50 protein-coding genes, 1 other RNA gene and 1 riboswitch (1 of these 52 cut by a window edge) are annotated in these 49,251 nt (G+C 63.2%); of the genes, 30 read left to right on the forward strand and 21 right to left on the reverse strand.

Annotated features, from left to right (window positions below):
• From AC5RWO_RS10635 to ssrA, 11 genes are all read left to right on the forward strand, one after another.
• Positions 1 to 785, forward strand: the 3' portion of a protein-coding gene (locus tag AC5RWO_RS10635; protein ID WP_498731339.1) for a type II secretion system F family protein. The gene continues 157 nt to the left of window position 1, outside the view; 785 of the gene's 942 nt are visible here — the last part of the coding sequence; its start codon lies beyond the left edge, outside the window; it ends in the stop codon at positions 783 to 785.
• Positions 786 to 882: 97 nt separating this feature from the next.
• Positions 883 to 1,074 carry a hypothetical protein gene (locus tag AC5RWO_RS10640; RefSeq protein ID WP_498731393.1) on the forward strand — a complete coding sequence of 64 codons (192 nt, stop codon included), beginning with the start codon at positions 883 to 885 and terminating at the stop codon, positions 1,072 to 1,074.
• A 1-nt stretch (position 1,075) separates the two neighbouring features.
• Positions 1,076 to 1,486 carry a TadE/TadG family type IV pilus assembly protein gene (locus AC5RWO_RS10645; protein WP_498731340.1) on the forward strand — a complete coding sequence of 137 codons (411 nt, stop codon included), beginning with the start codon at positions 1,076 to 1,078 and terminating at the stop codon, positions 1,484 to 1,486.
• A 55-nt stretch (positions 1,487 to 1,541) separates the two neighbouring features.
• The gene (locus AC5RWO_RS10650; protein WP_498731341.1) at positions 1,542 to 1,961 is read left to right on the forward strand and encodes a hypothetical protein; all 420 of its coding nucleotides are present in this window, start codon (positions 1,542 to 1,544) and stop codon (positions 1,959 to 1,961) included.
• 14 nt (positions 1,962 to 1,975) lie between these two features.
• Positions 1,976 to 2,467, forward strand: coding sequence for a Tad domain-containing protein (locus tag AC5RWO_RS10655; protein WP_498731342.1), 492 nt, complete (start codon positions 1,976 to 1,978; stop codon positions 2,465 to 2,467).
• 80 nt (positions 2,468 to 2,547) lie between these two features.
• Positions 2,548 to 3,663 (forward strand): peptide chain release factor 2, encoded by a 1,116-nt coding sequence (gene prfB, locus AC5RWO_RS10660; RefSeq protein WP_498731343.1) that lies wholly within the window; start codon positions 2,548 to 2,550, stop codon positions 3,661 to 3,663.
• A 358-nt stretch (positions 3,664 to 4,021) separates the two neighbouring features.
• On the forward strand, positions 4,022 to 4,723 hold the full coding sequence (gene ftsE / locus AC5RWO_RS10665) for a cell division ATP-binding protein FtsE (RefSeq protein WP_074701615.1): 702 nt from the start codon (positions 4,022 to 4,024) through the stop codon (positions 4,721 to 4,723).
• Positions 4,720 to 5,634, forward strand: coding sequence for a permease-like cell division protein FtsX (gene ftsX / locus AC5RWO_RS10670; RefSeq protein WP_074701616.1), 915 nt, complete (start codon positions 4,720 to 4,722; stop codon positions 5,632 to 5,634). Before ftsE ends, ftsX begins: the two co-directional genes overlap by 4 nt.
• Positions 5,635 to 5,638: 4 nt before the next feature.
• On the forward strand, positions 5,639 to 7,114 hold the full coding sequence (locus AC5RWO_RS10675) for a peptidoglycan DD-metalloendopeptidase family protein (RefSeq protein WP_498731344.1): 1,476 nt from the start codon (positions 5,639 to 5,641) through the stop codon (positions 7,112 to 7,114).
• Between the two features lie 76 nt (positions 7,115 to 7,190).
• A complete protein-coding gene (gene smpB / locus AC5RWO_RS10680; RefSeq protein WP_498731345.1) occupies positions 7,191 to 7,667 on the forward strand; it encodes an SsrA-binding protein SmpB in 477 nt (158 codons plus the stop codon).
• A 235-nt stretch (positions 7,668 to 7,902) separates the two neighbouring features.
• Positions 7,903 to 8,272: a transfer-messenger RNA gene (ssrA, locus tag AC5RWO_RS10685) on the forward strand.
• Positions 8,273 to 8,339: 67 nt separating this feature from the next.
• On the opposite strand, the gene AC5RWO_RS10690 is transcribed toward ssrA, so the two are convergent.
• A complete protein-coding gene (locus AC5RWO_RS10690) occupies positions 8,340 to 8,711 on the reverse strand; it encodes a hypothetical protein (RefSeq protein ID WP_498731346.1) in 372 nt (123 codons plus the stop codon).
• Positions 8,712 to 9,339: 628 nt separating this feature from the next.
• Between AC5RWO_RS10690 and AC5RWO_RS10695 the strand changes: the two genes are divergently transcribed.
• Positions 9,340 to 9,825 carry an AfsR/SARP family transcriptional regulator gene (locus AC5RWO_RS10695; RefSeq protein ID WP_498731347.1) on the forward strand — a complete coding sequence of 162 codons (486 nt, stop codon included), beginning with the start codon at positions 9,340 to 9,342 and terminating at the stop codon, positions 9,823 to 9,825.
• 10 nt (positions 9,826 to 9,835) lie between these two features.
• Here the strand turns inward: AC5RWO_RS10695 and AC5RWO_RS10700 are convergent, their stop codons facing one another.
• The 13 genes from AC5RWO_RS10700 to AC5RWO_RS10760 form a co-directional block, all read right to left on the reverse strand.
• Positions 9,836 to 10,933, reverse strand: coding sequence for a carboxylate-amine ligase (locus tag AC5RWO_RS10700; protein ID WP_498731348.1), 1,098 nt, complete (start codon positions 10,931 to 10,933; stop codon positions 9,836 to 9,838).
• 74 nt (positions 10,934 to 11,007) lie between these two features.
• Positions 11,008 to 11,394: a fluoride efflux transporter FluC gene (locus AC5RWO_RS10705; RefSeq protein WP_498731349.1), complete on the reverse strand. Its 387-nt coding sequence runs from the start codon at positions 11,392 to 11,394 to the stop codon at positions 11,008 to 11,010.
• Complete coding sequence (locus AC5RWO_RS10710) at positions 11,391 to 11,780, reverse strand: fluoride efflux transporter FluC (RefSeq protein WP_498731350.1); 390 nt, start codon at positions 11,778 to 11,780, stop codon at positions 11,391 to 11,393. The genes AC5RWO_RS10705 and AC5RWO_RS10710 overlap by 4 nt, the downstream gene beginning before the upstream one ends.
• A gap of 71 nt (positions 11,781 to 11,851) precedes the next feature.
• Positions 11,852 to 12,583, reverse strand: a complete 732-nt coding sequence (locus AC5RWO_RS10715) for a metal-dependent transcriptional regulator (protein WP_498731351.1) — start codon at positions 12,581 to 12,583, stop codon at positions 11,852 to 11,854.
• A gap of 8 nt (positions 12,584 to 12,591) precedes the next feature.
• Positions 12,592 to 13,485 (reverse strand): metal ABC transporter permease, encoded by an 894-nt coding sequence (locus tag AC5RWO_RS10720; RefSeq protein WP_498731352.1) that lies wholly within the window; start codon positions 13,483 to 13,485, stop codon positions 12,592 to 12,594.
• Positions 13,472 to 14,251, reverse strand: coding sequence for a metal ABC transporter ATP-binding protein (locus tag AC5RWO_RS10725; protein WP_498731353.1), 780 nt, complete (start codon positions 14,249 to 14,251; stop codon positions 13,472 to 13,474). Before AC5RWO_RS10725 ends, AC5RWO_RS10720 begins: the two co-directional genes overlap by 14 nt.
• A complete protein-coding gene (locus tag AC5RWO_RS10730) occupies positions 14,248 to 15,165 on the reverse strand; it encodes a metal ABC transporter substrate-binding protein (RefSeq protein WP_498731354.1) in 918 nt (305 codons plus the stop codon). The genes AC5RWO_RS10725 and AC5RWO_RS10730 overlap by 4 nt, the downstream gene beginning before the upstream one ends.
• Positions 15,166 to 15,271: 106 nt before the next feature.
• Positions 15,272 to 16,036: a class I SAM-dependent methyltransferase gene (locus AC5RWO_RS10735; RefSeq protein WP_498731355.1), complete on the reverse strand. Its 765-nt coding sequence runs from the start codon at positions 16,034 to 16,036 to the stop codon at positions 15,272 to 15,274.
• A gap of 156 nt (positions 16,037 to 16,192) precedes the next feature.
• Positions 16,193 to 17,566, reverse strand: coding sequence for an aminotransferase class V-fold PLP-dependent enzyme (locus AC5RWO_RS10740; RefSeq protein WP_498731356.1), 1,374 nt, complete (start codon positions 17,564 to 17,566; stop codon positions 16,193 to 16,195).
• A 41-nt stretch (positions 17,567 to 17,607) separates the two neighbouring features.
• A riboswitch (SAM riboswitch) is annotated at positions 17,608 to 17,720 on the reverse strand.
• Between the two features lie 113 nt (positions 17,721 to 17,833).
• Positions 17,834 to 18,721, reverse strand: coding sequence for a histidinol-phosphatase (hisN, locus tag AC5RWO_RS10745; protein ID WP_498731357.1), 888 nt, complete (start codon positions 18,719 to 18,721; stop codon positions 17,834 to 17,836).
• A 68-nt stretch (positions 18,722 to 18,789) separates the two neighbouring features.
• Positions 18,790 to 19,893 (reverse strand): ribosome small subunit-dependent GTPase A, encoded by a 1,104-nt coding sequence (rsgA, locus tag AC5RWO_RS10750; protein WP_498731358.1) that lies wholly within the window; start codon positions 19,891 to 19,893, stop codon positions 18,790 to 18,792.
• 1 nt (position 19,894) lies between these two features.
• On the reverse strand, positions 19,895 to 21,241 hold the full coding sequence (gene aroA, locus AC5RWO_RS10755) for a 3-phosphoshikimate 1-carboxyvinyltransferase (RefSeq protein WP_498731359.1): 1,347 nt from the start codon (positions 21,239 to 21,241) through the stop codon (positions 19,895 to 19,897).
• 5 nt (positions 21,242 to 21,246) lie between these two features.
• Entirely contained in the window at positions 21,247 to 21,828 is a 582-nt protein-coding gene (locus tag AC5RWO_RS10760) for a DoxX family protein (RefSeq protein WP_498731360.1), read from the reverse strand.
• Positions 21,829 to 22,149: 321 nt separating this feature from the next.
• On the opposite strand from AC5RWO_RS10760, the gene AC5RWO_RS10765 reads away from it, so the two are divergent.
• Entirely contained in the window at positions 22,150 to 22,836 is a 687-nt protein-coding gene (locus AC5RWO_RS10765; RefSeq protein WP_498731394.1) for a sigma-70 family RNA polymerase sigma factor, read from the forward strand.
• Complete coding sequence (gene rsrA / locus AC5RWO_RS10770) at positions 22,833 to 23,108, forward strand: mycothiol system anti-sigma-R factor (protein WP_498731361.1); 276 nt, start codon at positions 22,833 to 22,835, stop codon at positions 23,106 to 23,108. The genes AC5RWO_RS10765 and rsrA overlap by 4 nt, the downstream gene beginning before the upstream one ends.
• A gap of 115 nt (positions 23,109 to 23,223) precedes the next feature.
• On the opposite strand, the gene AC5RWO_RS10775 is transcribed toward rsrA, so the two are convergent.
• The 3 genes from AC5RWO_RS10775 to AC5RWO_RS10785 form a co-directional block, all read right to left on the reverse strand.
• Entirely contained in the window at positions 23,224 to 23,298 is a 75-nt protein-coding gene (locus tag AC5RWO_RS10775) for a 50S ribosomal protein bL37 (RefSeq protein WP_369299106.1), read from the reverse strand.
• 122 nt (positions 23,299 to 23,420) lie between these two features.
• A complete protein-coding gene (locus AC5RWO_RS10780) occupies positions 23,421 to 24,020 on the reverse strand; it encodes a GDSL-type esterase/lipase family protein (protein WP_139004852.1) in 600 nt (199 codons plus the stop codon).
• Between the two features lie 82 nt (positions 24,021 to 24,102).
• Positions 24,103 to 27,921, reverse strand: a complete 3,819-nt coding sequence (locus AC5RWO_RS10785) for a multifunctional oxoglutarate decarboxylase/oxoglutarate dehydrogenase thiamine pyrophosphate-binding subunit/dihydrolipoyllysine-residue succinyltransferase subunit (protein WP_498731362.1) — start codon at positions 27,919 to 27,921, stop codon at positions 24,103 to 24,105.
• A gap of 295 nt (positions 27,922 to 28,216) precedes the next feature.
• Here AC5RWO_RS10785 and guaB1 point away from each other — a divergent pair, with 295 nt between their 5' ends.
• The 6 genes from guaB1 (at position 28,217) to AC5RWO_RS10815 (ending at position 35,231) form a co-directional block, all read left to right on the forward strand.
• Complete coding sequence (gene guaB1 / locus AC5RWO_RS10790; RefSeq protein ID WP_498731363.1) at positions 28,217 to 29,671, forward strand: GMP reductase; 1,455 nt, start codon at positions 28,217 to 28,219, stop codon at positions 29,669 to 29,671.
• 243 nt (positions 29,672 to 29,914) lie between these two features.
• A complete protein-coding gene (locus tag AC5RWO_RS10795) occupies positions 29,915 to 31,273 on the forward strand; it encodes a hemolysin family protein (RefSeq protein ID WP_498731364.1) in 1,359 nt (452 codons plus the stop codon).
• Entirely contained in the window at positions 31,270 to 32,331 is a 1,062-nt protein-coding gene (locus tag AC5RWO_RS10800) for a hemolysin family protein (RefSeq protein WP_498731365.1), read from the forward strand. Before AC5RWO_RS10795 ends, AC5RWO_RS10800 begins: the two co-directional genes overlap by 4 nt.
• 150 nt (positions 32,332 to 32,481) lie before the next feature.
• Complete coding sequence (locus AC5RWO_RS10805; protein ID WP_498731366.1) at positions 32,482 to 33,459, forward strand: metal ABC transporter solute-binding protein, Zn/Mn family; 978 nt, start codon at positions 32,482 to 32,484, stop codon at positions 33,457 to 33,459.
• A 69-nt stretch (positions 33,460 to 33,528) separates the two neighbouring features.
• Positions 33,529 to 34,326, forward strand: a complete 798-nt coding sequence (locus AC5RWO_RS10810) for a metal ABC transporter ATP-binding protein (protein ID WP_498638429.1) — start codon at positions 33,529 to 33,531, stop codon at positions 34,324 to 34,326.
• A 2-nt stretch (positions 34,327 to 34,328) separates the two neighbouring features.
• Complete coding sequence (locus AC5RWO_RS10815) at positions 34,329 to 35,231, forward strand: metal ABC transporter permease (RefSeq protein ID WP_498731367.1); 903 nt, start codon at positions 34,329 to 34,331, stop codon at positions 35,229 to 35,231.
• On the opposite strand, the gene AC5RWO_RS10820 is transcribed toward AC5RWO_RS10815, so the two are convergent.
• Entirely contained in the window at positions 35,218 to 35,655 is a 438-nt protein-coding gene (locus AC5RWO_RS10820; RefSeq protein ID WP_498731368.1) for a Fur family transcriptional regulator, read from the reverse strand. The two genes, AC5RWO_RS10815 and AC5RWO_RS10820, sit on opposite strands and share 14 nt — an antisense overlap.
• Positions 35,656 to 35,766: 111 nt before the next feature.
• Here AC5RWO_RS10820 and AC5RWO_RS10825 point away from each other — a divergent pair, with 111 nt between their 5' ends.
• The 4 genes from AC5RWO_RS10825 to AC5RWO_RS10840 all read left to right on the forward strand — a co-directional run bounded on the left by AC5RWO_RS10825 (position 35,767) and on the right by AC5RWO_RS10840 (position 38,980).
• Positions 35,767 to 36,423 (forward strand): MBL fold metallo-hydrolase, encoded by a 657-nt coding sequence (locus AC5RWO_RS10825; RefSeq protein ID WP_498731369.1) that lies wholly within the window; start codon positions 35,767 to 35,769, stop codon positions 36,421 to 36,423.
• A 76-nt stretch (positions 36,424 to 36,499) separates the two neighbouring features.
• A complete protein-coding gene (locus AC5RWO_RS10830) occupies positions 36,500 to 37,399 on the forward strand; it encodes a sulfurtransferase (RefSeq protein ID WP_498731370.1) in 900 nt (299 codons plus the stop codon).
• 25 nt (positions 37,400 to 37,424) lie between these two features.
• Entirely contained in the window at positions 37,425 to 38,555 is a 1,131-nt protein-coding gene (locus AC5RWO_RS10835; protein WP_498731371.1) for an NAD(P)-dependent alcohol dehydrogenase, read from the forward strand.
• Positions 38,552 to 38,980, forward strand: coding sequence for an HIT family protein (locus AC5RWO_RS10840; RefSeq protein ID WP_498731372.1), 429 nt, complete (start codon positions 38,552 to 38,554; stop codon positions 38,978 to 38,980). The genes AC5RWO_RS10835 and AC5RWO_RS10840 overlap by 4 nt, the downstream gene beginning before the upstream one ends.
• A gap of 29 nt (positions 38,981 to 39,009) precedes the next feature.
• Here AC5RWO_RS10840 and hrpA read toward each other — a convergent pair whose 3' ends face one another.
• Complete coding sequence (gene hrpA / locus AC5RWO_RS10845) at positions 39,010 to 42,963, reverse strand: ATP-dependent RNA helicase HrpA (RefSeq protein ID WP_498731373.1); 3,954 nt, start codon at positions 42,961 to 42,963, stop codon at positions 39,010 to 39,012.
• 340 nt (positions 42,964 to 43,303) lie between these two features.
• Between hrpA and AC5RWO_RS10850 the strand changes: the two genes are divergently transcribed.
• Genes AC5RWO_RS10850 through AC5RWO_RS10860 form a run of 3 tightly spaced genes read left to right on the forward strand, consistent with a single transcriptional unit; the run spans position 43,304 to position 46,026 of the window.
• Complete coding sequence (locus tag AC5RWO_RS10850) at positions 43,304 to 44,308, forward strand: ABC transporter substrate-binding protein (protein WP_498731374.1); 1,005 nt, start codon at positions 43,304 to 43,306, stop codon at positions 44,306 to 44,308.
• Positions 44,309 to 44,327: 19 nt separating this feature from the next.
• On the forward strand, positions 44,328 to 45,233 hold the full coding sequence (locus AC5RWO_RS10855) for an ABC transporter permease (protein ID WP_498731375.1): 906 nt from the start codon (positions 44,328 to 44,330) through the stop codon (positions 45,231 to 45,233).
• Between the two features lies 1 nt (position 45,234).
• On the forward strand, positions 45,235 to 46,026 hold the full coding sequence (locus AC5RWO_RS10860) for an ABC transporter ATP-binding protein (protein WP_169994276.1): 792 nt from the start codon (positions 45,235 to 45,237) through the stop codon (positions 46,024 to 46,026).
• Between the two features lie 60 nt (positions 46,027 to 46,086).
• Here AC5RWO_RS10860 and AC5RWO_RS10865 read toward each other — a convergent pair whose 3' ends face one another.
• The gene (locus AC5RWO_RS10865) at positions 46,087 to 47,037 is read right to left on the reverse strand and encodes a helix-turn-helix transcriptional regulator (protein ID WP_498731376.1); all 951 of its coding nucleotides are present in this window, start codon (positions 47,035 to 47,037) and stop codon (positions 46,087 to 46,089) included.
• 135 nt (positions 47,038 to 47,172) lie between these two features.
• On the opposite strand from AC5RWO_RS10865, the gene AC5RWO_RS10870 reads away from it, so the two are divergent.
• Positions 47,173 to 47,730 (forward strand): DinB family protein, encoded by a 558-nt coding sequence (locus AC5RWO_RS10870; RefSeq protein ID WP_498731377.1) that lies wholly within the window; start codon positions 47,173 to 47,175, stop codon positions 47,728 to 47,730.
• A gap of 42 nt (positions 47,731 to 47,772) precedes the next feature.
• Here AC5RWO_RS10870 and AC5RWO_RS10875 read toward each other — a convergent pair whose 3' ends face one another.
• On the reverse strand, positions 47,773 to 47,934 hold the full coding sequence (locus AC5RWO_RS10875; RefSeq protein WP_171059325.1) for a hypothetical protein: 162 nt from the start codon (positions 47,932 to 47,934) through the stop codon (positions 47,773 to 47,775).
• 81 nt (positions 47,935 to 48,015) lie between these two features.
• Here AC5RWO_RS10875 and AC5RWO_RS10880 point away from each other — a divergent pair, with 81 nt between their 5' ends.
• The gene (locus AC5RWO_RS10880; protein WP_139004870.1) at positions 48,016 to 48,990 is read left to right on the forward strand and encodes a GlxA family transcriptional regulator; all 975 of its coding nucleotides are present in this window, start codon (positions 48,016 to 48,018) and stop codon (positions 48,988 to 48,990) included.
• A gap of 166 nt (positions 48,991 to 49,156) precedes the next feature.
• Positions 49,157 to 49,251 (forward strand): transposase-like zinc-binding domain-containing protein (locus AC5RWO_RS10885; protein WP_498731395.1); only part of this gene is annotated, 95 nt, incomplete at its 3' end.

Consider the following 49,251-nt stretch of genomic DNA (forward strand, 5'->3'; position numbering starts at 1 on the left):
CTGCAGGACCGGTCAACGTGACCCCCTTCGGCCCCTTGGAACGCATCATCCGGCCGGTCCTTCTCGACGCCGTTTCCTGGCTAGGCAGATTCAACCTCGGGACGACCGTGTTATCCAAGCGTCTGGCGCAGGCCGGCCGCCGCCAGACGGCCGTCGATTTCAGGGCGGAGCAACTGCTGTGGGCGGTCCTGGGACTTGCCGCCGGAATTCTGCTGGCCCTGGTATCCGCGGCAGGGGGAGGGCTAGACCCCATTACGGGCATCATTCTCACAATCGGCCTCGCCGCGGGCGGATTCCTGATGCGCGACTACATGCTGACCGTGCAGATACAGCGCCGGGAAACCAAGATGCTGGCCGAATTCCCCAGTCTGGCGGAACTGATGGCGCTCGCTGTCAGCGCGGGGGAGAGCACCACCGGTGCTCTGGAACGAATCTGCCGCAGCGCTCACGGCGAACTTGCCGACGAATTCGCTACCGTTCTGGCAGATACCCGGTCGGGGACGCCATTGCTGGCGGCGCTGCAGGACTTTTCGCGCCGGAGCCGACTTCAGGCCTTGGTGCGGTTCGTTGACGGCATCACTGTGGCAGTTGAAAGAGGTACGCCGCTGGCGGATGTGCTTCGGGCTCAGGCACAGGACGTCAGGGATATGGCCAAACGCAGCCTCATGGAATCGGCAGGCAAAAAGGAAATCGCCATGATGGTTCCACTCGTGTTCGGTGTCTTGCCCCTCACCGTCCTGTTTGCTGTATATCCGGGGTTGGCCCTGATCAATCTGGGCTGGTGAAGGCGCAGCCCATGAGAATTTCACAACGGATCAAAGGTAAAGAAGGCGGAAAATGAACAAGTATTCCTTCACTCTGAAAGCAGCTGTACTGCTGTCGATGATGCTGGTACAGCTCGCCGGTCGGTTCCGGACGGTCGTGTCCGGCGAGGACCCCGAGCGTGGCGATGTGCCCGGGTGGGTCATGATCACCCTAATGTCGGCTGTGCTTGTCGCCGGGATCCTCGCCATTGCCAAACCCGCGCTCGAAGGCCTTTTCAACGATGCCATGGGACGCGTCAGCCAGCCTTGATATGCGCCGCTTGATAACACTGCTGCGCGCTTCGGGCGGTCTTCGCTCCGAACGTGGCTCAGCGGCTGTGGACTTCGTGCTGGTCGGCGGTGTCCTGACGTTGATCTTCGTCTCGATCATGCAGTTGGCACTTGTTCTGCACGTGCGGAACACCTTGATCGATGCCGCCGGTTCCGGGGCCCGCTATGGTGCGTTGGCAGATCGCGGGCCAGAAGACGCCCGGGGCCGCACGGTATCCCTGATTACCGGCTCCCTGAACTCTGCCTATGCCACGGACGTACAGGTGGAAGAGATCCAGCGTGGGGGAATCAGGACACTTCGCGTGACAGTGAACGCTCCGTTGCCAGCGGTCGGACTGGTCGGTCCTGCAGGCGGATTGGAGGTGGAGGGCCATGCAGCACTGCCGCGGTAGCAAACACCGGCCGTCGAGGTGGCCGGGCGAACTTCGCCTGCGCTTGGCAGCGGCAGTGCGTCCTGATGAGCCTGCGGAGCGGGGCAGTGCTGTTGTGGAGTTCGTCTTCCTTGGCACGCTGCTGCTCGTGCCGGTGGTCTACTTCGTCATCGCCGTGGCCCAGATTCAGGGCGGCTCTTTCGCCGTCGTCAGCGCCGCCGACCATGCAGCAAAGGTTTTTGTCTCGGCAGACACACCCGCGGCCGCTCATGGCCAGGCTGAACAGGCAGCGCTGCTTTCCGTACAGGATTTCGGGTTTGGGCCAGGCGATCTCGGGATGGCTGTCGGCTGCGGCGGCGGCGCATGTCTCGAACCAGGTTCAACCGTGACAGTCAACGTCTCCCTGGAAGTACCGTTGCCGCTGATGTCGGGGTTGGACCTGTCCTTCGCCACGGTGACATCCACCGCCACCCAGATCGTCGAGCGTTACGGATGAATCTGCCGGGAACTATGAGCCGCTTCATCGGGCCCCGCAGGCCGGCAGGCCTTGCCGGTAAAGGGCGGAATGCACGGGACGATGATGGCCAGGTAGCGGTCCTGATCATCGGCTTTGTGATGTTGAGCCTGCTGATACTCACCGTGGTCATGGCTGCATCAGCCGTGTACGTAGAGCGCAAGAAGTTGCTCTCGGTGGCAGACGGAGCCTCCTTGGCCGCCGCAGACACTTTTGCGCTCGCGGACGTCCAGGGCTCTGCCGGTGCTCCCGTTCCAACCTTGAGCGACGGTACCGTCCACAGCGCCGTCCAACGCTATATTACGGATACCGGTGCGGCGGGTCGCTTCGACGGTCTGTCCATCAACCCGGGCACTGGTTCGCCGGAAAGCCGTACTGCCCACGTGGTCCTCTCCGCCGTAGTACATCCTCCTATCGTGAATTTTCTGGTGCCGGCAGGTGTGCCGATCACCGTGTCCAGTGATGCCCGTTCGGAACTGCGCCGCTGATGCCAGGTGCCAGCGCTGAGTGGATGCCTAGCCGCGGGAAGCGCATCGGCGTTCCCACCATGGCGTAGGCTTGGAGAACCATGGCTGAGATCGACTTTCCCGCAGAAATCCGCGCCCTGCGCGCCACCTATGACTCCATCGAGGCAGTGACCGATGTCGAAACCATCCGCAAGGACATCGCAGAGCTGAGCGAGCAGGCCGGCGTGCCCGATCTGTGGGACGATCCTGCCGCAGCACAGCAGATCACGTCAAAGCTCTCGCACCGCCAGTCCGATCTCGAACGGCTCGAAAAACTTGAGGCACGGATCGACGATCTGGAGGTCCTCGTTGAACTGGGTCAGGGCGAGGACGACGCCGACTCGATGGCGGAGGCAGCCAACGAGTTGGGGGCATTGAAGAAAGCGCTTGCCCAGCTCGAAGTCGTCACCTTGCTCTCGGGCGAGTACGACGAGCGGGAAGCTGTTGTCACCATCCGCGCTGGCGCCGGCGGCGTTGACGCGGCGGATTTCGCGGAAATGCTCATGCGTCTATACCTGCGCTGGGCGGAGCGCCACGGGTACCCCACGTCGGTACTGGACACGTCTTACGCCGAAGAAGCAGGGCTGAAATCGGCGACCTTCGAAGTCAAAGCACCTTACGCCTTCGGTACGTTATCGGTCGAGGCCGGTACCCACCGCCTGGTACGGATCAGTCCTTTCGATAACCAAGGCCGACGCCAGACGTCCTTTGCCGCGGTCGAGGTGATCCCGCTGATCGAGCAGACGGACTCCATTGATATTCCGGACAACGAGATCAAGGTCGACGTTTTCCGTTCCTCCGGACCGGGCGGACAGTCGGTGAACACCACGGACTCGGCCGTGCGGTTGACGCACCTTCCCACCGGCATCGTGGTTTCGATGCAGAACGAGAAATCGCAGATCCAGAACCGCGCCGCCGCGCTTCGCGTGTTGCAATCCCGGCTGCTGCTGCTGAAAAAAGAGCAAGAAAATGCGGAGAAGAAGGCCCTCGCCGGGGACGTCAAGGCATCTTGGGGTGACCAGATGCGTTCCTACGTACTCAATCCGTACCAGATGGTTAAGGACCTGCGTACGGAACATGAAGTGGGCAATACCTCTGCCGTATTCGACGGCGAGATCGATGACTTTATCGACGCGGGTATCCGCTGGCGTGCTAACAACCGAAACGCGGCGGAATAGCCCCGATTGTGCCGGCGGGCCCGGCCAGGAACGCAGTCGCACGTTAGGTTCACCCGGTGTTTCCGGCCAATGCCAGGGACTTGGGTGACATGAATCACTATACAATTGTGAGGGAACCAATCGCCTGCGCTGTTGCCGCAGGCGATCGTTCCGCAACTGCTCTCACGAGGAAGAATGCCACGTAGATGGGGTGCATTGCCGACCCCGGCTTCCTGCCGCTGGCCCTGCCTGAACGACACGCCCGTTAGGGGCCTGCAGGTAAATCCCAAGGCGTACTGCATATAGTCAGTACGCCGATGATTTTTCCTTCAACCATAGGCCCGAGCCGTCGGCAGCTGTATTTGGGCACGAAGTAGTCATGATTAGATTCGACAACGTCACTAAGATTTACGACCAGAACACGCGACCCGCTTTGGACAAGGTCAGCCTTGAAGTGGACCGCGGGGATTTTGCGTTCCTGGTCGGAGCCTCGGGATCAGGGAAGTCCACCTTCATCCGGCTGGTCCTCAAGGAGGACCGGGCTACCCGTGGCTCCGTTTACGTGGCCGGCCAGAACGTCGCCAACATTCCAAGCTGGCGGGTGCCGAAACTGCGTCGCGGCATCGGCGTTGTCTTCCAGGATTTCCGACTGTTGCCGAACAAGACCGTCGCCGGCAACGTTGCCTTCGCCATGCAGGTGATCGGCAAGAGCCGGGCCATGATCCGCGAGACGGTTCCAGAAGTACTTAAAACGGTCGGGCTGGAAGGCAAGGACCACCGTATGCCCCATGAGCTCTCCGGCGGCGAACAGCAGCGAGTGGCTATTGCCCGGGCCATCGTGAACAAGCCGGGTATCCTGTTGGCCGATGAGCCGACCGGAAACCTTGATCCCACCACTTCAATGGGCATCATGAAGGTCTTGGACCGGATCAATCAAAACGGCACTACCGTCGTCATGGCGACGCACGACAACGTGATCGTGAACGACATGCGCAAGCGAGTGATCGAACTGGTCGACGGCGTATTGGTCCGCGATGAAGCCGAAGGCATCTACGTTGGCGCCCAAGGTGATAACAAATGAGACTCGCATTCATTCTTGGTGAAATCGGTTCCGGGTTGCGCCGCAACCTTTCCATGGTCGTCTCCGTCATCCTGGTCACTTTCATCTCGCTGACGTTCGTCGGGGCTGCCGGTATGCTCCAGCTGCAGATCAACCAGATGAAGGGCTACTGGTACGACAAGGTCCAGGTCGCAGTCTTCCTCTGCGTCGATACGTCGACGGCGGCAAGCTGTGCCTCCGGGCCGGTAACCGACGAACAGCGGGCGGAAATCAAAAACACGCTTGAGTCGCCTGCTGTCGCCCAGTACGTGGACACTTACCTGTACGAGTCGCAAGAGGACGCGTTGGGACACTTCCGCGACCAGTTCGCCAACTCGCCGATTGTGGATTCCGTAACCGCGGATCAGCTACCGGAGTCCTTCCGGGTCAGCCTCGTGGACCCGGAAAAGTACGAGGTCATTAACGAGATCTTCTCCTCGTTGCCAGGCGTCGAAGTTGTTGTGGACCAGCGGGAGATCCTCGAACGAGTCTTCAGCGTGATGAACATAGCCTCCCTCGTGGCGGTCAGTATCGCCGCCATCATGATTGTGTGCGCGATCCTGCTGATCGCGACGACTATCCGTCTCTCGGCGTTCAGTCGACGTCGCGAGACGGGCATCATGCGTCTGGTAGGAGCTTCGAAGGCGGTGATCCAGTTGCCGTTTGTGCTGGAAGGCGTCATTGCCGCTGTCATCGGCGCACTGCTGGCCTCGGTCACGTTGTGGGCAGTGGCGCGGTTCTTTATCGGCGACTGGCTGGCACAGCAATATCCGGATACGGCGTTCATATCGGAGGGATCGGTGCTCCTGATCGCACCCGCGCTGATCCTGCTCGGTACCGTGCTGGCAGGAATTTCTTCTCTTCTTACCCTCCGACGCTATTTGAAGGTCTAGAATCATGTCTACTGAGCAGAACAACAGGTTGGGGAACCGGACAGTGAACCGTTTACACGCGGGTAGGAAGTCGTGTCTGCCGCAGGGGATTATCAGCGCCGCGCTGGCCGTTTTCCTGGCGTTTTCCCTCGGCACCGCAGGTCCGGCACAGGCGGATCAACTGGACGATCGCAAAGAAGCGCTCGAGCAGGAAATGGCCGAAGTTGAGCATTCGCTGGAGTTCCTGGACGCCGACATCATAGAGACTGTAAAGCAGCTTAAGGAGTACCAGAGCCAGTTGCCAGCGGCCCAGCAGAAACTGGCAGATGCGCAGGGACGGGTCGAGGAAGCGGCGAACAAGGTCGCCGCTCTGGCTCAGCGCGTGGACATGGCGTTGCAGACCAAGGACAACATTAACAAGCAGCTCGACGACGACAAGGAAGAGCTCGCTGAAACCCGGGAGATCATAGGGCAGATCGCCACCCAGGCCTACAAACAGGGTGGGGTCCCGTCTAACCTGACGCTGTTTTTTGGCTCGGAGGGTGACTCTGGCCTGGCCGATACTATCGGTTTGGCAGACCAGGCCTTGCGCAGCCAGAACGCCGCATTGAACAAGCTTTCCCAGCAGAACGCTACGAACGTGAACTCGAAGGCCCGTCTCGAGGCGGTCGAGGAAGAAATCCGGGACCTCAAGCAGCAGGCCGAAGAGGCATTGGCTGCCGAGCAGACTGCTCGGGATGAGGCCGCAGCCGAGAAAGAGAAAGTGGACACGCTGATCGCGGATACTTCCGCCCTTTCGGACAAACTCCAGGCCCAGAAACCGAAGATCCAGCAGCAGCTGGCTGAGGTCGAAAAACAGCACCAGCAGGTGCAGGCCGATATCGCCGAACGGCAGGAAAGGCTCCGACGCGAAGCCGAAGAACGCCGTAAGAAGGAAGAAGCCGAGCGCAAGGCGGCTCAAGCGGCCTGGGAGAAGGAGCAGGCGCGGATCAAGGCCGCGAAGGCGGCTGCCGCGGCAGCTAACCAGCCGGTCCCGCAAATTGTTCCCACGGTCGAACCACCGCCCGCCGCGCCGAGCGAGTCGTCCTCGTTCGGTCTGGCTTCTCCGGTGTCCGGCCCGGTGACCTCGGGATATGGGTGGAGGGCTACCCCCGCCGGCACAATCGATTTTGGCGGTTCCGGCGGTTACATGCATACGGGACTGGACTATGGGTCAGCCTGCGGCACCCCGGTGCGCGCGCCTGCCAGTGGCGAAGTTTGGACGTCCGGGTGGGGCGGTGCGGCCGGAAACATGGTAGTGATCAGCCATGGGGTAGTTTCCGGCAGCGCCTTGGCCACGAACTACTTCCACTTGACGCGGTCCGCTGTGTCCGTCGGCCAGAGGGTCAGCCAAGGGGATGTTATCGGTTACGTTGGAACAACCGGCAACTCGACCGGATGCCATCTGCACTTTGAAACCATCTTGAACGGTTCGCTGGTCAACCCCATGGGCCTGCTGTAGCCAGCGAGGGATTTGTTCCACGCCGGTATACTGGATGTTTTTAACTAAGTGGATTTGAACCAGAAGGAGTTGCCCCGTGCCCAGGGAAAGTGGCCGGAAGGTAGTGGCCACCAATCGTAAGGCCCGGCATGACTACCACATTATGGATACCTTTGAGGCCGGCATGGCGCTCATGGGGACCGAGGTCAAATCCTTGCGTGAGGGCAGGGCCTCCTTGGTCGATGGATTTTGCGTTTTCTACAACGATGAGCTGTATCTGGAAGCGGTCTATATTCCGGAGTATCTCAACGGCAGTTGGACCAATCACTCCGCCCGGCGTCGACGGAAACTCCTGTTGCACCGCGAAGAGTTGAACAAGATCTCACACAAGATCCGCGAATCAGGCTTCACGATTGTGCCCCTTCAGCTTTACTTCAACGACGGCCGGGCGAAGGTTGAAATCGCAATTGCCCGCGGTAAGAAGGACTACGACAAGCGTCAGACATTGCGTGAACAGCAGGACAAGCGCGAAGCGTTGCGTGCCATGCGTGAGCGCAACCGCAGCTCTGCCTGATCAGCGTTCATCGGGAATCTCCGTGAGCGAGGGATTCACCACCCAGCCTTGACCAGCATGAGTAGCTCCTTGACCCGACGAGGCGGCCACAGTGGTCGCCGGCAAGCCTAAATAGAGCGTAAATCAGCGCGTGCCCGGAGGGCCATAAAACATCTGAGGCCTCGGGAATACATTCGCAGATGTTGTGGTTAGAATAGATAGTCCGGTGCGAACCACCGGTTTGGTAATTCAATATGGGGATGACAGGTTTCGACGATGTTAGTCGCGCCAGGGGAAGCGGGCCGAGGATGCAGGGCTATCTCGTTAACGCTCTCTGCAAAAAAATAACTGCTGAATCTAAACAGCACGACTTCGCTCTCGCTGCCTAAGCAGCGGGCATAGTCCGTCAGTCCGGGTACGCTCTCGACCCGGTTTCTGGCGTCATTTAGAGGGCCACTGCTGGACACTTTCGCCGTTGGAGTGTCCGGGACTTTTAGACGGCTGGGCCCGGGTCAGCCACTTGTTTGCAGGATGGCTGGGGCCGAGAAATCCCGAAGCAAACTGCGCCCGGAGAAGTCCTGGCAACGCAACATCGGACGGGGGTTCAATTCCCCCCATCTCCACCAACGGAAACAGGCCGGAGGCATAACGCTTCCGGCCTGTTTGTCGCTTAAGCAGCTGATCTGGACGGCGTTAGGAACCTGCTACAGGATCCTCGACTATGCCGATGAAGCGACTGCCTACACCATCGAATTCGCTCCGGCGCATCCCGGCCCCGAGTTCGGGCAGCTCTTGTGGATCGTGGAATCCGCAGATGACGTAAGTAAACTCAGGCCACCACTTCTTAGGCCGCGCCGCCTCCGAAAAGCCGCAGACATGGCACCGCAATTCAACCCAGACAGGCCTCTTGCCTGTGCGGTTGTCGCGGGACTGCAGTAGCCACTGCGGCGGATTAGCCACAATCTCGGCGAGGTCCTCCTCGCTGAGCCGCGAAGGTATGCCGTGCCGCCGGGCCATCTCAAGCGGAATGTCAAGGGCCAGGGCTGCATCTCGTCTCGTAATCATCGTCATCAACAATAGGCCAATGCCGCCATTAGCGCCGATTCGAAACGGATCGGGGAATACTGCTCCCCAGCGAGTGGGCTGATTTGTCGCCGCCATGTCGAGGCGAGACCCAGCTCCCGCCACCAATGGGCCGACTGCCAGTCCATGACGCCTCCTAGCTGACAGCTTCCGGTTGGCGGTAACCCCTGGGTCTTGATTTTCTTCGTGGACCTTGGGCTTTCCTGATACGGATTGCCCGATTCATTGACACTGCCGCGCGCATTAGCGATCCTGAAGACTCCAAGCGGTGGGGCCCGCGAGGGGAGCCGGGGCCGGAGAGTCCGGCTGGCTCTGTGGGGAGTGTACTGTGGGGATCACTGCGGCTATGGCTACCGATCGACCTTGGGATTTACGACTTGTGGGGGGCTGGCAACTGCATCGCGGGGGTCAACCTGTTAAAGTGGCTCTGCGTCAGCAGCGCCTTCTTGCGGCCTTGGCACTGTACGGCAGGCAGTCCCGTACTTTTTTGGCCGGTTTGCTGTGGCCGGACAGCTCCGAGCATCAGGCGGCGGGCAGCCTTCGGGAGAGTGTTTTCCTAGTTAATCGGACATTGCCTCAGCTCCTGTCATCGACTCAGGATCCGCTGGACTTGGACGAGCACGTCAGCGTTGACGTCCGCGATCTCAGGGCACAGGCAGCCCGTCTGGAGGAACATGCCAATCCCGGCCTCCAGCAGAGCCTGCTGGAGGCGGTGCAGGATGCCGAATTGTTGCCGGGCTGGTACGAAGACTGGGTAATCTCCGAGCAGGAGCGGTGGCAGCGACTGCGGCTGTCGGTGCTTGAACGGCTGGCCAAGCAGTTTCTGCTGCTGGGCAGGATCGATCCGGCGATGGAAGCGGCACGCGCAGCGACGACCATAGAGCCCCTGCGCGAGAGTGCACAGCGGTTACTGCTCCAGTGCTACCTGGCGGAGGGAAACAATGCGGAAGCGCTGCGAGCTTACCAGTCCTTCCGGATCAGGTTGCGGCAGGAATTCGGCGTTGCCCCCTCGCCAATCATTTCGGACTTGATCAGTTCGCTGGTGGAAGGGTCGGATGGCGAGCAGCAGCTGGGGCGGAGCGGGGGCCGCGGCTAGCCCGTGACGCTCAAGCCTCCGCGGTCAGCGAGCCAGCGTAGAGATCCATCAGCGCCGGCATTCCGCCAGCCGCCATGACCCGCCGTTGGCGTTCGGCACCGATGCCGTCGGTCCATAAGCGTTCCAGGGAAGCGTCTACCCACTCAGCATCGCCGGCTTCCTGAAGGGCAGGCCGGATGCGGCGAACCAGCAGGTTGACCACATCGCGTGCGGGCAGGAGGAGTCCGGAAAACGGGTCGATCAGTTGATCGGCCAGCCCTTGCCTTCCGGCTTGCCAGACAGCCGCGTCGAGGAGTTCGGCGTCGAGGTCGGGAAACTCCTTGCCGGCCTCCGCTTCGGCGAGGGCCGTGACGACCAGTCCGCGGATCAGCGCGGCGATGAGGACTGCATCCTGGGCTTCCAGTTGCACATCCGCCGCGCGCACTTCCAACGTGGGGTAGCGGTCGGACAGGCGTGCCAGCCAGGTGAGGACGCCTCGGTCGATGACGACTCCGGTGTCCACCAACCGCTGGATCCGCCGCTCGTAATCCGCAGCATCAGCAAACAGCGGGGGACAGCCCTGGACCGGCCAACGGCGGTAGTGCACAATCCGCCAGCTGGCGAACCCGCTGTCGCGGTCCAGCCAGAACGGTGAATTCGAGCTCAGCGCTACGATGACCGGCAACCAGGGCCGGATCCGGTTCAAGGCCTGCACGCCCGACTCCTTGTCCGGGACTGAAACATGTACGTGCTGGCCATTGACGAACTGGTCGGCGACAATCCCTTTGGCGCTGGCTTTGAGGTCGTGGTAGCGCTGCTTGTCCGTCAGCTCCGGGTAGTCTTCGTGGATCCGCGCTGCCGTGCCGGTGGCGGCCGCGCGGACGCCCGCCTTCCGTGCGGCAGTGTCCAACTGACGGCGGAAGTTCAGCAGCGATTCCTCTGCCTCGGTTAGTGTTGAGCAAACGGCCGTGGCAGTCTCGATCTGGCAATTGAGCAGCTCCCGCTGGATGTCGCCGCGGGCTACTTGCAGGGACTCCAGGTTCTGGGCCACCTTGTCTGCGACCGCCTCGGGCAGTCCCGTGGCCGGATTGAGCAGCAGGTACTCTTCCTCAATTCCCAGCGTTGCCATTAAATGCCCTTCCCTAGGCTGAAGCGGACAAACCTGAGCTTACCCAAATTATCAGTGTGCTGATGACAGCCCTCTCATCGGAGCAGCAGCACTCCCAGCGCGGCCGCTACCAGGCCCAGCACCAGATTGGCCGCAAGATTGACGACGGCGGCAACAGGCCGCCGTTCTGCCCACAGTCTGGCGGTGGCAACCGTCCAGGAGCTGAACGTGGTCAGGCCGCCGGCCAGTCCCGTCGCCACCGCCGTACTCCATGGCTCCGCCAACGAACTCTGCGCAGCCGTTGAAACGGTCAGCCCGATGACGAACGAACCGGTTACGTTGACCAGCAAGGTTGACCACGGCCAGGCCATCCGAGCGGTCTGGGCATCAGTGGCCCGGATGAACAGGATATCCGCGGCGAACCTGGCCAGCGCCCCTGCCATGCCGAAGACACCCACCAGCAATGCGGCCAGAGCGGTCACGACTGTCCGTCCGTTGAGCCGACCGCGCGACTCGCAAGCACTCGGCCGAGCACCAAACCGGCCACGGCCGCGGCGAGCCCGGCGGCGAGGGACGATCCCAGATACGCCAGCCAAACATCATGACGTCCGGCAGTGGCGAGCTGCTCGATGGCGATAGTGACGGCCGAAAACGTCGTGAAGGAACCCAACAGGCCGGGGCCAAGGCCGGCGTGGAGCCACGCCGGAGCCCCCGGTCGTTCCGTCCAGAAGGCGGTGACTATCCCCAGCAGGAGACTGCCTGTGACATTGATCGCCAGCGTGGTCCACGGAACACCGCCGCCGTCTTCAGGAAATAGCAGCCCCAGACCGAAGCGCGCCTCGGTGCCGAGCAGTCCGCCGACGGCCACAGCTGTCCAGACGGTGGGGGGCGGCAGCGGAGGCTTTCCCGGCCGCCCAAGGCGCGTCGCCGGCGTCGTTCTCATGTGATGAGGGCGCAGTCAGCGTGGGGTTTGTCACTGAAAACCCACAGTGCCGATGCGGCCTCGTCGCCCAGATCCAGCTCCCGGTTGCGCCCGGCGGTGGCGATGCGGACTACCAGAGGGCCGCCGAAGGGCTTGCGGCCGATGACCTCCACATGGTCATCCAGGCCGATGTCCTCAGCGCTGAGGAACCTTAGGAGTTCGGGGTTCGCGTCGCTGATGCGGGTGATCCGGCCCGTATGGCCCGCATCCAGGCTGGCGAGTTGATGTGCCTGCGGGATGTCCACGGCGCCGTGCGCATCCGGAATCGGATCGCCGTGCGGGTCCCGGTCGGGATAGCCGAGTTTGGCGGACAGCCGTTCGATGAACGTGTCCGAAACGGTGTGTTCGAGCAGTTCGGCCTCGTCGTGGACCTCGTCCCAGGCATAGTCGAGTTCCTGGACCAGGAAGGTCTCCAGCAACCGGTGCCGGCGGACCATCGCCAGAGCGAGCCGGCGGCCCTCGTCGCTCAGCTCCACGGCACTGTACGGCTCGTGGATGGCGAGGCCAAGCTCGACGAGCTTACGCACCATCTCCGATACCGAGGAGTTGGCGACGCCCAGCCTGTTGGCCAGCTGGGACGAGCTGATCGGTTCGTCCTGCCACTCGGTGAAGGAGTAGATCACCTTGACGTAGTCCTGAACACTGGCGGAGCCGCTGCTCAGGGCGGGACTGTGTTTGTTGGGAGGCATCTTGTTCTCTAGACGGACGTGGGGATGCTCGGTTGTTCGGAGACCCGGCGCCTGGCGCTGCGCCGCCGCTGCAATTGCCAGACTACTCCGTTGCGCCGGGAGAACAGGTAGACGGCGACGAAGACCACGGACTGGGCCAGGACCACGGAGGCGCCGGTGGAAATGTCCAGATAGTAGCTGGCGTAGATGCCGGCGACCGCGGCCGATGCGGTTATCGACGCTGCGATCAGCAGCATCGTGTCGAAGCGGCGGGTCAACAGGAATGCCGTGGCGCCGGGCGTGATCAGCATGGCCACCATCAGGATAATGCCGACTGCTTGCAGGCCCACCACAACGGTCAGGGCCAACAGGCCTAGCATCAGGGCGGAAAGCCAGCGCGTGTTCAGCCCGATGGCGTGGGCATGGATCCGGTCGAACGCGAGCAGCGTCAGGTCACGCCGTTTGTAGAGCAGCACGGCCAAGGTGATCGCGCCCAAAACGAGCACCTGGAGCAGTTCGGCGGTGTTCACCCCGAGTACGTTGCCGAACAGGATATGCTGCAGATCCGTCTGGCTCGGAGTCTTGGAGATGATAGCCAGACCCAGCGCGAATAACCCGGTAAAAACGACGCCGATGGCCGTATCCGCTTTGAGTTTCGTGGTGGACCGGACGGCGCCGATCAACGCTACGGCACCGGCGCCGAAGATGAAGGCGCCCAGCGAGAACGGCAGGCCGACAATGTACGCCAGCGCGACGCCGGGCAGCACTGCGTGGGATACGGCGTCGCCCATGAGGGACCAGCCCATCAGGATCAGCCAGCAGGACAGTACAGCCGAGACCACAGCCGCCGCCAGAGTCACCAGCAGCGCGCGGGTCAAGAAGCCGTACTGCAGCGGCTCCAGCACCCAATTAATGACGTCCATGATGCGCTCCTTCCGGGGCGGTGGCCAGGGCTGTACCGAAAGCCCGGGCGAGGTTCTCGTTGGTCAGGACCGCCTCGGGTTTGCCATGGGCGAGGACCCGCTGGTGGAGCAGGACGGCTTCGTCGCAGAGCTGGGGGATGCCAGCCAGGTCATGGGTCGAGACCAGTACGGTCCGGCCTTCGTTCCGCAGCTCCTTGAACAGGGAGATCAGGGCACCTTCGGAGCCCTTGTCGACGCCGGCGAACGGCTCATCGAGCAACAGCAGGCGTGCATCCTGCGCGATCCCCCGCGCCACGAAGGCCCGCTTCCGCTGACCGCCCGAGAGCTCGCCGATCTGCCGGTGCTGGAGCTCCGACAGGCCAACACGTTCCAGTGCTGCCGCCACAGCTTCCCGGTCGGCGCGATGCGGACGGCGTGCACGTCCCAACCGGCCATAGCGGCCCATCATGACGACGTCGCGGACGGACACGGGAAACGTCCAGTCCACATCCTCGGACTGCGGAACGTAGGAGACGACGTTGAGCTTCCGTGCGTCCTTGGGTTCGACGCCGAACAGCCGCACGTCGCCGTTGGTCGGCTGGACGAGGCCCATGAGGGACTTGAACAGCGTGGACTTGCCGGAGCCGTTGACGCCGATCAGCCCGCAAATGGTCTGCGGCCGGACAGTCAACGTGACGCCGTCCAGGGCTATGACCTCGTTGTACGCCACATGCAGCGACCTCACGGTAATGGCGTCGGCGCCGGTGGGAAGTTCATGCACACTCATGAGGCGAGTCCTTCTTTGATTAGTGCGATGTCATGCCGGATAAGGTCCAGGTGGCTTGGCACCGGGCCTTCGGGACCGGACAGCGAATCGACGTAGAGCGGAGTGACGAGCTCGGCGCCGGTCGCGGCGGCAACCTGTTCCATCGCGCCGGGATTTACTGTGGATTCGCAGAACACGGCCGGAACCTGGTTCTGCTGCACAAAGGCGATGGTGTCTTTGATCTGCCGCGGGGTGCCTTCGGCGTCGGAGTTCACCGGCCACAGGAAAGCTTCCTTCAGGCCGGCGTCCCTGGCGAGATAGGAGAAGGCGCCCTCGCAAGTAACCAGGGCAGCAACGGCGTCGCTCTCCTGGAAGGCGTCCTTCAGTTCCTGCATGACACCGTCCAGTTGGTCCTTGTACTGCTCGCCGTTGGCACGGAAGTCCGCTGCATGTGTCGGATCCAGCTCGCTCAGGGCGACGACAGTGTTGTCGACATAGACCTTGGCGGCCTCCGGCGACATCCAGGCGTGCGGATTGGGCTTGCCCTCGTAGTTTCCGGAGCGGATATCTACGGGGTCGATCCCCTCCGACAGGACTGCGTGCGGGGCCGGTACCGCCGTCACAAACCGGGCGAACCAACGCTCCAGGCCGAGGCCGTTGTCGAGAATCAGGTCCGCTTCCTGGGCGCCGACCAGATCCGAAGGAGTGGGCTGGTAGCCGTGGATCTCCGCGCCCACTTTGGTAATTGATTCCACCCGCACATGCTCGCCGGCGACTTGGCGCACCAGATCTGCAAGCACTGTGAAGGTGGTCAGTACCATGGGGCGCTCGTCGGACGGCTCCGGAACGGCCGCCGAACCGTTGCCCACGGGACCGCAGGCCGTCAGCATGCCCAGCGACAAGACGGCCAGCACGGACCACAGTTTTTTCGGCATGCCTAAATTTATCGTAAAGGGGTGCCGGAATAATAGGGTGCGGCTAAAATTTCTGTTCGTTACCGGTCGGAGCGGCACGGAATGTTGGCGCAGAAAGCCCTCGAACTTAGCGGTCAGCCTTCACCGCGCGCCAAGTCAGGGTCAGGTAGGGGAGCTGGAGAATCTCTTCCCGGTCATGGCCCAGATGTTCATGCAGGTACCAGTCCAGATTGGCCAGGACTTTTGCGCGCGTCTGTTCGCTCGCCCGCAGGTAGTAACTGCGCGACTTGACCAGCTCCAGCAAGTCGCCGGGCGTCAGCGGATCGGCCCAGTGGGTTTCGTGGCCCTCAGGCCCGATGAACTCAGGACCGATGAAGGGGCGGAAGTCCGGCCTGTAAACGTCACCGGCATGCATGATCCGGGAGAGCCGGTGGACCCAGGGAATGGAGACATCGAGCTGGTTCCAGATCAAGCCCAGCGTTCCCTCGGGCCTCAGGATCCGGGCAGCCTCCGTGCTGGCCGCTGCCTGGTCCACCCAGTGCCAGGCCTGCGCCACGGTCACCAGATCGACGGCGCCATCGGCGATGCCGGTATGTTCGGCCGTCCCCAGCAGGATCCGGGCCGCGGGATAGTTGGTTGCCAATTGTTCCAGCATGTCGGCCGAGGGATCCACGGCGGTCACCCGCAGGCCCCGGGCGAGCAACGCGGCCGTATATTTTCCGGTACCGGCGCCTACATCCGCGGCGTCCCGTGCCGACTGCGGCAGCAGCCAATCGACGGCGTCATCCGGGTAGCCGGGACGGACACGGTCATAATGCGCACCACCCTGCTGGAAGCTGCTGCCGAACTCCCGGCGCCGTTCGTCGTCCATCCGGGGTCCGCCGCGAACCACTGCCACACTCCTCGTGCACCCTCTGCTCTCGGTCAGGGGCCTCTCATTGACCTGTCATTGACGCCGCCAGCCGCCGGTCCCGTTGCACCGGCGGCTTCGCAACGACGGGTCAATTAGATCATGCCCCATCCGGCACGCAGGGATACGTTCCTAGCCCTAGGAGCATGGCGACGCCCCGGCGGTTCCCGGCGTCACGGGTGCCCACTCGGGGAAGGCCCGTGTTTCCACCGCTGGCACCCAGCGTCCGCTCTCGACGACATAGTCGTGGCGCAGTCCGTCACGGACCAGCGCTGCCACTCCGTCCGCGAGCCGGGCCGTGTCTTCCAAGCGGGAACCCAGCCCGAAGCTGGCACGCAGCGAACCGGACGGCAGCCCGAGGCGGTTGAGCAAGGGATGGGCGCAGAACTTCCCGTCCCGCACGCCGAGTCCGTGTTCTGCCGAAAGATACGCGGCCACGAGGCCAGCGTCGTATCCGGCCACCGAAAAATTTACGACGCCGATGGCATCCAGCGGGGCGGTCTCGCCGCTGAAAATCCGGTGCACGGTGACCGAGTCCACCGCCTCCAGCCGCTCGATGAGATACCCACGCAGCACGGACTCATGCTGCTGCCACGCTTCCTCGTCCAGCTGCGCAATGTGCTCCGCGGCCCGGGCCAGGGTGGCCGCACCGAGCACATTGGGAGAGCCGGCTTCGTGCCGGGCCGGCCCAGTTGTCCAGACCACGCCGTCCAGCCGGACCTGTTTCACTGCGCCGCCGCCAGCCAAATGCGGTGTGCCGGAATCGAGCCAGTCGGCCCGGCCGATGATCGCTCCCGCGCCGAACGGGGCATAGAGCTTGTGTCCGGAGAGGACCACATAGTCAATGTTGTCCCGGGCAATGTCGAGCCGCCGGTGCGGGGCGAGCTGTGCCGCATCCACCACTACCCGGGCACCATGCCGGTGGGCAAGCCGCGCGGTTTCGGCGATCGGGAAGATCTCGCCGGTAACATTCGACGCTCCGGTGATGGCAACGAGGGCCACTTGGCCACCTGCCAGTTCGGTCTCGATGGCCTCGAGCGTGCCGGCAACACTCGGCCGGGCCACTACGCTGCGGTGCGGTACCGCCTGCCAGGGCAATAGGTTGGCGTGGTGCTCGATGTCCAGGTACAGCACTTCGCCACCGGCCGGGATGCAGCCGGCGAGCAGGTTCAGGGAATCGGTGGTGTTGCGGGTGAAGATGACCAGGTCATCGGTCCGCCCGCCCACAAAAGAACGCAGGACTTCGCGTGAATGCTCGTAGACGGAGGTGGAGACCTGGGATGCGTACCCGGCACCGCGATGGACGCTCGCGTAGTAGGGGAGCAGTTGCTCGAGATAGGCGGTGACGGAAGCCAGCGCGGGTGCCGACGCGGCGTAGTCCAAATTGGCGTAGCGGACGGTGCCGCCGTCCAGCAGGGGAGCGGCGAGTTCTGCGCCGGTAACTTCCTGGAACGGTTGTTCCGCTGCCAGCAGCTCGGGGGACAGGGTGGAGTCGATAACAGTGGTGCTCATATGACCTCATCTGGTGAGGGATCCGTGCGCATGGCAGAGCGGATCCGCGCTTGCCGAACCAGTCAGGCACGGCCAGGTCGTCACCCGGGGCACCCCGCCGCGTTAGGAGGGTTGCCGGCCAGCAAACCGGGGTTTAGCGCTGGCACTCGTGACCTGCCATCGAGATTATTGTCCGGCCGGAGCAGCCGCATCTTTGTTACGGGAACGAAAAGGCGGCCATCCCCGGAATGGGGACGGCCGCCGTCGTAATTCGTCACAATGGCAGCGTCAGCGCAGGCCGTCCGCCTCCACGGAGGCCTCCGGAGCGGTTTCCGGCAGGGGCGCATCCTCCGGGTGTGCGGCCGGACGCTGGCCGCGCAACTGGGGATTGAGCCGGTAGAGGACCTCCTCGTGCAGCGTGCCGTTCGTGGCCAGCGCGTTGCCGCCGAAGGGTCCGTCCTCGCCCTCGAGCGAACTGAACCGTCCGCCGGCCTCGGTCACGATCGGCACCAGTGCCGCCATGTCGTAGAGGTTGAGTTCCGGTTCGCAGGCAATGTCGACGGCGCCCTCGGCCACCATGCAATAGGACCAGAAGTCTCCGTAGGCACGGGTGCGCCAGACGGATTCGGTGAGGCCGAGGAACTCCGGGAAGTTGCCCCGTTCCTGCCAGCCGGTCAGGCTGGAATAGGAGAGGGACGCGTCCTCGAGCCGGTTGACATCGGATACCCGGAGCCGGGTGGCCGCGGACAGCGAACGTCCCATGTAGGCGCCGGTTCCGGTCGCGGCCCACCAGCGCTTGCCCAAAGCGGGGGCGCTGACCAGGCCGACCACGGGGCGGTCTTCGTCCACCAGCGCGATCAGGGTGGCCCAGACCGGCACCCCGCGGACGAAGTTCTTTGTGCCGTCGATGGGGTCGATGATCCAGCGGCGGGAGCCGTGGCCGCTGCTGCCATACTCCTCCCCAAGCACCGCGTCGCGCGGCCGGGCCCGGGAGAGTTGGCCGCGGATGGCCTCTTCGGCGGCGCGGTCCGCATCCGTGACAGGGGTGAGATCCGGCTTGGTCTCGATTTTCAGGTCCAGCGCCTTGAAGCGGGCCATGGTCTGCGAATCCACGGAATCGGCCATCACATGGGCCAGGCGCAGATCATCGTTATAGCTTTGAACGTCACGGGTCATAGGCTTCAACTTATCCTTATTCGGTGGCCGGATGCGGGATGTGAAGTCCCCGGCCGACGACGGCGGTGCTACTGGAACCCCAGTTCCTTAGCCTGGGCGCGTTCTTCCGTTCCCAGCAAACGGCGCAGCGACGCCAGCCGTGCCGGGCCTGATTCGCCGGCCTGCCCGGAAGCCACCCACGCGTCCACCCCGCAGTTGACCGCGTGGTCGTCGTGCTTGCAGCCCCGCTCGCAATCGGCGGTGCCGGGCTCCAGGTCGGGAAAGGCGGAAATGATCCGGTCCGGGTCCACATGGGCGAGTCCAAAAGAACGGATGCCGGGCGTGTCGATGATCCAGCTGCCGGCCGGGGCATCGGTCAGCTTCAGGGCCAGCGCCGAGGAGGAAGTATGCCGTCCCCGCCCGGTCACGGCGTTGACGCCGCCCGTGGCGCGTTCCGCACCCGTGAGCGCATTGACCATGGTGGATTTGCCGACGCCGGAATGGCCGAGCATGACGCTGACCATCCCGTCCAGATAGCCTTTCAGCTCGGCCACGGCGTCCCGGTCGAGACGGGCCGAAAGCCCGTCGGCGGACCGTGCATCAATTCCAAAGCCCTCAGTGCCGGCGGTCCGGCTGACGATGACGGGCAGATCGAGGTGCCGGTAGTTGGAGAGCAGTTCTTCAGGATCTTTGACGTCCGCTTTGGTGACGCACAGCAGCGGGCTGATCCCGGCGTCGTACGCTGCTACCAAGGCACGGTCGATAAAACCGGTGCGCGGCTCCGGGTTGGCGGCGGCCACCACGATGACCAGTTGGTCCGCATTGGCTACGACTACCCGCTCCACCGGGTCGGTATCGTCGGCGCTGCGCCGCAACAGCGTCCGGCGTTCTTCGATCCGGACCAGCCGAGCCAAAGAGTCCGGCTCGCCCGTAATGTCACCGACGAGCGCTACGAAGTCGCCGGCTACCACCGGGCTGCGGCGAAGCTCCCGGGCACGGGCGGCGACAACCACCCGTTCCTGGGCAGTGTCTTCATCGACGACCGCGGTGTAGCGGCCGCGGTCCACGGTGATGATCCGCCCGATGACCGCGTCTTCGTGGGCGGGCCGTTCCTTGGTACGCGGACGCGAGCCGCGCTTGTTGGGACGGATGCGGACATCGGATTCATCCCACGTACGGTTGCCGCGCACCACCTTAGAGCGCTCCCGCCTCGGACTGGCGGACGGAAGTCTCGAACAGGTCCTGCCATAGCCGCGGGAACTCGGGCATGGTCTTGGCCGTGGTGCCGATGTCTTCGACTTCCACGCCCTCGACTGCCAGCCCGATAATGGCTCCGGCAGTGGCCATCCGGTGGTCCTCATATGAATGGAAAACCCCGCCATGCAGCGGCCTCGGACGGATGATCAGCCCGTCCTCGGTTTCTTCGGCGTCGCCGCCTAAGGAATTGATTTCCGCGACCAGAGCCGCCAGCCGGTCGGTTTCATGTCCGCGCAGATGGGCAATTCCGGTGAGCCTGGATTCGCTGCCGGCCAGGGCGCAGAGCGCCGCCGTGGTGGGGGCAAGTTCGCTGGTGTCGGCGAGCTGCGCCCCGATGATCTCTGCCCCGCCGGTCACGGTGAGGGTGTCGTTCTCGTAGCTGACGGTGGCGCCGAGTTGCGCCAGGATGCTGCGCCATTTGTCACCTACCTGCGTGGTTTCCGCCGGCCAGCCCGGGATCCGAACCGTTCCCTTCGTGGCCAGGGCCGCCGCGAGGAAGGGGCCGGCATTGGAAAGGTCCTGTTCGACGGTGACGTCGAAGGCCTTGATCAGTCCGGGCCGGACTACCCAATGGTTCTGCCGGGAATCGTCTACCTCCACCCCGACGCTGCGCAGTACAGCCACGGTCATGGCAACGTGGTCCAGGCTAGGGACGCTCTGGCCGGAATGTTCGAGGTGGAGCCCGTTGCCGAATCTGGCGCCGACCAGCAGCAGCGCCGAGACGAACTGGGAGGAGGCTCCGGCGTCGATGACCAGATGCCCGCCGTCGACGCCGCCGGAAGCGGCCAGCGTGAACGGCAGCGAGCGGTTTCCGCCGTCCTCCAGCCGGACGCCGAGGCCGCGTAGCGCGTCAATCGTGCTGCCCATCGGCCGCTTCCTCGCCTGGGGATCGCCGTCGAAGGTCACAGTTCCAGTGCACAATGCTGCCAGAGGCGGCACGAAGCGCATCACCGTACCGGCCAGCCCGCAATCCACCTGCGTCTCGCCCAGCTCCCTGTCCTGTTCAATAGGCGTGACCAGCAGGTCGGGACCGAACCGGCCCTCGCCCGGCGTTTCCTCGACGCGGGCCCCGAGCGCACGCAGCGCATCGATCATGAGAACCGAATCACGCGAGTGCAGCGGAGCCCGCAGGCGCGACGGGCCGTCCGCCAAAGCCGCGAGCACGAGGTAGCGGTTGGTCAGGGATTTCGAGGCCGGTACGTAAACGGTGGCATCGACCGGCCCCGGGGCGAAAGGTGCGGGCCAGTGAGTGCTGTTGCTGCCGGCGCTTGCTTGCTCAGTCATGAAAACTAGGAACCCACCACATCGGAGGCAGCTGCCCGCACGGTCCGCTCAGCCTTCTGCAACTGCTTGCGGGCGTCCTTGCTCAGGGTGCTAGCGTTCTTGCGGGCATCCTTGCCGAAGGACTGCACATTTCTGCGCGCGTCAGAGGCGAGATGTTCGGCACGCCAGACCAGTCCGGGGCGGCCGTTGGTATCGACCGCGGCCAACAGAACGCCGCCGATGAGGGATACGTTCTTGAGCAACTGGTTACGCCGGGTCCGGCGGGATTCAGGCGATGTAGCGTCCGCGGCGTTGAATTCCACCAGTGCGTTCGCCGCTGCCGTTCCTGCCAGAAGCAGTGCCGCAATGCGTGGGAATTTGCCGATCCCCAGCAAAACGCCCGCCCCAACCTGTGTGGCACCAATGACCTGGGCAACCAGCTTCTCGTTGCCTGTTACCGGTGCTGCGGAGGGAACCATGGTCTGGACCTGCCGCAGGGCCGGCTGAAGCTGGTCCGCGGTGTCCTGCACGTTTCGCAAGCGATCGACTCCTGAAGCCACAAACGTTGCGGCAAGCATGGGTCGGGCAACAAAGCGAACGATGGTCATAAGTACCTCCTGGCTGGCGCTGTCCGCAGTGCGGAAGCTGTTTCTAGGGCTGCTGGTGACGCTGTTCTCTAGTCTGGCACTTTTGCGTGCACTGTACATCCTGCATGCGCAACGTTGAGGTATCCACGATGACCGAGGGCGGAATAAGGACGGTGCCTGCATCGTTGTGAAGAGGAGCAATAGGTGCGGGTTCTCGAACATAGCGCCGGCGCCACCGTGTCGAAAGGACAATCAGTGCCATCAGCAACTCTCCAGCCTGCTGCGGGACTGCAGCTGCGTTTGGACCTTGCCCGGAAGACCTCCAGCGTAGACTTGGTGCCGATGACAACAGACAAATCCGATGAGGCTGCCCCGCTGGAGGCTGCGGAGGAATCCGCGCCGGCAGCGGCCGCTGACACCGAGACACCAGAAGAACGCAGTGCCCGCTTCGAGCGCGACGCCATGCAGTATGTGGACCAGCTCTACTCAGCTGCCATGCGTATGGCCCGCAACCCCAGCGATGCCGAAGACCTGGTCCAGGAGGCGTACACGAAGGCGTTTTCGGCCTTCCATCAGTACAAGCCGGGGACCAACCTCAAGGCGTGGCTCTACCGGATCCTGACCAACACCTATATCAATCTGTACCGCAAACGGCAGCGCGAACCGCTCCAGTCCAACGCGGACCAGGTTGAGGACTGGCAGATGTTCCAAGCCGCTTCGCACACCTCGACGGGACTTCGTTCCGCCGAAGCGGAGGCCCTGGACCACCTGCCGGATTCGGACGTCAAGGAAGCCCTCCAGGCTATCCCGGAGGAGTTCAGGCTGACCGTCTACTTTTCAGACGTAGAGGGTTTTGCCTACAAAGAAATATCGGAAATCATGAACACCCCGATCGGAACGGTTATGTCCCGCCTCCACCGCGGACGCAAGCTATTGCGCGATCTGCTGGCCGACTACGCGCACGAACGCGGAATGGGCAAAAAGACGGACAAAACCACTGTGGGGACAAAACAGGAGAACGGCAAATGAGCGACTGCCACGGCTTGGGCGACTGCGAAGACGACCGCATGAAGCGGATCTATGAATACGTTGACGGCGCGTTGTCCCGCGAGGACCTCAACGAGATCAAACAGCATCTGGACGGCTGCGAAGAATGCGCCCAGGAGCACAGCCTGGAGTGCCTGATCCGAAGCGTGGTCAAGAGGTCGTGCCAAGAGGCTGCACCGCAGACACTGAAGGAACGGATTCTGGACCGGATCGGGCACCTCGAAGCCGGCGACCCTGTACAGGCCGACGCCTAGGACTGCCTGCCGGAATAGATAAAGCAGGAACCCCCGCAGACCTGATGGTCGGCGGGGGTTCCTGCTTTATTCAGCTGGCGGGTGACCCGTAAGCCAAACCGGAAGAACCGGTTGCTTAGGTGTTGGGACGCTTACCGTGGTTTGCGCCGCCGCGCTTACGGTCACGACGCTTGCGTGCTCGCTTGCTCATAGCTGCCTCCTTACCTGGATGAAAAAGAACTGCGTACTAGTCTCCCACATCCGCCCATGCACGCCTAACCGGTGACGGCCGCTGAACCGTGTTGACCGGCGGACTCGACAGGGGGAGTGGAGTTAGGAGGGCTCGGGCAGTTCCAGCCAGCTGTACCAGCCGCGGTGGAGAACCAGCCAGGCAATCAAACCGTATCCGGCCTGCCCGGGAGCGCCGCCGTTAGCGGCCAGATCCGTGCGCCACTGTTCGTGATTGAGCAGGGGAGTGAAGGTATCAACGTAGACGTGCTTGCGCCGGGTGGTAACATCTCCGAACGCAGCGGACAGCTCGGCAAGGCGTTGGTTGCGTTCTGCATCGAGGCCGGGCGGCGGTCCGACGACGAAAGCCTTGACGCTCAATTGGGCAGCACCATCAAGAATGTTGGCCAGATTCAGCCGGCTCCGGGCGGTTGTCAGCTCCAGATCCAGGTCGCGGTCAGACAGCCCGATAACGAGCCGGTTTTCGTAGCCGTCATCAAACCGGCGTCCTGCCTCCTGCAGCCAGCGTCCGGCAAGCTCCTCCGTGCCCTCGTTAGGCGATGCCAGAGTGAAAGATTCGAGGCTGGCAGGCGCGGGATTGGTACGGGCCAGAGTCCGTCCGAGCCAACCGAGGGCGCGCTGATCACCGGTACCGGCAAGGAGTTCGTCGCCGACAGCGGCGATCCTGATTTTGCGTTGCTCCACAAGATGCTTTCTGTTGGTTAGGGCAGGCCTCTGGTTAAAAAGAAGTGGGTGGGGTGTCTGTGCACCCCACCCATCATCATACTTACTTACGCTCAAACACCTTTTTCACAAGGACGTCCTGCTCGACAGCGTGCCGTTTGGCGGAACCTGTTGAGGTGGCGGCGGAGGCAGGACGCGAAACCAGGCGAAGGTTCGTGTCCACCCTTTGCGGGAGCATCATTCCAATAACCGGCCACGGTCCCTGGTTGGCGGGCTCGTCCTGGGCCCAGACCACTTCGGCGTTCGGGTACTTGGCGAGTTCGGCCTCGATTTCCTGGGCCGGCAGCGGGTACAGCTGCTCGACCCGCACCAGTGCCGTCTTGGTGTCACCGTTCTTCTGACGCGCAGCCAGCAGGTCGTAGTACAGGCGGCCCGATACCAGGACCACCCGGTCGACTTCCCCTGCGTTCAGTTCCTGGACCTCCGGGATGACCGGCTGGAAGCGACCCTCCGTGAAGTCCTCGACCTTGGCGGCGGCAGCCTTAAGGCGCAGCAGCTGCTTGGGTGTGAAGATGATCAGCGGCTTGCGCGGACGGCTGTAAGCCTGGCGGCGCAGCAGATGGAAGTGCGACGCCGGGGTGGTCGGGTTGGCCACGATCATGTTGTCTTCAGCGCACATCTGCAGGAATCGTTCGATGCGAGCGGAAGAGTGGTCCGGCCCCTGGCCTTCATAACCGTGCGGCAGCATGAGGACCAGTGAGGAACGCTGTCCCCACTTCTGCTCGGCCGAAGAAATGAACTCGTCGATTACGGTCTGTGCGCCGTTGACGAAGTCGCCGAACTGCGCCTCCCAGATGACCAGCGCATCCGGTCGCTCAACCGAGTAACCGTATTCAAAGCCCATGGCCGCATATTCGGAGAGCAGCGAGTCATAGATCCAGAACTTCGCCTGGTCTTCGGACAGCTGCGTCAGCGGTGCCCATTCCTTGCCGGACGACCGGTCATGGAAGACGGCATGGCGCTGGACGAACGTACCGCGGCGCGAGTCCTGGCCAGCCAGACGGACCGGAACGCCTTCCATCAGCAGACTGCCGAAGGCGGCAATTTCGCCGAAGCCCCAGTCGATGCCGCCTTCACGCGACATCTGCTCGCGCTTCTCCAGCAGCGCCTTGAGCTTGGGGTGCACGGTGAAGTCTTCGGGGATGCTGACGTGTGCCTTGCCGATCTGGGCGAGCACCTCGGTGCTGACAGCGGTGCTGGTTGGGATGCGGACCTCGTCTTCGGCCTGCTGGGACAGCGGGCGTTCGATGTCCGAGACTGCGGCCGCGTCCTTGGTGACTACAGGAATCGGGGAGGTCTGGGCGGCATGCGTTTCGGCGAAGACCCGTTCCAGACGTTCCTGATAGTCACGCAGTGCCTGGTCCGCCTCGTCCTGCGTGATGTCGCCGCGGCCAACGAGGGCCTCGGTGTACAGCTTGCGGGTGGAGCGCTTGGCTTCGATCAGGTTGTACATCATCGGCTGGGTCATCGAGGGATCGTCGCCCTCGTTGTGCCCGCGCCGGCGGTAGCAGACCATGTCGATGACAACGTCCTTGTGGAAACGCTGGCGGTATTCGTACGCAAGCTGTGCCACCCGGACAACGGCCTCGGGATCATCCCCGTTCACGTGGAAGACCGGTGCCTGGATCATCTTTGCCACGTCGGTGGAGTACACCGAGGAGCGCGAGGCGTGCGGCGAGGTGGTGAAGCCGACCTGGTTATTGACAATGACATGCACCGTACCGCCCGTGCGGTAGCCGCGCAGCTGGGACAGGTTGAGCGTCTCCGCAACCACGCCCTGGCCTGCGAAGGCCGCATCGCCGTGGATGATGATGGGGAGCACGCCGAACGCACCGTCGCCTTGATCGAGACGGTCCTGCTTGGCACGCACGATGCCTTCGACGACCGGGTCAACGGCTTCAAGGTGGGAGGGGTTGGCGGCGAGGTAGACCTTGGTCTCGTTACCGTTGTCCGAGGTGAAGGTGCCCTCGGTGCCGAGGTGGTACTTCACGTCGCCCGAGCCCTGAACGCTGCGCGGGTCCTGCGTCCCCTCGAACTCGCGGAACACCTGGGCGTAGGTCTTGCCGGCAATGTTGGTCAGCACGTTCAAGCGGCCGCGGTGGGCCATGCCGATGGCCACTTCGTCCAGGCCGTCGTCGGCTGCATCGGAGATCACTGCGTCCAGCAGCGGAATCAGGGATTCGCCGCCTTCCAGCGAAAAGCGTTTCTGGCCCACAAACTTGGTCTGCAGGAACGTTTCGAATGCCTCGGCTGCATTGAGCTTGCCCAGGACGCGCAGCTGCTCCTCGCGGCTGGGCTTCGCATACGGGCGCTCCAACTCGTCCTGGAACCATTTACGTTCTTCCGGGTCCTGGATGTGCATGTACTCGATGCCGGTGGTGCGGCAGTAAGCATCGCGGAGCACGCCGAGGATGTCGCGCAGTTTCAGCCGGGACTTGCCGCCGAAGCCGCCCGTGACCCATTCGCGGTCCAGATCCCACATGGTCAGGCCGTAAGTGAGGATGTCCAGGTCAGGGTGCTTGCGCTGGACGTACTCCAGCGGGTTGGTGTCCGCCATGAGGTGGCCGCGGACCCGGTAAGCGTGAATGAGCTGCTGGATGCGGGCAATCTTGTTGACCTGCAGTTCTACGTCAACCTGGTTGTCCGGACGCCAGCGAACCGGCTCGTACGGGATTCGCAGGGCTTCGAAGATCTCGTCGTAAAAGTCCTGCTCGCCGAGCAGCAGCGACTCTACGAGGCGCAGGAACTCGCCTGAGCCGGCGCCTTGGATGACGCGGTGGTCATACGTGGAGGTCAGCGTGATGATCTTGCCAACGCCCTGCGCAGCGATGGTCTTCTCGCTTGCCCCGCGGAATTCGGCGGGATATTCGAGAGCGCCGACGCCGACGATGGTCGCCTGGCCCTTGGACAGCCGCGGCACCGAGTGAACGGTACCGATGCCGCCCGGGTTGGTGAGCGACGAGGTGGTGCCCGCGTAATCGTCAGCGGTCAGCTTACCGGCGCGGGCGCGCTTGATGAGGTTCTCGTAGTTGTGCCAGAACTCCGCAAAGTTCATGGTTTCGGCCTTCTTGATATTCGGAACAACAAGAAGGCGGGAACCGTCCGGCTTGGGCATATCGATGGCGATGCCGAAGTTGACGTGGGCCGGCTGGACCGCAACGGGCTTGCCGTCGACCTCGTCATAGTGCACGTTCTGGCTGGGGAACTGGCCCAGTGCCTTGACCACGGCGTAGCCGATGAGGTGGGTAAAGGAGACCTTGCCGCCGCGGGCGCGTGCCAGGTTGGAATTGATGACCACGCGGTTGTCGATCAGCAGCTTCGCCGGGACAGCGCGCACCGTCGTAGCCGTCGGGACACTCAGGCTCTGGTCCATGTTGGTGGCGATGGCTTTGGCGGGGCCGCGCAGGACCGAGATTTTGTCTTCCTCGGTCTGCGAGTTGGGCGAAGACTTCGGCAGCTGGGCCGGGATGGGAGCCGTCTTCAGCTCGGGCTTAGCCGCATCGGCAGCGGCGGCGGGCACTGCCTTGTCCTTGGAAGTATTGGGTGCAGGCTCGGCATCCGCGGGGATCCGCTTTTCCGCACTGCGGTTGTTCGCGGTGGTTTCGGCGGAAGCTGCCGGGGTGCCCTTGGGCTCCTTGACTACCGGCAGTTGGCGCGTCTGGGGGTCGGTTTCCTCCCTTGCAGCGCGCGGCGCATTGCCATTAGCGGTTTGAGCTGAGCCGGCGCCGGCCGATTCGAAAATGCTCCACCATTTCTTGTCCACCGAATTCTTGTCCTGGAGGTACTGCTCGTAAATTTCGTCGACGAGCCATTCGTTACCGCCGAATTCCTCGGGTAGACGAAGATTGGGATGCTCTGGCACTTGTTATACGCCTCTTCCATGTGTTGCCGCTTGCCCTGCAGACCACACGCTGCGGCCCATGGCAACAACCTGCTGCAGTCGTCACGGGCGCGTGAGGTGCGTTTGGACGCACCGGGTCTGGACCTCTAGCCAGTCTAATGACACATCTGCTGTGCAGGCCAATCTCATACGATTGTTTTGAAACCAATGTGACGAAGCACCAACAGACCCGTCAAAAGCGGTGCGACGGTGATTTCGCTCGGCCCGTCGTAGACTCGTGCTGTCGTTGCCTGCACGTCAATTTCAGGAGCAGAACATGCAGTTCATCAATCAGCCGCAGACGGACCTCACTTACTCGGACGTTTTCCTGGTTCCGTCCAGGTCGGAAGTGGTCTCACGGCTGGACGTTGACTTGGCCTCGGGGGACGGAACGGGGGCAACCATCCCGCTGGTTGTGGCCAACATGACCGCGGTGACCGGTCGCCGGATGGTGGAGACGATTTCCCGCCGCGGTGGTCTGGCGGTCCTGCCCCAGGATGTTCCCCTCGACGTGCTGGCCGAAGTCACCGGCTGGGTCAAAGCACGCCATGCGGTCTACGAAACCCCGTTGAAACTGCAGCCCTCCAACACCGTCATCGACGCGCTGCACCTGATGAACAAGCGCGCCCATGGAGCCGTTGCGATTGTCGACGGCGAAGGGCGTTGCCTCGGTGTGGTCCGGGCCGATGAATGCGAAGGCGTGGACAGGTTCGCCTCGCTGGAATCGGTCATGCGCGAGCACCCGCTGACGTTGCAGGCATCCATGTTTTCCGGTGAGCTGCAGCCTGCGCTCCGGAAGGCCTTCGAGCTTTTCGACGGCGCCGGGGTCGGCTTTGCGCCGGTCGTCGACGACGAGGGCTACCTCCTCGGGGCGCTGACCCGCACCGGTGCGCTGCGCTCAACGATCTACCGCCCTGCCGTGGACGGTAAGGGGCGCCTCAGGGTCGCAGCTGCCGTCGGGATCAACGGAGACGTCCAGGCCAAAGCCGCCACCCTGCTCGAGGCCGGCGTCGACGTTCTTGTTGTCGACACAGCCCATGGCCACCAGCAGAAGATGTTCGACGCGCTGCGGGCTGTACGGGGACTGGATCCTGCCGTCCCGGTGGTGGCCGGGAACGTGGTCAGTGCCGAAGGCGTACGCGATCTGGTCGCAGCAGGTGCGGACATCGTCAAGGTCGGCGTTGGACCCGGCGCAATGTGCACCACGCGGATGATGACCGCCGTCGGCCGGCCGCAGTTTTCCGCTGTGTACGAATGCGCGGCGGCCGCCTGCGAACTTGGCGCCCACGTCTGGGCCGACGGCGGAGTGCGTTACCCCCGCGACGTGGCTCTGGCTTTGGCCGCAGGTGCCAGCCAGGTCATGATCGGTTCCTGGTTCGCCGGGACCTATGAGAGCCCGGGGGATCTGATGACGGACAGTAACGGCCGGCAATACAAGGAGAGTTTCGGCATGGCCTCGGCCCGTGCAGTGCAGTACCGGACACAGCGCGAAGGGGCGTTCGAGCGAGCGCGCAAGGGCCTGTTTGAGGAAGGCATTTCCTCCTCCAAGATGTACCTTGAGCCTGCCCGCCCCGGCGTCGAAGACTTGCTGGACGAGATCACGTCGGGACTGCGCAGTTCCATGACCTATGCGGGAGCGATCAACCTGGCCGAATTCCGCGAACGGGCCATCGTCGGGGTGCAGTCCGCGGCCGGGTATGAGGAAGGCCGGCCGCTGCCGCAAAGCTGGTAGCGCCTGCTACGCTTAACGAATAATGGACAGCTATTCTAGGCGCCGGTCCGTGGGCACGATTGCAGCAGTGGCAACGCAATCGGATGGCTCGCACAGCACCGGCAGACCCCGTACCCGTGCCCATCATTCACTTCCTGACGCCCCGGCGGCCGGACAGGAGCCTTCCAGTCCGGGCTCTGACGACAAGCCCCCGCCGGTGCAGTCTGCGCTCCTAACTTCACCGCGTGCGGTGGTGGTCCTCTGATGGAGTGGATCCAGATTGCCGCCGGCATGCTATTGATCTTCGGAACCGGCTTCTTCGTAGCGGTTGAGTTCGCCCTCGTGGCGCTGGACCAGGCCACCGTGCAGCGGGCCATCGACAAGGGCGACAAGGGCGCCGTCGCTGTGATGAAGTGCCTGAAGTCCCTTTCCACCCAACTCTCCAGCTGCCAGCTGGGCATTACGTTGACCACCTTGCTGACCGGTTTCCTACTGGAGCCCGCCATCAGCAGTCTGCTTCGCGCGCCGCTGGCGATGCTGGCTCTGCCTGAGGCCATCATCCAGACCGCCGGAGTTGTCATCGCCATGACGGTGGCAACCCTGCTCTCGATGCTGATCGGTGAGTTGGTGCCTAAAAATGCCTCCATCGCCCTGCCCATGGCAATCGGCAAGGCGGTTGCGCGGCCACAGCTGCTGTTCACCGCGGTATTCAAACCGGCGATCATCGTCCTTAATGGCTTTTCCAACAAGGTGCTTCATCTGTTCGGCCTGGAAGCCAAGGAAGAACTCTCCGGCGCACGGACGCCGTCTGAGCTGGCCTCCTTGGTACGCCGGTCCGCCGAAATGGGCACCCTGGATGCGGGTACCGCAAACTTCCTGTCCCGGACCTTGAGGTTTTCCGGCCGTTCGGCCGCCGACGTCATGACCCCGCGTATCCGGGTCGAGTTCATCGATGCCGACGACACCGTCGAAGACATCGTGGCGGCTGCTCGAAGGACCGGCTTTTCCAGGTTCCCCCTCCTTGGCGACTCGCCGGACGATGTCCGCGGGGTAGTCCACATCAAAAAGGCCATCGGCGTGCCGCGTTGGAAACGGTCAGAGCTGGCCGCCGCAACGATCATGACCGATGTACTGCGGGTGCCAGAGACTGTGCACCTGGATTCGCTGCTGTCGGAGTTGCGGGCATCAAACCTGCAGTTCGCCGTCGTTCTCGATGAATACGGTGGCACGGCGGGAGTTGTGACGCTTGAGGACCTGGTGGAAGAAATCGTCGGCGAGGTCTCCGATGAGCACGACCGGGTCAAGCCCGGTGTGCTGCAGAGCGCTGCCGGCAACTGGTACTTTCCGGGGCTGATGCGCCCGGACGAGGTCTCCGAACAGATCCCGCTCCTTACCATTCCGGACGAAGCAGGCTACGAGACCGTCGGCGGATTCATCATGAGCGAGCTGGGCCGCATAGCTGCTGCCGGCGACCGCGTCGACGTACCCGGCGGCGTGCTGGAAGTGGAGCGCATGGACGGGCGCCGGGTGGACCGGGTCCGATTCATTCCGGATCCGGTGGCCGGTGAGGGCGGCAGTACGACGACGCCCGGGACCGCGGCTGCCGAAGGGGGCGTCCGATGAGCGCCGGTATGGGCATCCTCTGGCTTGTTGTGTTGCTGCTCGGCAATGCCTTCTTCGTCGGTGCCGAATTTGCTGTCATGTCGGCCCGGCGAAGCCAGATCGAACCGTTGGCCGAAGCGGGATCGAAGCGGGCCAAAACCACGCTGTGGGCCATGGAAAACGTTTCCCTGATGCTGGCCTGTGCACAACTGGGCATCACCGTATGTTCCTTGCTCATCCTCAACGTAGCCGAGCCCGCCATCAAGGAACTGCTGCTGATTCCGCTGGAGCGGTGGATCGGGATACCGCACGACGTTTCCTACGGAATTTCGTTCGTGATCGCCCTCCTGCTGGTGACGTTCCTGCACGTGACCTTCGGCGAGATGGTGCCGAAGAACATCTCGGTGTCCACCGCGGATAAAGCGGCCCTGCTGCTGGCTCCGCCGCTGGTCTTTGTCAGCAGGGTCGTCAAGCCGGTGATCGTTGTCCTGAACTGGTCGGCGAACCACATTCTGCGTGCGATCCGCATTGAACCGAAGGACGAGGTGACCTCCACCTTCACCCTGGAGGAAGTCCAGTCCATCGTGCAGGAATCCACCCGGCACGGCCTGGTGGAGGATGAAGCGGGGCTGATCTCCAGCTCGCTGGAGTTCTCCGGCCAGACGGCGGAAAGCATCATGGTTCCGCTGGATGACCTAGTGACCATCGGCGTGGACACCACGCCGGCGGAGTTCGAACGGGTGGTGGGCCGCACGGGTTTCTCCCGCTTCGCGGTGGCCGACGGCGACGCCAACCTCACGGGGTATCTGCATCTGAAGGACATCATGACGATCCCCGAGGAGCGGTATTCGATGGCCATCCCGGTGACCAAGGTGCGTACGCTGGCCAACCTGTCGCTCGACGAGGAAATCGAGGACGCGCTGGCTGTCATGCAGCGCACCGGTTCCCATCTGGCCCGCGTGATTGGCCCGGGGGGCCGGACCCACGGGGTGCTTTTTTTGGAGGACGTGCTCGAGGAACTGGTAGGGGAGATCCGCGACACTACCCAGAATCAGGGTGTGCGCCGGCTGGGCGCTTGACCCCCGGCCGGGGCCCGGAGCGTCACAGCTCCGGGCCGCAGCAGGCAGCCGGCAGTAGGCAGCGGCTGTAATGCGAACGGTTCGCGTTACGTTACACTGGACGGGTTCCCTGTCGGTATTGATTCTCATTATGAGTAGATCGAGGTGTCCATGAGGCTGTTTCGTGGTCTGACTGCTATTTCCGGCGTCGCCGGACTCGCACTAGTGCTTTCGGCCTGTGGCCAAGGTGATTCCGGAGCCGGCGGGACAGACGGCGGGGAAGCCGGAAAAGTCCAGGTCGTCGCCTCGACCGACGTCTACGGCGACCTCGCGGCCACCATCGGCGGTGAGGCCGTGGAGGTGACCTCTATTATCAACAAGCTCTCGCAGGATCCCCATTCCTACGAGGCAACCGCCAGGGACAAGCTGGCCGTGTCAGAGGCGGATGTCGTCATTGAAAACGGTGGCGGCTACGACCCGTTCCTGCACGGCTTGGTCGATGAAACCGGTAAGGATCACGAGTATGTTGTCACCGCCGTGGACGTCTCAGGTTTGGGCGGGAAGGCCGGGGAATCCGCCCAGCCGGAAGCCGACGATGAGCACGCAGGCCACGGGCATATTGAAGGCCTGAATGAACACGTCTGGTATGACTTCGAGACTATGGGCAAGATGGCCACTGTCGTCGCCGATAAGCTCAGCAAGCTCGACCCAGCCAACGCCGCGACGTTCGAGGCCAACAGCGCCGCCTTCAACGAGGACATCGACGCCTTGGTGCAGGAACGCGATGCGCTGGCCGAGCGTGCTGGCAACGCTGAAGTGGCGGCGACGGATCCAGTGCCGCATTATTTGCTCGAAGCGCTGGGTCTGCACAACGAGACTCCGGCCGACTTCCTGCAGGCGGTCGAGGAAGGCAGCGATGCCGCGCCGGTTGCCGTAAAGGAGACGCAGGACTTGATCAGCGGGGGAGACGTCCGTTTCGTGGCCTACAACGAGCAGACAGAAGGCCCCCAGACGCAGCAGCTGCGCGCCGTGGCGGAAGAGGCCGGCGTCGCCGTCGTTGTTTTCACTGAAACGCTGCCTGAAGGCCAGGATTATCTGTCGTGGATGGGCAGCAACCTGGACAATATTTCCACCGTGCTCGCGGCCTAAGTGACGACCATGACCAGCAGTACTGTGATTGACTTGTCCCAGCCAGCCGGACCGAGTACAAGGAACCGTGTGACAACACCCGCCGTCAGTCTGCAGGGGGCCTCCCTTTCCTTTGGCAACCGCGTGCTGTGGCATGATCTGGACCTCGAGATCAACCCGGGCGAGTTCTTTGCGGTGCTCGGGCCGAACGGGTCCGGCAAGACGAGTTTCCTGCGGGTACTGCTCGGACTGCAGCCGCTGACGCACGGAAGTGCACGCATCAACGGCGGCTCGATCGCGCGGGGGAGCCGCGAGATCGGCTACATCCCGCAGCAGAAGTCATTTGTTCCGGGCACGCCACTGCGCGCGAGGGACCTTGTCGGTCTCGGCCTGGACGGTCACCGCTGGGGCGTCCGGCTCAATGGCCGCAAGCACCGCCGGCGCGTGGACGAACTGCTGGATCTGGTCGGTGCCTCGTCCTATGCAGAGGCTCCGGTCGGCTTACTCTCCGGCGGCGAGCAACAGCGGCTGAGGGCCGCGCAGGCGCTGGCCACGGATCCCAAGGTGCTGCTGTGTGACGAGCCGTTGCTGTCGCTGGACCTGCACCATCAGCAGGCGGTGAGTGCATTGATCAATGCGCAATGCCATGAGCAGAACAGCGCCGTGGTGTTCGTGACGCACGAGATCAACCCGATCATCGATTACGTGGACCGGGTGCTGTACTTGGCGGGCGGCCAGTTCAGGGTCGGGGCGCCCGAAGAGGTTATGACCACCGAAGTCCTGTCGGACATGTACAACAGCCACGTCGAAGTCATCCATAACGAGGGCCGCATCATCGTGGTCGGGCTACCGGACGCCACCACCCATCACCACGGCGAGGAGGACTGAGCATGGACCTCAATGAGTTCATGAACGCGGTCTTCAACTTTGAAGACTACTCCCAGCTGCTTCCGCTGGTGACCAACTCGCTCATCGCCGGAGCCGTGCTCGGACTGATCGGGGGCCTCATCGGAACCTTCGTGATGATGCGGGATCTGGCCTTCGCCGTCCACGGCATCGCCGAACTGTCTTTCGCCGGCGCCGCTTTCGCGCTGCTTGTCGGCGCCAACGTGGTTTTCGGCTCGCTGGTGGGCTCCGTGGTTGCCGCCGTCATCCTTGGCGTCATGGGCATGCGGGCGCGGGACAGGAACTCCATAATCGGAGTCATCATGCCGTTCGGCCTGGGCCTGGGCATTCTTTTCCTGTCCTTGTACGAGGGCAGGTCCGCGAATAAGTTCGGCCTGCTGACCGGGCAGATCGTCTCTGTAGACACCGTGCAGCTGAATGTGATGCTGGGATGCTCGCTGTTCGTTATCGTGGCCCTGCTGGCGATCTGGCGGCCCCTGACGTTTGCCAGCGCGGATCCGGATCTTGCCGAGGCCCGGGGAGTGCCCGTGGGCAAGCTGGCCATCGCGTTCATGTTCCTGCTTGGGCTGGCGGTCGCCCTGTCCATCCAGATAGTGGGCGCGCTGCTGGTGCTGGCATTGGTAATCACACCCTCTGCCGCGGCACTTCGGGTCACCGCTTCTCCGCGGCTGGTGGTCGGTCTCAGCGTGATCTTCGCGCTGGTTTCCGTGGTGGGCGGCATTCTGCTGGCTTTGGGCGGGCGCATTCCAATCAGCCCCTACGTCACCACGATCTCGTTCCTGATCTACCTGGTCTGCCGGTTGATCGGTGCGCGGCGCGACAAGCTGGGCAGGACAAAGCGGAGCGCTTCCCCGGATATCGCTGCGGTGAAAGTTACTGCCGCTTAGCGCTGCATTCCGGGCAGAGCCCATACATTTCCACGGTGTGCGCGACTTGCGTGTAGCCGTGCTCGGCCGCAACACGGGATGCCCACTGTTCGACTGCCGGCGCCTCGATCTCCACGGCCTTGCCGCAATCCCTGCAGAGCAGGTGATGATGGTGGTGCTCAACGGCGCAGCGCCGGTACACGGCCTCGCCGTCGTCCTTGCGCAGCACATCCACCTGCCCGTCCTCGGCCATGGACTGCAGAATACGATACGTGGTAGCCAGTGAGACCGATTCACCCCGGCCATGCAACAGCCGGTGCAGTTCCTGGGTGCTGACGAAATCGTCGAGGCTGTCCAGTGCGCCGCTGACGGCGAGCCGCTGCCGGGTTACTCGTTGCTCCGAAGCGCGGCGGGGTGCCTGGGAATCGGCAGGGGGGGTCGACATTGCGTGGGAGGTCTCCTTGACAGCTGGTGGTGCGGCCTGAAGGCTGACGTCCAGCCTATCAGCCGGGCCGGGACCGGTTGCCGGACGGCACCGGCTGGGTAGGCTGGGACCATGCTGCTAACCAAGTACACCCACGCATGCGCCAGACTTGAGCGCGATGGACACGTGCTGGTCCTTGATCCCGGAAACTTGTCCGAGGTTGACCAGGCTCTGGACGGTGCCGGCACCGTCCTGATTACGCACGAACACGAGGACCATGTCGACCGGGAACGGCTGCCTTCGGCCATCCTTGCCATGCCGGAACTGCAGGTCCACGGCCCGGCGGGTGTGGCAGAGGAACTGCGTGCACTGGTGCCCGAGGCGGCCGGGCGAATCCATGCGTCGGACTCCGGAACCCGGTTTTCGATTCCCGGCTTCGACATCCGCACGTTTGGCGGACAGCACGCCCTGATCCACCCGCACATTCCCATGGTCGCCAACATCGGTTACCTGATTAATGACGAGGTGTACCATCCGGGGGATTCCTTTATCGTGCCCCATGGCCTGCAGGTTTCAACGGTACTGGTACCGATCCATGCGCCCTGGTCCAAGGTCGGCGAGGTAATCGATTTTGTCACGGCTGTGCGGGCAGAACGGGCGTTCCCGATTCATGACGGCCTGTTGAACAGCGCGGGCAAGGGTATTGTCGAAAAACATGTGAAGTCCTTCGGCGAACGGTATGGCACCCGCTACGAACATCTGGAGCCGGGGCAAAGCATCACGTTGTAATAACCCAGCTGCCCAAATCCTGGGCAGCAGCACATCCGCCGGCAACGGGGCCGGCAACAGTTCAGGAGGAGATCTCATGAGGACTCTGATGGACGTACGGACCCTGCAGGACCGGATGACCTCCGGCCTCCGCACGGTTGTACTCGATGTCCGCTGGGCGCTGGGCGACCCCCACGGCCGCGAACACTATCTTGCCGAGCACATTCGCGGCGCTGTCTACGTCGATCTGGAAAGGCAGTTGGCCGCGCCGCCGTCCCTGCAAGCCGGGCGCCATCCGCTGCCCGCCGCAGCCGCTTTCGAGGAAGCAGCCCGGGAATGGGGAATCAACAACGGGGATACGGTGGTCGCCTATGACAACGTGGGCGGGCTTTCCGCCGCACGGCTCTGGTGGCTGCTCAAAGACGGTGGCTTCGACAACGTCTTCCTACTCGACGGCGGGCTGTCAGCTTGGCAGGCTGCGGGCTTAGAAACCGATAGCGGTGACGAATTGCCGTGCCTCGGCTGCGTCACTCTGGCGCCGGGCCAAATGCCCGTGCTGGGGCTCGAGGAAGTCACCGGGTTTACCAGCTACGGGCTGCTGCTCGATGCCAGGGCACCGGAGCGGTACCGCGGCGAGAGCGAACCCGTGGACCCGAAGGCGGGTCACATTCCCTGCGCCGTCAACGCTCCGGCCGGCGCCAACCTGGATGCAGCGGGCAGGTTCCTGCCCCCGGAACAGCTGGCCGCCAGGTTCCGCGAGCTGGGTGTGATGCCGGGCAGGGCGATTGGAGTGTACTGCGGGTCCGGCGTCACGGCCGCCCATGAGGTTGCCGCATTGGCCCACGCTGGCCTCGAGGCCGCCTTGTTCCCCGGTTCCTGGTCGCAGTGGTCGCAACGTTCGGAACTGCCCGTGGCTCTAGGGAGCGAGCCGGGTAAGTATGCCGTCGACACTGTTGCTGAACCAGGGACAGCTCCTCGTTCGCAACTGGCAGGCTGATACGGCAACAGGGTAGCGTCGCTGTATGAGTCTTGGCCGTCCCAAACCGCCGCCGTTGGGCCAGCCCCGGCCAGCGCCGAATCCGAGGAGATCCATGAGCACCGCGCAGGCCTATGCCGCGACATCGCCGACGTCGGGGCTTCTTCCCCTGCAGGTCGAGCGGCGTGAGCCCGAACCTCACGATGTGGAAATCACGATTGCCTTCTGCGGACTGTGCCATTCGGATGTGCATGCCGTGCGCAGCGAGTGGCGGCCAACGCGGTATCCGCTGGTGCCCGGCCACGAGATCGTCGGACGGGTGACGGGGATTGGGCAGGACGTGACGCTCCACGCCATCGGTGATCTGGTGGGCGTGGGCTGCTTGGTGGATTCCTGCCGCGAATGCATCAGCTGCGAAGAGGGCCTGGAGCAGTACTGCGAGAACGGGTCCACCGGCACGTACGGTGTGCCCGACCGGCGGCGCGGGGGCGAGCCGACGCAGGGCGGCTACGCCACCTCGATCGTCGTCGACGAAAATTACTGTCTGCGCGTTCCCGAGAGCCTCGACCCGGCGGCCACGGCCCCGCTGCTTTGTGCCGGCATCACCGTCTACTCGCCTATGCGGTACTTCGGGGTGGAGGCCGGCGATTCGGTGGGAGTTGTGGGCCTGGGCGGCCTCGGGCACATGGCCGTCAAGCTTGCCAAGGCCATGGGCGCCGAAGTCACTGTGTTCACTACGTCGGAAGGCAAGGCCGAGGCAGCCCGCACACTGGGGGCAGACCGCATAGTCCTCTCCTCGGACAGCGTGTCGATGGCGCAGGTCCGGGACAGCATCGACCTGATCATCGACACCGTCGCGGCCGCGCACGATCTCGGCCCCTACTTGCGGACCATCCGCAGGGATGGCGCCCTGATCCAGCTGGGGTTGCCACCGGGGGACATGCCTCCGGTTCCGGTCGGCGCGCTCATCCGCAAGCGCATCGCCTACGGCGGCTCCATGATCGGCGGGATCGCCGAGACCCAGGAGATGCTGGATTTCTGCGCCGAACACAACATCACTTCCGACATTGAAATGGTCACCGCCGACCAGCTCAATGACGCGTACGACCGAATGGTTGCCGGTGATGTGAAGTACCGGTTTGTCCTGGATATAGCATCTGTGAAGGAGAAAGCATGAGCACGCTGTTCACGAAAATCATCAACGGTGAGATCCCCGGCAAATTTGTGTGGAAGGACGACGACGTCGTTGCTTTCCTCAGCATTGGGCCCTTGGCGGACGGCCACACGCTGGTGGTTCCCCGTGCGGAAGTGGACCGCTGGACGGACGCGCCGGCGGAGCTTTGGCAGAAAGTCACGGCCGTTGCCCAGACCATCGGCAAGGTGCAGGTTGAGGCGTTCGGAGCGCCGCGGGCGGGAATGATTATCGCCGGTTTCGAAGTGGACCACCTCCACCTGCACGTGTGGCCGGCCAGCTCGGAAGCCGAGTTCGACTTCAAGCGGGCAGAGCAGAACCCGGATCCCGAACGGATGGAGAACAACGCCCGGCAATTGCGTGCTGGCCTGCGCGACGCCGGCTACGGCGAATTCGTCCCGGCAGATTAGACGGTGACGCCGGGGACGTCCGTCCAGCGTCATTTACTGAGAGCCTCGTTCAGGGCAGCACGCACGCGCTTCTCTGAAATGGAATAGGCCGTTCCCAGTTCCTGTGCGAAGAAACTGACCCTCAGTTCCTCGAGCATCCACCGCACCCTGCGCAGCTCTTCTGGGTGCCGTGAGCCTGGACGCAAAGCCGCGACGGCGTCGTCGTACTCGTCTTCAAGCTTTTGCACGGCCGCCATCTGCTGGCCGTCCCGCGCCACGTTGGTTGGCAGCTTTTCCAGCCTCCGCTCGATCGCCGCCAGATAGCGGGGGAGATGGCTCAACTGGGCATAACCCGTGCGGGCGACGAAACCGGGATAGACCAGCTGCTCGAGCTGGCTCTTGATATCGTTCAGGGCGCTGATCAGGGCCAGGCTCGTGCTGGCCTTGAGCGATTTCTGGATCCGCCGGTTGCTGGAGAGGATCTTTTCGACGACGGCGGTCACGGAGAAGACGGTGTCGATCAGTTCCGCACGGACCACCTCATACCGGCGGTCGAACTCTTCCTTGGACCACGGCAGCTCCTGCGGCACCAGCTTATCGACGGCCGCCAGCGTGCAATCATCGATCAACGAGGCGACCGAACCATGCGGGTTCTGGCTGAAGGTGAGTTTCTCGGTGTTATTCAAATGGTCCAGCACGTAGCGCTGCGGGGACGGCACACGAAGCGCCAGCAGCCGGATGACGCCGGACCGCATGGCGGACTCCTGCTCCGCGGCAGTGGGATAGATGCGCCGCGCGACCGTCTGGCCTTCATCCACGAATGCCGGATAACCCGTGACCGTGTGGCCCGCGACCAACCGCTTGACCTCGCGTTCGAGCGTGCCGCCCGTCCACTCGGTCAGCCCTGTCAGTTCCTGGATGCCGCTCGACGCCGGGGCAACCGGCGCCGATGCCGTCTTGGCCTGTTTCGCGGGCTTGGCCGTCTTGGGCGTGGCACCGAGTGAATCGGCGATGGCACGGCGGGTCTGCGGTGCAAGTTCTTCCTGCAGCCGGGCCAGGTCTTTGTCTTCGCCCAGGACTTTTCCGCGTGCGTCCACCACACGGAAACTGACCCGCAGGTGCGGCGGCACTACTTCCCAGTTCCATGAACCGGGCGGGACGATGTGGCCTTTGAGCCGGCGGAGCACCAGCTCCAGCGAGGGTTCCAGCTCGTCTTCTTCCGGAACAAACTCCTCGGCAAGAGCCGCGGCAGCCGTCCGGGCCACATCGGGGGCCGGCACGAAGTTCTTGCGCACATGTTTAGGCAGGGACTTGATCAAGGCGGTGACCAGGTCGGCCCGCAGGCCGGGAATCTGCCAGCGGAAGGGTGCCGGATTGAGCTGGTTCAGGAACAGCACTGGCACTTCCGCCGTGACACCGTCCGAGGGATTGGGTGTCCCGCCGGGCGCCACCGGCGAAAATTCATAGCTCAGCGGCAGCTCGAAAGAGCCTTGACGCCAGATCTTCGGGAAGGCGCCGGGATCGAGCTCTTCGGCTTCTTCGGTCAGGAGCGCATCGGGGTCGAAGTCCAGCAGCGTGGGATTTTCCTGCCGTGCCGCCTTCCACCACTTGTCGAAGTGTCGCTCGGAGACCACGTTCTCGCCGATGCGCTGATCGTAGAACTCGAAAAGCGTTTCATCATCCACACGGAGGCCGCGTCGGCGAGTACGTGTCTCCAGCTCCTCGACCTCTGCCAGCAGGGCGCGGTTGCGGTGGAAGAACTTGTGGTGGGTGCGCCAGTCACCTTCAACTAGGGCATGCCGGATGAAGAGATCCCGGCTGAGCTCGCGGTCGATCCTGCCGTACTGGATGCGCCGCTGCGGGATGATCGGGACACCGTAGAGCGTGACCTTCTCATAGGCCATAACGGAACCCAGGCGACGGGACCAGTGCGGCTCGGAATAGGTCCGCTTGAGCAGCTGCGGGGCGATTTCCTCGGCCCACACCGGATCGAACCGGGCAGCTACGCGGGCCCACAGCCGGGACGTCTCCACCAGTTCGGCCGCCATGACCCAATCGGGTGACTTTTTGAACAGGGCCGAGCCGGGGAAGATTGCGAAGCGGGTGCCACGGGCGCCGGCGTATTCACGTTTGCGCTCCTCGTAGGCGCCGATGTGGCTGAGCAGGCCGGCCAGCAGGCTCTTGTGGATGTCGTCATGCTTGCCAACAGGATCTACTTCGCTGCCGGAAGAGAGCGTGATGCCCAGCGGCTTGGCGAGTTGCCGCAGTTGGGCAAACAGATCCTGCCATTCGCGGATCCGCAGGTAGTTGATGAACTCGGTGCGGCACAGCTTGCGGAACTGGGTGGAGGACAGCTCCTTCTGCTTGTCCTGCACGTAGCGCCACAGGTTCAGGATGCCGGTGAAGTCCGAGTTCTCGTCCACGAAGCGCTTGTGCAGTTCGGCGGCCTGCTGCTGCTTGCTGCCGCTGTCGGCCGAGGGCCGTTCACGCGGATCCTGGATGGTCAGCGCCGCAGCGAGAATCATGACCTCGCGCACGCACCCGCGTTTGCCGGCTTCGACAATCATGCGGCCCAGACGGGGATCCACCGGCAACTGGGCCAGCTGATGCCCGACGGCGGTCAGGCCGGGTTCGCGGCTCGGGTTACGGCCACCGCCGCGGCCGGTGGCTTGCGGTTCGCGCACCGCGTCTGCTGGTTTGCCGGGCTCAGCCAGGGCGCCGAGCTCGCGGAGGAGGTTGACGCCGTCGTTAATCGCCCGGGTCTCCGGCGGCTCGACGAACGGGAAATTCTCGATGTCCTTCGGGCTGCGGGCCACACCCATGGCTGTCATCTGGAGGATGACGGCGGCCAAGTTGGTGCGCAGGATTTCGGGATCGGTGAACTCGCGCCGGGCTTCGAAGTCCTCTTGCGAATACAGCCTGATTGCGATGCCGTCGCTGACTCGGCCGCAGCGGCCGGAGCGCTGGTTGGCGGAGGCCTGGGAGATCCGCTCGATGGGCAAACGCTGGACCTTGGTCCGGTGCGAATACCTCGAGATGCGGGCCGTGCCCGTATCGATGACGTATTTGATCCCCGGTACGGTCAGCGAGGTTTCCGCCACGTTGGTGGCCAGGACGATCCGCCGCTTGCCGCCGGAACCGGGCGAAAAGACCCGGTGCTGTTCGGCCAGGGAGAGTCGGGCATAGAGCGGCAGGATCTCGATTCCGGCCAACCGGCGGTTGGTTTGCACCCGCGCCCGCAGTGCGTCCGCGGCGTCGCGGATTTCCCGCTCCCCGGAGAAGAAGACGAGGATGTCCCCGTGGGCTTCGCCTGCCAGTTCGTCCACCGCGTCGCAGACCGCGTCCATGGGATCGCGGTCCTCTTCCAGTTCATCGTCCGAGTCGATAGTGCCTGCCGGCATGTTGAGCGGGCGGTACCTGATTTCCACGGGGTAGGTGCGGCCCGAAACCTCGATGATCGGAGCCGGCTCATCGTCGCCGAAATGCTTGGCGAAGCGCTCCGGATCAATGGTGGCGGAAGTGATGATGACTTTCAGATCGGGGCGCTGCGGCAGAATACGCTTGAGGTAGCCCAGAATGAAGTCGATGTTGAGGCTGCGCTCATGCGCCTCGTCGATGATGATGGTGCTGTATTTCTTCAGCAGCTTGTCGTGCTGGATTTCGGCGAGCAGAATGCCGTCCGTCATCAGCTTGATCCGGGTGCTGCGGCCAACTTGACCGGTGAAACGGACTTGGAAGCCTACTTCCTCGCCCAGCTTGACGTCGAGTTCCTCCGCGATCCGCTCGGCAACGGTGCGGGCCGCGAGCCGCCGCGGCTGGGTGTGGCCGATCAGGCCCTTCTCCGCGAGCCCCAACTCGAGGCACATTTTGGGGATCTGGGTGGTCTTCCCCGAACCGGTTTCGCCGGCAATGATGGTGACCTGGTTGGCGGCAATGGCCGCCATGATGTCATCCCGCCGTTCCGAAACCGGCAACATCTCGGGATAAGTGATTTTCAGTGTCATGATTGCGCCCAGTTTATCGGTTCCCAGGCATCCACACATCCATGGACAGAACCGGAGCCTTGCTGCCATTTCGATACGGATCGTCCATTCTTAGGACCGCATGAGTGGACTCTTGTCCTAAGCCTGTGCCGAAGATTAGACAATGTGACGCTGTTCACAGGTACTATCGAAGTGGACTTTCCGCAGGGAATGACTGTCCGTGTCCGCAGCCGGGTAATGACGCCGCCGGCAAGCGGCATATTCCGCCGTCAGCAACGTGGTGGAGCGCATGGACGGCTGTGACTTGGGGGAGCGGGCCGGGAGCATCCGGCACGTTTGCGATTTGAAAGGAATCACTGGCATGAAACGGTCAACATACACAACCATGGGCGCCTCGCTGTTCGCCTCGGCGCTGCTGATGACAGCGTGCGGCAACGGCGGCGGCGAGGCCGGATCCGGCGAGAGCGGGCCGGCCGGGGAAATGGTCGAAATCGGCATCACGCAGATTGTTTCCCACCCTTCGCTGGATGCGTCGCGGGAGGGCTTCAAGAAGGCCCTGGCCGAGAACGGCTACACCGAGGGTGAAAATGTCACCTACGACGAGCAGAACGCACAGGGTGACCAGGCTACCGCCACCTCGATTGCCGGAAAGTTCGCCACGGACCAGAAGGATCTTGTCCTCGCGATAGCAACTCCGACTGCCCAGGCGGCCGCGCAGGCCATCCAGGACATCCCCATCCTGATCACCGCCGTCACCGATCCCGTCGAGGCTGGTCTGGTCGAATCGCTCGAAGCGCCCGGCGGCAACATCACCGGGACGAGCGACCTCAATCCCGTCAAGGAACAGCTGGGCCTGCTGAAGGAATTGGTCCCGGACGCTAAGAGTGTGGGCATTGTCTACAGCTCCGGCGAAGTGAACTCGCAGGTCCAGGTGGACCTGGCGAAGAAGGTCGCTGCCGAGATGGGTCTGGAAATCAAGGAAGCTACCGTCAGCAACTCCAGTGAGGTCCAGCAGGCCGCGCAGTCCCTGGATGTCGACGCGTTCTATGTGCCGACGGACAACAACGTTGTCTCTGCTCTGAAGTCGCTTATCGGCGTTGCGGAATCGAAGAAGATTCCGGTAATCGCCTCGGATGCCGCCAGTGTTGAAGGCGGTGCCGTCGCTACCGAGGGCATCAACTACGAGGACCTGGGCTACCAGACGGGCATGATGGCCGTCGAGGTCCTCGAAGGCGCTGACCCGGCGACGATGCCGATCCAGACGGCCTCCGAACTGGAAGTTGTTGTCAACCCCGCAGCCGCTGAGCGCATGGGCGTCGAGATTCCAGCTTCCCTGCTGGAATCCGCCGACCGCGTCATCGAGTAGAACCTGAGGATACCGACACATGATTGTCGCGGTTGAGCTGGGCCTGATCTACGCGATCATGGCTCTGGGGGTCTACCTGACCTTCCGCATTCTGAATTTTCCCGACCTGACGGTTGACGGCAGCTTCACCACCGGGGCTGCCGTCGCCTCGATCATGATTATCAACGGCTTCTCGCCCGTGGTCTCCACCATTGCCGCTTTCGGGGCAGGACTGGTTGCGGGCTGGATTACCGGAATACTGCACACCAAGGGCAAGATCAACGGATTGCTGGCCGGCATTCTGACCATGATCGCCCTGTACTCGATCAATCTGCGCATCATGGGCAGGGCAAACCTGCCCCTGCTGCGCGAAGAAACCCTCATTACGCCCCTGCGCGACGCAGGCCTGCTTGGCACGGCCATGGCCGTGGTGGTCTTCTCGCTGTTTGCCCTGGCGGTCAAGTTCGTCATCGACTGGTTCCTGCACACAGACGTCGGTCTGGCCATGCAGGCTACCGGTGACAACGAAGAAATGATCCGCAGCTTCGGCGTAAGCACGGACCGGATGAAAATCCTGGGTCTTGCGCTTTCCAACGGGCTGGTTGGCCTGTGCGGGGCACTCATTGCCCAGTACCAGGGGTTCGCCGACATCGGCATGGGCATCGGCCTGATTCTGGCTGGTCTTGCATCAGTCATCATCGGGCAGGCGATCTTCGGCTCGAGGCTCATCATCATCGCCTCGCTGGCCGTAGTTCTCGGCTCCGTTTTGTACCGAGTGGTTATCCAGCTTGCCCTCCAGGCGGGTCTGAACCCGAACGATATGAAGCTGATCTCCGCAGTGCTGGTGGTCATCGCTTTGGTGCTGCCACAATGGAAGTTCTTCAAACGGATCGGCGGACTGGCCAACATGAGGAAGTCTTTGACCGGGGTGGGAGCTAAGGGCTGACATGCTGGATATAACTAATGTGCACAAGACCTTTTTTGCCGGCACGGTCAATGAGCGGGTGGCGCTGAAGGAGATCAACCTATCGCTGACGCCGGGCGAGTTCGTCACGGTGATTGGCAGCAACGGCGCCGGGAAATCGACGGTTCTGAACATCACTTCGGGCAAGCTCCGACCGGACACCGGGACGGTCAGGATCGACGGCAATGACGTGACCAAGCTGGCGGACCACCAGCGGGCAAAATTCATTGGCCGGGTCTTCCAGGATCCGATGGCCGGGACCTCCCCGGACATGACCATCGAACAGAACATGTCCATGGCTTATGAGCGCGGTAAGACGCGAGGCCTGGGCCCCGGCGTCACGAAGAAGAAGCGGGAGTTCTTCCAGGAGGAGCTCAAATCCCTGGAGCTGGGCCTGGAAAACCGGCTCAAAGCCAAGGTGGGCCTCCTCTCCGGAGGGCAGCGCCAGGCGCTCTCACTGCTCATGGCCACCTTCAGCAGCCCGAAAATCCTGCTGCTGGATGAGCACACGGCCGCACTGGATCCGCAACGGGCTGACCTCGTGAGCCGTTTGACCGCGGAGGTTGTGGAACGGCATCAGTTGACCACTCTGATGGTCACCCACAACATGGAGCAGGCCCTGCGCCTCGGGAGCCGGCTGATCATGATGCATGAAGGCCGGATCATCCTGGACATTGGCCAGGAACAGAAGCGGAAAACCACCGTCCAGGATCTTTTGCACGAGTTCGAAAAGATCAAGGGCGGCGCCTTGGACGACCGAACCATGCTGCAGTAGATCTGCCGGGACACAGGCTGCGGGCCAGTGTTTGGGCGGAATTGATGAAGGCCGGACGCGTTAGCGTCCGGCCTTCGCCAGTTTTCCCGCCAGTTCCAACGCGCGGTCCTTGAATTCGGCGGGCTGGAGGATTTCGAACTCGAATCCCATCGCGGCCAGCTGCATCAAAGGGTAGTCCAGCGAATCGAAACCCGAACGCAGGACCGTACTGCCGCCGTCGTTAGTTAGCTCCGCTACTTGGGGAGGTATCCGTTCGGCCACCGTTTGAAGCGGCGCGAAAATACGTACGACGACGTCATAACGGTAGGGCGAGCGCGTGATCGAGCGCTGGACATACGTTGCCAGATCCTTTTGCGGCAGCGGCCTGGGTGTGAAGCGCTCCCGGGCCGAAGGAACGCTTTCGAACCGGTCCACACGGAACGTCCGCCAGTCCTGGCGGCCCAGATCCCAGGCCACCAGATACCAGCGGTGTCCGGTATCCACCAGGCCGTACGGCTCGGCCAGCCGCCGGGAGGACTCGCTGTCCGGCTTGGCGTAACGGAAGGCCACCACGCGGCGGTCAGCTATGGCGGCGGAAACGCTGGTCAGCGTCTCCGGGTTTACCACGGTCCGCGGGCTGCTCAACGTGGTGACCGCGTTCTTGAGCATGGTGAATTTGGGGCGGAGTCTCGACGGCAGGACCTGCTCAAGCTTGGTCAGCGCACGTACCGAAGCTTCGGCAACACCGGAAACGGGGCTGGCGGTGACGGCGCTGAGCCCCAGCGCAACGGCCAGGGCTTCGTCATCGTCCAGCAACAGCGGCGGCAGCTGCGCGCCGGCGCCGAGTTGATAACCGCCCGCCACGCCAGGCGATGCGTTGATGGGGTAGCCGAGACTGCGCAGCTTGTCGATGTCCCGCCTGACTGTCCGCTCCGTAACACTCATGCGCGCAGCTAGAGCCGAACCGGTCCATTCGCGGCGCATTTGGAGCAGGGACAGTAGCTGAAGCAACCGTGCCGACGTTTCAAGCATGCACATAATCTACGCCCCATTGCGGACAGCCCCCGTCCTGAATTCTCTGGGCAAACCGGCGGTCGCAGGACATGATGGAGCCAGACAAGCTGCAGCGCCGCCGTGGGCGGAGCTCATCGGGAAAGGGAGCGGGAAATGGTGTTCAACGCTGAATTCGAATTGCTGGACCAGCTTCAGTGGCACTGGGAGAACCAGGCCAGGCCCCGGCTCAAGGGGCTGACCGACGAGGAGTATTTCTGGGAACCGGGGGAGGACTGCTGGAATGTACGCCACCGCGGGACCAGCCATGCGCCGATGGCCGTAGGCTCCGGTGATTACACGATCGACTTCGCCATCCCCGAGCCCTATCCCGCACCGTTCACCACCATTGCATGGCGGCTGGGCCATATCTTGGTCGGAGTGCTGGGATCCAGGAATGCGTCGCACTTCGGGGGGCCGGCGGTCGATTACGAAAGCTTTGACTATCCGGGAACCGCAGACGGTGCGCTGGCGCTGCTGGACGAATTCTATGCCCGCTGGATCGACGGCGTGGGCTCCTTGGGCGAGCCGGGCCTGGAGAAACCGTGCGGGGCGGCAGAAGGGCGGTTTGCGGATCGTTCCATGGGTGCGCTGGTACTGCACATCAACCGCGAAATGATCCATCACCTTGCCGAAGTAGCGCTGCTGCGGGACCTGTTTGCCCACCGGCAGTAGGGCTCTCAGCAGCGCCGCCTTCGAACGGGGAGTAGCCGGCGCTTACCAGCGCATCAGCTGGGAGAACGGGCGGCTGGGCAGTGCGCCGTCGGACCAGTCCTGCAGGGACCGCTCCTCCGGAGTGTGGCCGTGTCCATCGCTGGGGATGATGGCGACCGTGGCAACGATAACGAGGATGAAAGCTAGGGCTAGAAGAAGTTCCATGACTTCATGGTGCGCCTGTGCGGACCAAAAAAAGAGTGGCAGAAACGACCGCTAACGATAAAAAACTGCCATAATGAACTCATGCTCAAAAACGTGGCTGTGCTGGTACTTCCGGGTACCTCGCCGTTCGAATTCGGGGTCGCCTGCGAGGTGTTCGGCATTGACCGTTCCGCGCGTGGAACGGGGGTGCCAGCCTTCGACTTCAAGGTCTGCACACCTACGCCGGGGAAGGTGGACACCAAGACCGGGTTTTCCATCGACGTCGCATTGGGCCTGGAAGCGGCCGAGGACGCGGATCTGCTCATCGTGGCGCCCTATCAATGGGACGCGCCCGTCCCGGAAAAGGTTAAGCAGTCCCTGCGCCGCGCCCATGCGCGCGGAGCGTGGGTGATGTCATTGTGCACAGGTGCTTTTGTGCTGGCCGGAGCCGGATTGCTGGACGGACGCCGCGCCACCACCCACTGGCAGTACTCGCAGCAGCTTGCCCAGCAATACCCGCAGATCCATGTCGACGAGAACGTGCTCTATGTCCAGGATGACCGGATCATCACCAGTGCCGGTACGTCGGCAGGGATCGATGCCTGCCTGCATCTGGTCCGGACGGAGCTCGGCGCCGGTGTGGCGGCAGCAATTGCGCGGGACATGGTAGTGCCGCCGCACCGGGAGGGTGGCCAGGCCCAGTACATTGCGCGACCCTTGTCGCTGGAAGGTTGCAGCACCCTCAAGGACCTCGTGGTCTGGCTCAGCGAGAACCTTGACCGCGAGGTCTCCATCGCGGAACTGTCCCAGCGCGTGCACATGTCGGAACGGACTTTCGCGAGACGGTTTCGCGCCGAGACCGGTGCGACGCCCGCTGCGTGGATCAATGCCCAGCGTGTGTTGCTGGCCCAGGAGCTGCTGGAAACCTCTGACCTGAACATTGACGAGATTGCGCGCGCCACCGGCTTCGGGCAGGCGGTCCTGCTGCGCCATCACTTCGTCAAAGCACTCAACATTTCGCCGGCAACCTACCGCCGGACGTTCCGCGGAAGCTCCGCGGCCATGGCTGTTCACTGACCACGACGGTCGCCAGGCTTGCCTGCACGCCCCGTGTCCTGCCGGAACGGAAAAACCCCGCCTGCTGGTATTCCGGCTTATAGGCAAAAAAGTGTGTATCGAATCGGCTTGCTTCCCTGTGTTGGTGCAGTAAAACGGGGTTCGTTATGCCTTAGCACCAGTACTTGTGAATGGTGCTTGCAATTCCTCCCGTTGTCAGGTCTGTGGAGACGTACTGGTCAAGAACGGCAGGACCTCTGCCGGGAAGCAGCGCTGGCGCTG

The organism is Arthrobacter sp. B055-34 (assembly GCF_059090425.1).

What these genes read in the sequence shown, in the direction of transcription:
- AC5RWO_RS10870 (WP_498731377.1), top strand. Translation starts at nt 47,173, where the DNA reads ATGGTGTTCAACGCTGAATTCGAATTGCTGGACCAGCTTCAGTGGCAC.
- AC5RWO_RS10855 (WP_498731375.1), top strand. Translation starts at nt 44,328, where the DNA reads ATGATTGTCGCGGTTGAGCTGGGCCTGATCTACGCGATCATGGCTCTG.
- AC5RWO_RS10835 (WP_498731371.1), top strand. Translation starts at nt 37,425, where the DNA reads ATGAGTCTTGGCCGTCCCAAACCGCCGCCGTTGGGCCAGCCCCGGCCA.
- AC5RWO_RS10690 (WP_498731346.1), bottom strand. Translation starts at nt 8,711, where the DNA reads ATGATTACGAGACGAGATGCAGCCCTGGCCCTTGACATTCCGCTTGAG.
- AC5RWO_RS10860 (WP_169994276.1), top strand. Translation starts at nt 45,235, where the DNA reads ATGCTGGATATAACTAATGTGCACAAGACCTTTTTTGCCGGCACGGTC.
- AC5RWO_RS10850 (WP_498731374.1), top strand. Translation starts at nt 43,304, where the DNA reads ATGAAACGGTCAACATACACAACCATGGGCGCCTCGCTGTTCGCCTCG.
- AC5RWO_RS10815 (WP_498731367.1), top strand. Translation starts at nt 34,329, where the DNA reads ATGGACCTCAATGAGTTCATGAACGCGGTCTTCAACTTTGAAGACTAC.
- AC5RWO_RS10800 (WP_498731365.1), top strand. Translation starts at nt 31,270, where the DNA reads ATGAGCGCCGGTATGGGCATCCTCTGGCTTGTTGTGTTGCTGCTCGGC.
- AC5RWO_RS10730 (WP_498731354.1), bottom strand. Translation starts at nt 15,165, where the DNA reads ATGCCGAAAAAACTGTGGTCCGTGCTGGCCGTCTTGTCGCTGGGCATG.
- rsrA (WP_498731361.1), top strand. Translation starts at nt 22,833, where the DNA reads ATGAGCGACTGCCACGGCTTGGGCGACTGCGAAGACGACCGCATGAAG.
- AC5RWO_RS10715 (WP_498731351.1), bottom strand. Translation starts at nt 12,583, where the DNA reads ATGCCTCCCAACAAACACAGTCCCGCCCTGAGCAGCGGCTCCGCCAGT.
- guaB1 (WP_498731363.1), top strand. Translation starts at nt 28,217, where the DNA reads ATGCAGTTCATCAATCAGCCGCAGACGGACCTCACTTACTCGGACGTT.
- AC5RWO_RS10720 (WP_498731352.1), bottom strand. Translation starts at nt 13,485, where the DNA reads ATGGACGTCATTAATTGGGTGCTGGAGCCGCTGCAGTACGGCTTCTTG.
- AC5RWO_RS10830 (WP_498731370.1), top strand. Translation starts at nt 36,500, where the DNA reads ATGAGGACTCTGATGGACGTACGGACCCTGCAGGACCGGATGACCTCC.
- hrpA (WP_498731373.1), bottom strand. Translation starts at nt 42,963, where the DNA reads ATGACACTGAAAATCACTTATCCCGAGATGTTGCCGGTTTCGGAACGG.
- AC5RWO_RS10645 (WP_498731340.1), top strand. Translation starts at nt 1,076, where the DNA reads ATGCGCCGCTTGATAACACTGCTGCGCGCTTCGGGCGGTCTTCGCTCC.
- aroA (WP_498731359.1), bottom strand. Translation starts at nt 21,241, where the DNA reads ATGACTGAGCAAGCAAGCGCCGGCAGCAACAGCACTCACTGGCCCGCA.
- AC5RWO_RS10840 (WP_498731372.1), top strand. Translation starts at nt 38,552, where the DNA reads ATGAGCACGCTGTTCACGAAAATCATCAACGGTGAGATCCCCGGCAAA.
- AC5RWO_RS10700 (WP_498731348.1), bottom strand. Translation starts at nt 10,933, where the DNA reads ATGGCAACGCTGGGAATTGAGGAAGAGTACCTGCTGCTCAATCCGGCC.
- prfB (WP_498731343.1), top strand. Translation starts at nt 2,548, where the DNA reads ATGGCTGAGATCGACTTTCCCGCAGAAATCCGCGCCCTGCGCGCCACC.
- AC5RWO_RS10640 (WP_498731393.1), top strand. Translation starts at nt 883, where the DNA reads ATGATGCTGGTACAGCTCGCCGGTCGGTTCCGGACGGTCGTGTCCGGC.
- AC5RWO_RS10875 (WP_171059325.1), bottom strand. Translation starts at nt 47,934, where the DNA reads ATGGAACTTCTTCTAGCCCTAGCTTTCATCCTCGTTATCGTTGCCACG.
- AC5RWO_RS10825 (WP_498731369.1), top strand. Translation starts at nt 35,767, where the DNA reads ATGCTGCTAACCAAGTACACCCACGCATGCGCCAGACTTGAGCGCGAT.
- AC5RWO_RS10740 (WP_498731356.1), bottom strand. Translation starts at nt 17,566, where the DNA reads ATGAGCACCACTGTTATCGACTCCACCCTGTCCCCCGAGCTGCTGGCA.
- AC5RWO_RS10655 (WP_498731342.1), top strand. Translation starts at nt 1,976, where the DNA reads ATGAGCCGCTTCATCGGGCCCCGCAGGCCGGCAGGCCTTGCCGGTAAA.
- AC5RWO_RS10820 (WP_498731368.1), bottom strand. Translation starts at nt 35,655, where the DNA reads ATGTCGACCCCCCCTGCCGATTCCCAGGCACCCCGCCGCGCTTCGGAG.
- AC5RWO_RS10760 (WP_498731360.1), bottom strand. Translation starts at nt 21,828, where the DNA reads ATGACCATCGTTCGCTTTGTTGCCCGACCCATGCTTGCCGCAACGTTT.
- AC5RWO_RS10865 (WP_498731376.1), bottom strand. Translation starts at nt 47,037, where the DNA reads ATGCTTGAAACGTCGGCACGGTTGCTTCAGCTACTGTCCCTGCTCCAA.
- AC5RWO_RS10675 (WP_498731344.1), top strand. Translation starts at nt 5,639, where the DNA reads ATGTCTACTGAGCAGAACAACAGGTTGGGGAACCGGACAGTGAACCGT.
- AC5RWO_RS10725 (WP_498731353.1), bottom strand. Translation starts at nt 14,251, where the DNA reads ATGAGTGTGCATGAACTTCCCACCGGCGCCGACGCCATTACCGTGAGG.
- ftsX (WP_074701616.1), top strand. Translation starts at nt 4,720, where the DNA reads ATGAGACTCGCATTCATTCTTGGTGAAATCGGTTCCGGGTTGCGCCGC.
- AC5RWO_RS10795 (WP_498731364.1), top strand. Translation starts at nt 29,915, where the DNA reads ATGGAGTGGATCCAGATTGCCGCCGGCATGCTATTGATCTTCGGAACC.
- ftsE (WP_074701615.1), top strand. Translation starts at nt 4,022, where the DNA reads ATGATTAGATTCGACAACGTCACTAAGATTTACGACCAGAACACGCGA.
- hisN (WP_498731357.1), bottom strand. Translation starts at nt 18,721, where the DNA reads ATGACCCGTGACGTTCAAAGCTATAACGATGATCTGCGCCTGGCCCAT.
- AC5RWO_RS10805 (WP_498731366.1), top strand. Translation starts at nt 32,482, where the DNA reads ATGAGGCTGTTTCGTGGTCTGACTGCTATTTCCGGCGTCGCCGGACTC.
- AC5RWO_RS10765 (WP_498731394.1), top strand. Translation starts at nt 22,150, where the DNA reads ATGACAACAGACAAATCCGATGAGGCTGCCCCGCTGGAGGCTGCGGAG.
- AC5RWO_RS10880 (WP_139004870.1), top strand. Translation starts at nt 48,016, where the DNA reads ATGCTCAAAAACGTGGCTGTGCTGGTACTTCCGGGTACCTCGCCGTTC.